We start from the raw sequence: 54891 nt of genomic DNA, 5'->3' as shown, positions 1-54891 counted from the left end.
TGCCGGTCCAGGCGGCAGAGCGTCAGCCGCAGCGCGCGCTCGTCGCTCGCGACCAGGAACTCCTGGATGTCGGCGTCCATGCCGGCGAACAGCTCGTCGGCCTCCTCGCGGACCACCCGGTAACCGGCTTCGGTGAGCGCCGCGGTGACGTCGCCGGCCGCGGCTCGCACCCCGCCGGCGGTGTCCGTGAACAGGTCGATGTCCTCGGTCGGGCGCGCGACCAGGCCGTTGACGAGCCAGGCCACGCCGCCGCCCAGGACGAAGCCGTGCTTGGTCGCCACGGTCAGGGCGATGCGGGCCACGTCGGAGTAGAAGTCATCGACGTGCACTGGCTTCTTTCAGCCGCCGGTGCCGGGCCTCCCAGGCGGCGCGCACGCCGCGCGGCAGATTGAGCTCCGCCCAGACGCGGACCAGGGTCGGGCCGTCGATATAGGCCTGGATCTCGTCGATCCGGATCGCTTCGCGAAGGACGTTCTCATACATCCACAACAGCATCGTGTGCTGGCTGAGATCGAATGCGCGATGCGGATTCCACCAGAGGCGCAAGGGCAACTCGACGAGGCCGGTGGTGGGGCCGCGCAATTCGCTCAGCGTCCCGGCGACGACGACCGGCCGATGCGGCCGGGCCAGGTGCATCACCGGGGCTGTGCTCACGGACATGACGCCAGCCTAAACCGATGTATCACGGGAAAGGCAAGCACCTAGGTTCCTAGGATGGCTTAGAGTGTGTGATTGTCGCGCTTTTCGGGGCGGCGACAGGGAATGTGATGGCGGCTGGTTCTGAGTGTCCGCGAGCGGCGTTGTTGGCAGCATTCGGCGCCCGGTAGGACGTGAGGTGGCGCCGCCGGGTTGTGGTTCTTGGAGCGGTGGGGGCGGGCTGGCGCGGAGTGCTCTCGGAACAGGGATCCGGCAGCACTGGTGGCCAGCTCGTCGTACTCGGCTGGGTGTCGGTGTTCTCGCCGGCTGGTAGGGGCGGCACTGAGCGCCAGCCGGACCACGCCTTTCCACGATCCACACCAGCGGAGGGCAGCACTCACGACCGGCTGGTCCGGCTGGTCGTCAGCGCTCCCGGACGTGGCAGTTCTCGGGGGCCACGTCGTCGCCGCCGCAGGGGAAGCCGAAACGGGGCCGGGCCGCGCGCCAGCGCGAACCGTTGTCACCCAGCGTGCCGGCATCCGCGGTAAACCCCGCGCTGTACGGAAACCCGCGGACGCCCCAAGCCCCACAGAATGACGTAAACCCCCAGCGCTCCGCGGTCAGCGGCGACCGCCCGTGACATGCGGCCGCATCGGCGCACTACCGGCGCCGGATCTAGCCAATCGGGTCAGTGCTGCGGTGAAATGCTGAGCACCAGCTGGCATGGGGAGTTCCACGATCTGCGAGGGCCGGGCAGCCGCATTCGCCGGGGAGCGCGCGACCCTCATCACAGGTTGCGCTCGCGGGTGGCGGAGAGCAGCCGGTTGATCCCCTCCCGGTCCGGCCCGTCCGGCAGCGCGGTGCCGCGGGCGGCGTCGTCCAGGTCGGCGAGCAGGGCCGACGACCAGGCGCTGATCTCGTCCCAGCCGACCTCGCCGCGCCGGACGGACAGCAGGCGGTCGCGCAGCGCGCCCACGTCGACGAGGACATCGCCGGTGCGCAGCACGTGGGCGCCGGCGATCAGCAGGCGAATCATGTGCATCGCCTGTTTGTGATTGGTCTCGCCGGTGCGGGCGCGCCGCGCCTCGACCTTGGCGAGCTGGTCGCGGGCGTAATTGCCGTAGGTGGCGAATACGCGCCGGGACAGAAACGCCTGCCGGGCGCCGATCAGCGCCGCGCCGTCCGGAGTGACGGTTTCGACGATCGGGGACCAGAGCACTTCGAGGACTGTCGGATTGGCCTGCGTGGCGAGCGTACAGAATCGCTCGAACTCCCAGTTGAACTGTTCGTCGAGCGGGCCGTCGAAATGCGTGGGTGGTTTGTCCAGGCTCCAGAAGGACCGGGTGGGCGCCACGAAGACGCCCCGCCGGTCGTGGTCGGATCCGTCCACGGACAGTCCGTAGGCGCGGGAGCCGACCACGACCGACAGCGCGAGCGGAAACGTCACAGGTCGATGACCGTCGCGTCGATCTCGTCGAGTTCGGCGGCGGTCAGGGCCGGTCCGCTCAGGGCGGCGATGTTGTTCTCCAGCTGGCCGACGCTCGACGCGCCGATGATCAGGCTGGTCATCCGCGGGTCGCGCAGTGCCCAGGAGAGCGCGAGCTGGGCGAGGGACTGGCCGCGGCGCTTGGCGATGTCGTTGAGCGCGTGCAGGCGGCCCATCGTCTTCGCGTCGAGGGCGCTCTCGTTGAGGAAGACGCTGGTGCGGATCCGGGAGTCGTCCGGGATGCCGGTGAGGTACCGGTCGGTGAGCAGGCCCTGCTGCAGCGGGCTGAACGCGATGCAGCCGGCGCCCGCGCCCTCCAGGGTGTCGAGCAGGCGGTCGTGCTCGATCCAGCGGTTGAGGATCGAGTAGGACGGCTGGTGGATCAGCAGGGGAGTGCCGAGGTCACGGAGGATCTGAGCGATCTCCGCGGCTTGTGCTGATTTATAGTTGGAAATGCCGACGTAGAGGGCTTTGCCGGACCGGACGATCGCGTCCAGCGCGGAAGCGGTCTCCTCCAGCGGCGTCTCCGGGTCGGGCCGGTGGTGGTAGAAGATGTCGACGTAGTCCAGGCCCATCCGCTGCAGCGACTGGTCCAGCGACGACACCAGGTACTTGCGGGAGCCCCAGTCGCCGTAGGGCCCGTCCCACATGGTGTAGCCGGCCTTGGTCGAGATGATCAGCTCATCGCGGTGGCCGCGGAGGTCGGACGCGAGCAGCCGGCCGAAGTTCGACTCCGCGCTGCCGGGCGGCGGGCCGTAGTTGTTGGCCAGGTCGAAGTGGGTGACCCCGAGGTCGAAGGCGCGGCGGACGATGGCGCGCTGGGTGTCGAGCGGGCGGGTGTCGCCGAAGTTGTGCCAGAGACCGAGGGAGAGGGCGGGGAGCTTCAGTCCGCTGCGACCGGCACGCCGGTAGGTCATCGCGTCGTAGCGGGCGGAATCAGGGGTGTACGTCACAGACCACACCCTAGGACTGTGATCCAACCGGGTGTCCGCTGGTAGGTTGGTCGGGCCGGCAACACCTGTGCGGAAGAGACCGTCCTCGCGACGGCGCCGAAGGGGCAAACCCTCCCCGGAAAACTCTCAGGCAGAAGGACCGCGTGGGCAGGCGCTCTGAAGTACCCGGATGGGTATGACAGAGGGGGAGGTTGCATGCCGACCTTCTTGAGAGCCTGGAGTCGCCCATGACGTCACCCTTCGTTCCCCGCCACATCGGTCCGGGTTCGGACGAGCAGACCCACATGCTCAAGGCGGTCGGATACAACTCGCTCGACGACCTGATGGACGCCGCGATCCCGGAGACGATCCGGTTCCACGGCGAGCTCGACCTGCCGGCCGGGATCTCGGAGCAGGAGGCGATCGCCGAGCTGCGCGCGATCGCGGACCGCAACACCGTCGCCACCCCGATGATCGGCCTCGGCTACTACGGCACGCACACCCCCGCGGTGATCAAGCGGAACGTGCTGGAGAACCCGGCGTGGTACACGGCGTACACCCCGTACCAGCCGGAGATCAGCCAGGGCCGGCTCGAGGCGCTGCTGAACTTCCAGACCATGGTCACCGACCTGACCGGGCTGACCACCGCGAACGCGAGCATGCTGGACGAGGCCACGGCGGTCGCCGAGGCGATGACCCTGGCCCGGCGCGCTTCCAAGGTCAAGAGCAACGTGTACGCGGTGGACGCCGACACGCTGCCGCAGACGCTCGCTGTGCTGCGCACCCGGGCGGAGCCTCTGGGTATCGAGATCGTGCTGGTCGAGGGGGACCAGCTTCCCGAGGAGTATTTCGGGCTGCACCTGCAGTACCCCGGCGCATCCGGCGCCGTCCGTGACCACAAGGACCTGGTCGGGGCCGCCCACGCCGCCGGCGCGCTGGTCACTGTCGCCGCCGACCTGCTCGCGCTGACGCTGCTGCGCGCGCCCGGCGAGATCGGGGCGGACATCGCGGCCGGCACCACCCAGCGGTTCGGCGTGCCGCTCGGCTTCGGTGGCCCGCACGCCGGTTACCTGGCCGTGCGCGCGGGGTTGGAGCGTTCGCTGCCCGGCCGTCTGGTCGGCGTCTCGAAGGACGCCGACGGCGCGCCCGCCTACCGGCTCGCGTTGCAGACCCGGGAGCAGCACATCCGCCGGGAGAAGGCGACCAGCAACATCTGCACGGCGCAGGTGCTGCTCGCGGTGATGGCGAGCATGTACGCGGTCTACCACGGGCCGGCCGGGCTGCGCGCCATCGCGAAGCGCACCCACGACCACGCGCTGACCATCGCCGGCAGCCTGACCGCGGCCGGCATCGAGGTCGCGCACCGGGCGTTCTTCGACACCGTGACCGCCGTCGTGCCGGGCCGGGCCGCCGAGATCGTGGACGCCGCCGCGGCGCACGGCATCGACCTGCGCCTGGTGGACGCCGACCGGGTCTCGGTCTCCACCGACGAGACCACCACCGACGCGCACGTGGCGGCCGTCCTGGCGGCGTTCGGCGCGGGCGTGGCGGCCCCGGCCGAGTGCGGCGCCGCGCCGCTGGCCCGAGCCGGCGAATACCTGACGCACCCGGTCTTCAACACCCACCACTCCGAGACCGCGATGCTGCGTTACCTGCGCAAACTCTCGGACCGTGACTATGCCCTGGACCGTGGCATGATCCCGCTCGGCTCCTGCACGATGAAGCTGAACGCCACCACCGAGATGGAGGCGATCACCTGGCCGGAGTTCGCGAACATCCACCCCTTCGCCCCGGCCAACCAGATTCAGGGGTACGAGGATCTGGTCGCCCAGCTGGAGGGCTGGCTCGCCGAGATCACCGGTTACGACGCGGTCAGCGTGCAGCCGAACGCCGGTTCGCAGGGTGAGCTGGCCGGGCTGCTCGCGATCCGCGGCTACCACCGCTCGCGCGGCGAGACCCACCGTGACGTCTGCCTGATCCCGTCCAGCGCGCACGGCACCAACGCGGCGAGCGCCGTGATGGCCGGCATGCGGGTGGTCGTGGTGGCCTGCGACACCGACGGCAACGTCGATATGGACGACCTGGCTGCCAAGATCGAGAAGCACCGGGAGAACCTCTCGGCGATCATGGTGACCTACCCGTCCACGCACGGCGTCTACGAGACCCGGATCGCTGACCTGTGCGCGGCGGTGCACGAGGCCGGCGGCCAGGTCTACGTCGACGGCGCGAACCTCAACGCGCTGGTCGGGTTCGCCAAGCCCGGCAAGTTCGGCGCGGACGTGTCGCACCTGAACCTGCACAAGACGTTCTGCATCCCGCACGGCGGCGGCGGTCCCGGCGTCGGCCCGGTGGCGGTTCGGCAGCACCTCGCCGCGTTCCTGCCCGGCAACCCGCTGGAGCCGGGTGTCCACCACGCGGTGTCGGCGGCGGCGCACGGCTCGGCGGGCATCCTGCCGATCTCCTGGGCGTACGTGCGGCTGATGGGCCCGGACGGGCTGGCCGCGGCGACCGCGTCGGCCGTGCTCGCGGCGAACTACACGGCGGTGCGGCTGCGCGAGCACTACCCGGTGCTCTACGCCGGCAACAACGGCCTGGTCGCGCACGAGTGCATCCTCGACCTGCGGCCGATCACCAAGGCCACCGGCGTGAGCGTCGACGACGTCGCGAAGCGGCTGATCGACTACGGCTTCCACGCGCCGACGATGTCGTTCCCGGTGGCCGGCACGCTGATGGTGGAGCCGACCGAGAGCGAGGACCTCGCCGAGCTCGACCGGTTCATCGCCGCGATGATCGCGATCAAGGGCGAGATCGACCAGGTGGCGGCGGGTGTCTGGCCCAAGGACGACAACCCGCTGGCGAACGCGCCGCACACCGCGTCGGCGGTCTCCGCGGACGAGTGGGCGCACCCGTACCCGCGGTCGGTGGCCGGCTTCCCCGAGGGAGTGGACCGGACGGCGAAGTACTGGCCGCCGGTGCGCCGGATCGACGGGGCGTTCGGCGACCGGAACCTGGTCTGCTCGTGCCCGTCGCCGGAGGCGTTCGAGGACTGAGGGGGCGTCTGATCCGGGCGTCTGATCCGGGCGTCTGATCCGGGCGCCTGCTCCTGCGCAGGTCGCGGTACCCCTCCGGGGATCGCGGCCTGCGCCGTTTTCGGTGCGCTTACGCTACGCTGCGTAATCGTGTCTGCCGCGTAGTCGGTTTCTTCAGTGACTTCTCAGGCGGCGAGGGCGTGCACGGCCGGGCCGCGGTGCGGCTCGATCAGCGTGCCGTCCGGCAGTAGCTCGCCGGTGTCCTCGAAGATGATGACCCCGTTGCAGAGCAGGCTCCAGCCCTGCTCGCAGAAGGTCACGATGACCTTTGCGGCCTCACGATCGGTCGCGTCGGCAGAAGGACAGGGAACTCGGTGCTGGCACATCTTGCTCGTTCTCCGATTGGGGGCTGTGTGAAGGTTCACAAAGTCGATGTCGGACGTTACCTCACATGGAACGACGGCGGTTCAACCCGGTGACGCCGATTCCTGGCGAGTTCGCGCCTTCGATGCTCCACGGGACGGGGCTTGTCGACCACTGTCCGTCGGCTCCTTCCGGGCCTCCGCCGGCGGCGCCGGCCGCCTGCCAAGCCCGTCACCATGCGTTACGTGTGTTCCGGTGGCATCGGGGTGATCCCGGTGACCCTGCCGAGCTTCTGTCCGCGTTTCTGGCCGGCAACGGACTGCCGGTGCGAAACCTTGGCCGAACGGCTGACAAAAAGAAGACGATCGGCGATGGCACCATTTGCGGAGCGGCACTCTACGTGTCCGCTGATGCCGGATGCGTGATGATCGGGGCAGAGCTCGGCGCACCCTCCCCCGTGCCCGGTATTCCGGATGTTTATGCGGTCGTCTACCAACATAACTCGAAAAGTCCGGAGAAATCGGGCGCTGGGGTGGATCGGTCAGACGGTTGGCGGCTGGGGCCGTGGCGGGAGAGCTGGACCCGCGACGAGCACGCCCGCGCCGTCTCCGCGGTCCGGGAATCGATCGGGCGCGGCGACGTCTACCAGGTCAACGTGGTGGGACACGCGTCGGCGGCGTACTGCGGCGATCCCGGTCCCGCGCTGCGGCGGGTCGCGGCGCTGCCCGGCGCCCGGTACGGCGGGGTGCTCGGCGGCGACGGGTGGGCGCTCGCCACGGCGTCGCCGGAGACCCTGGTGGAGGTCCGGGACGGGCGGGTGATCACCCGGCCGATCAAGGGGACGCGCCCGGCCACCCCGGAGGGGCTGCGGGAGCTGCTCGGCTCGGCCAAGGAACGGGCCGAACACGTCATGATCGTCGACCTGGAGCGCAACGACCTGGCCCGTCTGCCGGGGACCGGGCCGGTTGCCGTGGACGAGCTCTTCGCGGTCCGCCAATGGTGTGGTCTGTGGCAGGCGGAATCGGTCGTCTCCGCGCCCCTCGCCGGAGAGGTCGGTCTCGCCGACCTGCTGCGGGCGGTCTGCCCGGGCGGCAGCGTGACCGGCGCGCCCAAGCTCGCGGCGCTGTCCCGGATCGCCGCGCTGGAGCCGGTGGGCCGGGGAGTGAGCATGGGCGCGCTGGGCTGGATCGGACACGATCACCTGGATCTGGGGCTGAGCATCCGGACCGTCGCGGTGGACGGCAGCCGGGTGCACGCCTGGGCCGGCGGCGGCATCACCGCCGACAGCGACCCGATCGCCGAGGTCGACGAGGCCGCCGCGAAGGCCGGTCCGCTGCGCGCCGCGCTGGCCTCATAGCGGCCGCATAGCCCGCTCCGAGCCGTCTCTACCGGTTACGTGCCACTGTCGGCGTCTGCCCCCTACGGAGGGGGCCGACCGCGTAGTTTCACCTTCGCGCAAAACCGACAAGATCCACAGTGACACGTTGCGTGTCCTTCCGTGGGGCGGGAAGAGGCAACAGCATGCTTGATCTGCTCGAGAGACCGGCGGCCAGGACCGCCGTGCGGCCCGCGATCCGGATCCGGGTGATCGCGCCGGCGGCGGCCCGGCGTGCCGATTTCGACCGGTTCGCGCAGACGTTCCTGACCCGGTTGCACGGCAGCGCCTACCAGCTCTGCCGCGACTGGCACCTCGCCCAGGACCTGGCGCAGACCACGCTCACCAAGCTCTTCCAGAGCTGGGACCGGGCCAGCGACAGCGACAACCTTCCGGCGTACGCCCAGAAGATCCTGCTCCGGGTCTACCTGGACCACCGGCGCCGCCGCAGCTCGACCGAGACGACGCCCGGGTCGTTCCAGGAGCCGGCCTACGAGATGAGCACCGACCTGCGGCTGGACCTGCTCGGCGCGATGTCGCGGCTGCCGCCCCGCGACCGCGCCATCGTGGCGCTGCGCTACTTCGCCGATCACAGCGTGGAACAGGTCGCCGCGGAGCTCGGGGTGCCGGTCACCGTCGTCAAGAGCCAGACCCGGCGGTCCCTGATCAAGCTGCGGGAGATCCTCGGCGGCGATCGCCCGGCCCTCTTCGCGTAACGACTGATTAAGCTTTGAAGCATGACAGTTCGGCCTATCCGCATCTTCGGCGACCCGGTCCTGCGCACGCCCGCCGACCCGGTCACCAGCTTCGACGCAGAGCTGCGCGCGCTGGTCCGTGACCTGGAGGACACCGTCCGCGAGCCCGGCCGGGCCGGCGTCGCGGGCCCGCAGATCGGGGTCGGCCTGCGGGTCTTCTCCTACAACGTGGGCGGCGTGGTGGGCCACCTGGTCAACCCCGTCCTCAGCGACTTCTCCGGCTCGCAGACCGAGGAGGAGGGCTGCCTGTCGCTGCCCGGCCTCGGGTACGAGACGACCCGGGCGATGAGCGTGACGGCGACCGGTTTCGACCTCAACGGGGAACCCCTGGTGATCCACGGTGAGGGCTTCCTGGCACGGGCGCTGCAGCACGAGACGGACCACCTGGACGGCCGGCTCTACGTCGACACGCTGACCGGCGACGTCCGCCGGCAGGCGCTGCGGGAGCTGCGCCGGGTGGTGCCGCGGTGAGCTCGCAGCCGGACAGCTCACAACGGGACAGCGCGCAACCGGGCAGTTCTCGGCCGGGCGGTTCACAGCCGGACAGTTCACAACCGGGCAGCGCGCGGCCGGGCAGCTCCGACGCGCGCCGGCTGGCGGCCGGCTATCTGCGCGACGGGGATCCCACCGGGTGGTTCGAGCCGCTCTACGCCGAGGCCGGCGCCGGTCGGGCCGCCGTGCCGTGGGACGTGCCCGAGGCCAGCGCCCACCTGCGCGCCTACCCGCTGCCGCCGGGCGAGGGGCGGCGCGCGCTGGTGGTGGGCTGCGGCCCGGGGCGCGACGCCGAGCACATCGCGGCGGCGGGGTACGCGACGACCGCGTTCGACATCTCCCCGACGGCCATCGAGCTGGCCCGGTCCCGGCACCGCGACACCCCCGTCGACTACGTGGTGGCCGACCTGCTGAACCCGCCGGGGGAGTGGCGGCAGGCGTTCGACCTGGTGCTGGAGAGCAACAACGTCCAGGCCCTGCCCGCGGCGATCCGGGCCGCGGCGATCGCGGCGGTGGGCACGTTCGTGGCGCCCGGGGGCACGCTGCTGGTGCTCGCCGCCGCGGCGGTCACCGGCGACGCGGACGGGCCGCCGTGGCCGCTGAGCCGGGACGAGGTCGAGGCGTTCGCCGGAGACGGTCTGACGCTGGTCTCGGTGGAGCGGACGGCCGCTCCGGGCTCGCCGCTGCACTCGCGGTGGCGGGCCGTGCTGACGCGCTGAGAAGGGCGCGGCGTTTACCCGTACCCAATCGGTCTTAATGCGAAATGACCGGAATGCGGCGCTCCGCCTGGATGGGGCGCCGCATTCCGCGCGTTTGCGCAGGTCAATGCGGATGGTGGTTATTCGCGCGCGCGCAATTGATCGGTACCTCTACAGTGTGCGAGGCAAACTGATCAACGGGGAGTTCTCCTTGCGCGTTACGCGTTTTCTTGCCGGCGCCCTCGCCGGTGTCACCGCCCTCACCATGTTCGCGGGCTGTGCCGGGGAGCAGATTCAGGCGCTCGAACCGAAGCTGGAGCTGCGCGACGCGGCGAAGCAGCTCGGCGAGGCGCAGCGGGCCGGCTTCACCATCAAAATCAACGGCAGCGCGGACGACCTGGTCGCCGCCGCCAAGCTCACCGCCTCCGGGCCCGAGGACGCGATCAGCGACGACGACGCGAAGATCCTGCGTCAGCTGTTCAACTCGTCGTTCACGGTCGCCTACGACAAGGCGGGCGCGGGCGTCGAGGACGACCGCGGGTCGATCAGCGCCACGGTCGACGGCGTCACCGGCACCGAGGTCCGCTACGTCGACAAGACGATGTTCGTCCGGGCCCCGATCGCCGAGCTGGCCGCCAAGTTCGGCGCCAGCGCCGACGAGGTCAAGGCGATGAGCGGCCAGACCGCCGGTGGACCCGCCGGGCTCGACGCGTTCTTCGACGGCAAGTGGGTGTCGCTCGACAGCGCCGCGCTCGGTGAGCTGGCCGAGTCCGGCGCCGGCGTGTCGGCCACCGGCCTGGAGGAGCAGAAGGCGCTCACCGAGTTCAGCACCAGCGCCACGAACCTGCTCGAGGGCGCCGCGCTGGTCCGTGACGAGAACGACGACACGCACCTAATCGCCACGTCGTCGACCACGAAGGCGTACGCCGAGCTCGAACGGCTGGTCACCGCGGTCGACAAGGACCTGGCGTCGCAGCTGGGAACCGACAAGCCGGCGGACAAGCCGATCGTCCTGGACCTGTGGATCGTGGACGGCAAGCTGACCGCCGCGGAGATCAACCTGCTGCAGTTCATCGACGGCGCCACCGGCCGGGTCGCGCTGCGCATCGAGGTGACGACCGGTGCGGAGATCACCGCTCCGGAGGGCGCCACGAAGCTCGACACGAAGCAGCTGCAGGGCGCGACTTCGACCCAGCCGTACCTGAAGTCCGGCGACAGCGAGCTGACCGACAAGGAGCTGGCCGAGCTGGAGAACCTGCTCGGCGGGCCGACGCCGGCAGCGACCGCCTGACGCCTCCCCGCTCGCGATGGCCGGCTCGGCTGAGCCGGCCATCGCTGCCTATCAGCCCAGGGATTCTCGGATGTGGATTCTGCTCGTCATCGCCGCCACGGCTGTCGCCCTGCTCGGCGCGGTGGCCGGCTGGGCGGCGCTGACCCTGATCAGCGGGCTTGCCGGGCTGCTCGTGCTGGGGCTGAGCCCGGCGATGGCCGGGCGGCGGCTGCCCCGCGCCGGACTGATCCTGCTCGGCCTCGATCTGGTGGTGGAGGTTCTCGTCGTGCCGGGCTCGGGGGAGCATTGGGCGCGGAACCAGTTCACCCGGGACGTGGTCGTGGCGGTGCTCGTCACGGCGGCCTGCGCCGCGCTCTTCTCCGGGACGTGGCTGGGCGGGAAGGCGGCGGTCGGCGGGTTGCTCTTCACGGTGCTGGTGATCGGCGCGATCGCGACAGCGGTGGAGTCGTGGCGGCGGATGAACGACCTGGGTGAGCACATGGGGGCGGCGGTGGAGGGGAACGGGCCGGCGCTGCCTCTAATTCCAATCGTCGTGGTGGCGGCGGCGCTGCTGGTCTTCGCGCGTCGCCGGGAGCCGTGGGCGCGGCGTAGCCAGGACGGCTTCGACGGCCGGTGACGGCGGCCGCCGCGCAGGTCGCCGTGACCGCCAACCTGCGCGTCACGAGCGTGACCATCCGGTTGGCCGAACGCCCGCTCTCGAACAACGGCGGGAAAATCATTGATGTCCGGTGATACCTTGCGAGGAGGATGGTTGCGCATCCGCCGGGGGTGGACCGCCAGATGTCAGCCCCTCCGCCCGCGTCCTGGGAGAGATGCGATGACGAGCAAGAACACGCCCCCTGACGCCGCAGGTGCCGGGCTCTGGGGAAATCTCGGGATCTGGATCGCATTGGGCACTCTCGTCGGCGTCGTCGTCGGGAGTTTTTTCGACGACAACGGTCTCGGTATCGCGCTGGGTGCGAGCCTCGGCGTGGCCGCCGGCACTGTCTTCATCGCGCGAAGGAACCCGCACGGCGGATCCTGAGCGTCGCGAGGCCCGTCAGCGTCGTCGTCGCGATCCCGTCCATCCGGGACGCGGTGGCGCCGTCTGCCCGGGTGATCCGGTGCCGCCGACGACATCGACCCACTGACCGTGCTCGCCGGGGTGGGGTCTCGTCGTGCAGTCGGATCGTCCCGCTGTCGCGGGTCGTCGCTGGCACGGATTGACCGGTGCACTCGGGGCGTCTCGTCGGTCAGGTCGTCCGCGGTTTCGTCCGCTGGGTGCACGGTTCGCCGCGTCGGTGGCCGGGCGGCCTTGCCGAGCCATCCTGCGTCACGATGGGTGACTGTCCCCGGGGAGCGTTACGGGGTGTGCGGCATTCTGTGGGGTCTCCTACGTCCGCCGTTTTCCGGAAAGCGCCGGCTTTACCCCGGATGCCGCCACACCCGGTGACGACCGGGGTAGTGGGGCACAGACAGCAACCTAGAATCCTAGGATGATGTACGGGCAGTGCGGCAGGCCGCACCCCGAACAACAAAGACGGCTTCGCCGACCGACCCCACTGATCACTTCGGCTGCCCTCGCGCGACGCGTCGCGCTGCACCCGGCAGGCGCTGGACGATGTCTGGCGGGTCACGAGGCCATGGCGGTCGCCGCCGACGGCCGGGCCCTGATCGTCCGCCAGGACCGTATGCTGCTGGTCTCACCCGCCGAGGCCCGTCGGTAGTTGCCACCGATCAGAAATCCTCCGCCGCGCCGTCAGTTTGTGGCAGCCCTCTCGCACCGGTGGAAGGATCGATCACCATGACCGACGTCAGACGGCTGGGCGCCGACGAGGCCGCGTTCATCGCGGCGGCCCGCGCGGGGGATAGCGCGCGGTTCGCGCTCCTGACCGAGCGCCACCGGCGTGAGTTGCAGGTGCACTGCTACCGGATGCTCGCGAACTACGAGGACGCCCAGGACATGACGCAGGAGACGTTCCTGCGAGCGTGGAACAAACGGGAGTCGTTCCAGGGCCACGCGGCGCTGCGGACCTGGCTGTACCGGATCGCGACGAACGCCTGCCTGGACTTCCTGGGCAAGCGCAACGACCGGACACCCGTACCGTCGGGGTTGCCGGATCCCGGCTCCGAGCTGCGGTACCTGCAGCCGTACCCCGACCGGATGCTCCCCGAGGACCCGCAGGAATCGGTGGTGGCGCGGGAGACGATCGAGCTGGCGTTCGTCGTCGCCGTCCAGCACCTGCCGCCGCGGCAGCGGGCGGTGCTCATCCTGCGCGACGTCCTCGGCTGGCCGGCGTCGCAGGCCGCCGGCGCCCTCGAGCTGTCCGTCGCGTCGGTGGCCAGCGCACTGCAGCGGGCGCGGGTGACGATGCGCAAGCAGCTGCCGGGCCGCCGCCTCGACTGGCGGAGCCCCGCCACCCATGAGCTGTCGGACGACGAGCGCGGCGTGGTCAAGGCCTATATCGACGCCCATGAGCGCAACGACCTCGACGGGCTGGTGTCCCTGCTCCGCGGCGACCTGCGCTTCGCGATGCTGCCCGAGTCGGGCGCCGTGACCATGACGGCCGGGGAGGCGGTGGACGGCTGGGTCTCCGCCGGGCTCTTCCAGCCCGGCTACGACGACTGGCGCGGTGTGGCCACGACGGTCAACCGGATGCCTGCCGCCGCGCTGTACCGGCGCGCCGGCGACGGCCCGGAGTACCGGCTGTTCACCATGGCGGTCCTGCACATCGTCGACGGGAAGATCGCCGAGCTCACCGGATTCGACGCCGCCGGCAAACCGTGGCTGGGTCTGCCCGCGACACTGTGATCAGCCGGCCGCCACCGCCCCGCCGGTCATGCCGGCGGGGCGTCGTCCGGCTCGTGCTCAGCGCCTCGTCTCGTACCGGGTCAGTACCACGTCGCCGGGGAACGTCCGGGTCTCCACCAGGTTCAGGTTCACCCAGCTGTCCAGGGCCGTGAAGAACCGCGTGCCGCCGCCGAGCAAGGCCGGTGCGGTGACCAGCACGTACTCGTCGATCAGCCCGGCCCGGATGGCCGTTGCGGCAAGTGCGGCGCCGCTGATGTCCATGAAGCCGCCGTCGTCGGCCTTGAGCCGGGTGATCTCGGTGACCGCGTCGCCGGTGACCAGGCGGGCGTTCCCGTCGACCGTGCTGATCGTCGAGGAGAACACCACCTTCGGCATGGCGCGCCAGCGGTGGGCGTACTCGATCTCCGCCGGGGTGACGCCGGGCTGCTGGTCGGCGGTCGGCCAGTGGGAGTTCATCGTCTCCCACAGTTTGCGCCCGTACAGGGCCAGGCCGGTCGCCGCCACCCGGTCGGACCACCACTGGAACAGCTCGTCGCTCGGTACGCTCCAGCCGAGGTCGTCGCCGGGCGCGGCGATGTAGCCGTCCAGGCTCACGTTCATCGCGAAGATCAGTTTCCGCATCGTGCCAGCCTCCTGTGAGTCGATCTCACAGGTACCGACGGTCGCGGCGCGGAAACCTCATCGGTGCGACAGGTGTCCGCCGAGGCGGAAGGCCGACTACCCGATCAGGGTGCAGAGGGTGCTGCCGGCCATGCTGATCTCGGTGGTTTTGATCCACTGGTTTCCGCTGGCGGGCATGTCCACGACGGTCCGTACCTTGACGGAGTAGGTCAGGGTACGGAGGCAGTACACGCCGCTCGAATAGCCGTACAGTCGCCCGGCGGGGCACTGGCTGCCGCCGGCGCGACCGCAGACCTGGGTGCGCGCTGTGCTGGACGTCTCGACGGTCACGGTCTGGTGGATGCCGGCGCACCTGATGACTTTGTCCTGCAGCAGGTCCTGGCACAGCGACTCACCGAGGGCCTGCACCGCCAGGTCGCCCTCGCTGTTGAGAAACACGTTGAAGTTGATGCACTGCACGCTCTGCCGGTTGCCCTCGGTGGCGATCACCCTGCAGGTGTGGCCCTTCACCTGGGCGTCGGCCCGGCTCGGCATGACGATCAGGGCCGCGAGCACGATCAGGAGTACGGCGACGACTCGCGGGACGGGGCGAGACAGGATTCTCACGGGAGTCCTCCTACTGGCAGGTGCGTGATGTGCTGCCAGTAGATGCGTCACCGCGGTGTCCGGCCAGTGTTCGGAACAGCCTCGAACAGAGCCGAACGGCCGGCTGTTGCTTAACGGCTGGGAACGACGTTCGGAACCCGCGACAGTTGAACAGGCAGCAGGGCTGCCCCGTAGGTGCGGACTCGCCGGGCGCCGGCTCACACCCAGGAGCACACGTCTCCGGCAGTGATGCGGCCCTGCCGCTCGACCGTCGCGAACACGCCGAAGGCCAGGTCATGGTGCTCGGCAAGTGCCTTGAGGAGATCGTTGCGCTGGTCCGCCCGCTCCTGCGCCATGTCGATCATCGCGCAGCGGGTGAGCTGACGGACCGGTCGCAGGACGACGTCGGGGCCGACGCGCAGGAGACGGCCCGGCCAGCTCTCTTCGGGAAAGCCGCTGCCGGGGAGATCGATCAGGAGGTTGGCGCGGAATCTCAGTGGGTCGATGTCCGTGCTGTCCGGTTCGCCGCCGGTCAGCTCGGCCAAGCGGCGCAGGGCCGCGGTGGTGATGAGGCTGACCGGGCCCTCGTCATGGTGCGCGACGCTGCCTTCGGCAGTGAGGGTCACTGTCCTGGCGAGTACCTCGCTGACGGCTCGGTGCCCCGCGGGATCGTCAGCCGCGAAGCGGCGGCCGTCCGGCAGTTCGACGATCGGAGCGGGCTCCGCCGCGTAGGCCCGGAGGTCGAACAGGCCCGGCATCCGGCGGAACCGGCGAGTGTTCTTGCCGCTGCCGAATTTGCCGCCGGGATCGCGTACTGCCCACAACCGGTCGCCGGCGATCCCGCGGCCCTCCACTGCGGCAGCGGGCAGCACCTCGCCGAGCATCGACTTGACTGGATAGCGGCGAATCTCGGCGATCTTCACGAGCCGAGAGTAGGAGTCCACGGAAAGCGCCCACGTCGCCTCCTTCGATGACGACGCGTTGACGTTCAGGCGCGAGCGCCCCCGATGGCTTCCGCCAGCGCCGTGCCTACCGGTTCGTGGATGAGCGGCGGCAACTCCTGCGGCCGGAACCAGCGGATCTCGTCATGCTCATCGGGAGCGGCGTTGCGATGGGGAGGCGTCGTGGCGACCCCACCAGGCCGTCAGCCTGCAACCTAGAATCCTAGGATGCCATGAAGGCAGTGCGGCACGCCGCACCCGGGCAAACAAGGACGGCTTCGCCGACCACCCCTGTGGTAGTTTTCCGGGGCCGTGCGAGAGACCGAGGAGGTGGTACCCGTGAACGCTGTATCGACATGGGCGCCTCCCTGCGGGGTCACGGCCGGGCGATAGGTCGTCCGGGAGCGCCGTTCACGAGCACTCCCGAAAGGCACGACAGTGGACTTCAGTTCTGCGCAGCGTCTCGACGACGGCGTTGTCGAGCGCCCCTTCACCCTGGGCGAGATCCCGGGTTTCCTGTGGACCCCGCCGCCGTCCCGGACGGGGCCGGCGCCGCTGATCCTGGCCGGTCATCCCGGTGACCTGAACCGGATGTATCCTCGCCTGCTGGCCCGGGCCCGGCACGCCGCGGCGGTGGGATTCGCCACGGCGACGATCGAGCTGCCGGGCGCCGGTGTGCGGCCGCGTTCGGCGGTCGCCGAGCAGGCCCGCGCCGACCTGCGGCGGGCGGTGACGGCGGGGGAGCCGGTCAGTGACGAGGTCGTCGACCGGCTGGTTCTGCCGCTGGTCGAGGCGGCCGTCCCGGAGTGGCGGGCCGCCCTGGACGCGCTGCTCGCGGTGCCCGGGATCGGCGGGCCGGTCGGGTATTCGGGTGGGGTGATCTCCATCGGGGTACGGCTGGCGGCGGTCGAGCCGCGGATCGCGGCGGCGGTGCTGTTCGCCGGCAGTTATGTGCCGGCATCGATCGTCGAGGAAGCCCGGCGGGTGACGATTCCGCTGCTGGTGCTGCTGCAGTGGGACGACGAGAGCAACGACCGGCAGATGGCCCTCGACCTGTTCGACGCGCTCGGCCCGGCGGAGAAGACCCTGCACGCCAACATGGGCGGGCACACCGGGGTCCCGGCGCACGAGGGCGACGCGGCGAACCGGTTCTTCAGCCGTCACCTGATGACGGGGGGCGCCCGGTAGCCGGCGGGAGGATGACGAACGCCGGGGGGTCGTGGCGCAGGAACTCGTGGTGGGAGATGTCCCAGCCGTAGGCGCCGGTGCGGGCGAAGACCAGCAGGTCGCCGACGCGCAGCCGGTCGACGTGCTGGCCCCGGGTGAGCACGTCGCGGGGGGTGCACAGTTCGCCGACGGCGTCGATCGTGGTGTCGGTGACGGCGGGGCGGGGGTAGGGGCGGTGCCAGGCGTCGACGGGCAGGACGGTGAAGGGGTGGCTGTATCCCCAGGCGGCGGGGAGCCGGAAGTGGTGGGTGCCGCCGCGCAGGACGGCGAAGGTGCGGCCGTGGGTGGTCTTCAGGTCGAGGACCTCCGCGGCGTACCAGCCGGCGTCGGCGGTGAGCCAGCGGCCGGGTTCGAGCAGCAGCTGCACGCCGGGAGGAACCGCGATGCCGGATATCTCGGTGACGTCCATCGACGCCGTGGACTGGTAGTCCACGCCGAAGCCCCCGCCCGCGTTCACCACGCGCAGGGTGACCCCGTGCTCGGCGGCGGTGCGGACCGACCAGTCCAGGGCGTCGCGCAGGAAAGCGGCGTGCGCCCGCCCGTCGAGGTTGTTCGAGACGGCGTGCAGGTGGAAGCCGATCACCCGCAGTCCGTCCGGCACCGCGGCGAGCACCGCGCCGAGCTGCGCCTCGTCCACCCCGAACGGGGTGGGCACGCCGGTCATGGCGTGGCTGCCGTGCAGCGCCGTCCCGGCCCGGTTGACCCGCACGCAGATGTCGGCGCTGAGCCCGAGCCCGGCCATCCGGCGCATCTCGAACGCGCTCTCCACGTTGATCAGCGCTCCGGCGCGGACGGCGGCGGTGAGTTCGGCGTCGGTCTTGCCGGGTCCGCCGATGACGATGCGGCGGGCGCCGGCGGACACGGCGAGGGCGAGTTCGCCGCCGGAGGCCACCTCCAGCCCGTCGGCGGCGCCGGCGAGCGCGGTGACGACCGCGGGGTGCCCGTTGGCTTTCACGGCGTACAGGAAGGAGGCGCCGGCGGGAAGCGCGGCCCGCAGCCGGGCGGCGCGGGTGACCAGCGACCCGGTGTCGTAGACGTAGGCGCAGGCCGGCGCCGGAAGGCGGCGCAGCGCGGCGGTGACGGTGGCGGGGAGCTCAGCCATGCAGGGGGTTGCTGACCGGGAGGTAGATGTCGCCGCCGGCGGTGAGGCGCATCCGGACGAGGGCTTTGTGGGGGATGGTGGGTGCGAGGAAGAAGGCGTGGTCGGGGTGGCCGCCGAGCGCGTCGTAGGTGTCGTCGATGACGGCGCGCACGATGCGCCAGGCGTGGTCCTCGGGCAGGGCGTGGGATTGCTGCAGGCGGATGACGAGTTCGCCGAGGTGGGCTTGCAGGGCGGTGTATCCGAGTTTGGCGCGGAGCACGTCCTCGTCTTCGGTGCTGATCACCGAGCCGGGCCAGAGGTCGAGGTGGTGGCCGTCGGCGGCGAGGCGGGCGGGGTGCAGGCGCAGGCCGGCGAAGTCGCGCAGGGCGAGCCGGTGGGGGCGTCCGCTGACGAAGGTGGGCAGGCAGTTCTGCAGGTGGGCTTCGAGGGCGACGCCGCGGGTGGCGAGGCGCAGCAGCGGGGGCAGCAGCAGCCGGGTGTAGGCGGTGAGCCAGGCCGCGGGGGTGAGGCCGGAGGCGGTGACGAGGCCGGCGAGCACGGTGGCCCCGGTGGCGGGGTCGACAGCGGGAAGGGCGCCACCGGGTACGGGGTGTTCGCCGGGTTCCAGTCGTCCGGTCAGCCCGTCGCGGGCGATCGCGGACAGGTCACGTCCGCTGCCGGCCGGGACGGCGGCGCCGGCGGTCTCGGCGAGCAGCAGCAGCCGGTGGCCGTCGGGGTCGTCGGCGACGAGGCGGTGCAGCAGGTCGGAGAGGGCGGGGCCGTTGCGGGTGCTGGCGACGCTGATGCTGCGGCGGGTGGAGGTGACCTGGATGTCGAGGGAGACTTTCAGGTAGCCGCCGAGGTCCGGCAGGTAGAGGGTGCGCAGGGCGGCGGTGGGGACCGCGTCGAGGTGGCCGTCCAGGTCGCGCAGCACGCCGGCGGTGTACAGGTCGTGGTACCGGTGGCGGACCAGGTCGAGCTGCCAGGCGTGGACCGGCTGGGTGCGGTACCCGGTGGGGGCGGCGGGCAGGCCGAGCTGGGCGCCGAGGTCGTCGCCGAGGTGGTGGTCGTCGCGGACGGCGACGAAGCCGATGGTGGTGTGGCCGGCTTCGAGGTCGTGGGTGAGGACGTCGCCGGTGTCCCAGCCGAGCCGGGTGCGGCCGGTGGGGTGCAGGTTGTGCCCGGCGACGGCGAGGCGCTCCAGCCGTACCGCGTCGAGGTCCGGGTTGTGGTCGGGGTTCGCCGGGGTGAAGCGGGACAGGGCGATCGCCAGGTTGATGACGGCGTTGCGGATCTCGGCGGCGAACGGGCCGTGGTCGATGCCGGCGAGCAGGTCGGCCGGGTCGCTGACGCCGGCGGCCGGGTATTCGACCCGGTTGAAGGCGTAGGTGTGCCCGCCGGCGGCGGCCGGGGTGAGGCCTTCGCGGACGAGGGCGGCGCGTAGCCGGCGGCCGACGGTGTCGGCGGCGTGCGGCAGGTGGCGCAGGAAGCCGTCGACGAGGTGGGGCGCGTGCACGGCGAGGGCGGCCTCGGTGTGCGCGGCCGCGGCGGCGAGTCGTCCGGTGCTGACACTGCGAATCATCATGGGGTGTCCTTCACGCCGCCATCGGGTTCTGCCGGTAGGTCCAGATGTCGCGGAGCGGGTCGGCGGCGAGCCGCATCGCGGTGGTGGCCTTGACCGGCAGCGGCTCGGTGAGCAGGGCTTCGGTGTCGGCGGACGGGTCGGCGCGCATCGCGGTGGCGAGGGTTCGCCAGAGCGTGCCGGGGTCGGCGTCGAGGGCGCCGATCAGCTGGGTGGCGACGGTGCCGAAGGCGGCCGCGGCGAGTTTGGCGCGCAGCTCGTGCAGGTCGGCGGTGGGCAGGTCGCCGATGATGCCGGTGGCGTCGATGCGGCCGGTGTGCACGCGTACGCCGCCGAGGTCGCGGTAGAGGACCCGGTGCGGCTGTCCGTCGCGGATCACGAGCAGGGTGTTCTGGCCGTGGGCTTCCAGCGCGACGCCGCGTTCGAGCACGCGCGCCAGCGGCGCGAACAGCACTCTGCCGAGTCGTTCGATGAGTGGGTACGGGTCTCCGGCGCTCGTGATCAGTGCGGGGCTGGTCGCGAAGACGCCGAGGGGGACGGCGGTCTCGCCGGGCGCGAGTCGCGGGGCCTGGCGGATCAGGTGGGCGAGGCGGCGGTCCGGTCCGTGCTCGGTGATGACGGCGCCGGCGGCGGTCTCGGCGAGGATGCCGATCGGCAGGTCGGCGGTGATCCGCTGGAGCATGGCGGAGAGGATCGGGCCGTTGTGGACGGCGGCCGGGGAGACGGTGCGGACGGCGGAGGTCATCTGCACGTCGACGGCGGTCTTGATGTGCGGGCCGCCGCTGACCGGGGCGACGGTGCGCAGCGACATGAGCGGGCGGACCGGGCGGGTGACGCCGGCGCTGGCCAGCCACGGGTACTGGGCCTGGAGGCGGGGGGCCTGCCAGGGGTGGGCGTAGAGGACGGGTGGGCCGGCGCCGTACCAGCGGTCGGCGGGCACGCGCAGGCGGCGCAGCCGGATGACGGGGCGGTGCTCGGGGGCGTAGGCGAGGACGTCGGCGACGGTCATCCCGGCGCGGGTGCGGCAGCAGGGGTGCAGGGGGTGGCCGTCGACGAGGGATTGCTCGAGCCGGCCGAGCGCGTCGGGGCCCTGCTGGGCGGCGTCGGGCGCGGGGGCGGCGTCGGCGCGGGCGAGGGCGAGGTTGGCGACGCTGTTGGCGAGCTCGGTGACGAATCCGGTGCCGGGCCAGAGGCGTTCGGCGAGCGCGACGGGGTCGCCGCCGTCCCCGGCGCCGTCGTCCGTGATGCCCGATGTGTCGTCGGGGATGCCCGGCAGCGGCTCGTGCGCGATGGCGTGGCGCAGGCGGCGCATGATCGCGGCTCGGGCGCCGGGCAGGGCGGCGTCGTAGGCGGCCACCAGGTCGGGGCGCAGCGCGGCGAGCTCGGCGCGGGTCTGCGCGGGTCCGGCGGTCGGTTCGGGCACTGTTTCATTCTCCGGATGGGGGCCCGGTCTGTCGTCGGGGGGCGTCACGGGGCGAGAGAGGACACACTCCGGTTCACGGATGGTGCTGCCCATTTCCACTCAGCGGCAAATCCGATAAATTCTCGTATCCGGTCGTGACGGGCGTCACCCCGGTCGTGTCATTGGGGAGGAACCGTGGACGCTGACGTCATCGTCGTGGGCGCCGGACTGGCCGGGCTGGCCGCCGCGCACGAGCTCACCGCCGCCGGCAAGAAGGTGGCCCTGCTCGATCAGGAGAACGCGGCGAACCTCGGCGGGCAGGCCTGGTGGTCGTTCGGCGGGCTGTTCTTCGTCGGCAGCCCCGAGCAGCGGCGCGCCCGGATCGCCGACAGCGTCGAGCTGGCCTGGGCGGACTGGCAGCACTCGGCCGGCTTCGACCGCCTCGACGACGAGGACGCCCAGGCCGTCCGGTGGGCGCGGGCGTACGTGGAGTTCGCCGCCGGGGAGAAACGCGCCTGGCTCGCGTCGCTCGGGATGAGCTGGCTGCCGTTCGCCGGCTGGGCCGAGCGCGGCGACCTGCGCGCCGACGGGCACGGCAACTCGGTGCCGCGCTTCCACATCACCTGGGGCACCGGCACCGGGGTGGTCGCCCCGTTCGCCGCGTCCGCGGTGCGCGCCGCCGAGAACGGGCTGCTGCGGCTGCGCTCGCGGCACCGCGTCGACGAGCTGATCGTGGAGAACGGGGTGGTCACCGGGGTCCGCGGCGTGGTCCTCGCCCCGGACGACGCGACCCGCGGCGTCAGCTCCAACCGGGACGTGACCGGCGACTTCGAGCTGCGCGCCCAGGCCGTCGTCGTGACCACCGGCGGGATCGGCGCCAACCACGACCTGGTCCGGCAGTACTGGCCGGCCCGGCTCGGCACCGCCCCCGAGAAGATGATCACGGGGGTGCCGGCGTACGTCGACGGCCGGATGCTCGGCATCGCCGAGACCGCCGGCGCCCGGCTGGTCAACCGGGACCGGATGTGGCACTACACCGAGGGCGTGCAGAACTGGAACCCGGTGTGGCCCGGCCACGGCATCCGGATCCTGTCCGCGCCGTCGCCGATGTGGTTCGACGCGCTCGGCCGGCGCCTGCCCGCGCCGTTCTTCCCCAGCTACGACACCCTCGGCACGCTGCGCCACCTGCGGACGACCCCGGACATCGCGCCGTACGACCACTCCTGGTTCATCCTCTCCCAGAAGATGATCGAGAAGGAGTTCGCGCTGTCCGGCTCGGAGCAGAACCCGGACCTCACGGCCGGGGACCGGCGCGCGTTCGTGAAGGAGCGGCTGTTCGGCAAGGGCGCGCCGGCCCCGGTCGAGGCGTTCAAGCGGCACGGCGCCGACTTCGTGGTGGCGAACACCCTGGAGGAGCTCGTCGCCGGGATGAACAAGCTGACCGACCAGCCGCTGCTGGACCCGGCCACGATCCGCGCGCAGATCGAGGCCCGGGACAGCCAGATCGCCAACGCGGTCACCAAGGACGCCCAGATCCAGGGCATCCACAACTCCCGCCGCTACCTCGGCGACAAGATCGGCCGGACGTCGGCGCCGCACCGCATCCTCGACCCGGCGGCCGGCCCGCTGATCGGGGTGAAGCTGCACATCCTGACCCGCAAGACCCTCGGCGGCATCCAGACCGACCTGGACTCGCGGGTGCTCGACCGGGCGGGGGCGCCCCTGCCGGGGCTGTACGCGGCGGGCGAGGTCGCCGGTTTCGGCGGCGGCGGGGTGCACGGCTACAACGCCCTGGAGGGCACGTTCCTCGGCGGCTGCCTGTTCTCCGGCCGCAACGCCGGCCGGCACGCGGCCCGCAGCCTCTGACATCGCCGCGCGGCCGGGTGTCGCAGGCGGCGCTCACCCTGCCGTTCTACCCCGGCCGGGGTAGAACGGCAGGGTGAGCGTGCTCGCCGGATACGACGACGACGGCCGCGGCTTCGACGCGTCCGCCCTGCTGCAGCGCCCCGCCTTCTGGGCGGTGCACCTCGGGATCGCGCTCGGCTGCGGCCTCGACGACGACCTGGCGGCGCTGTTCGGCGTCGACGCGCGGCTGCTGCGGGGCACCTACCTGCGCCTGACCGACGACGCCGGCTGGCCGGTGCTGCCGGCCGGCGACGGCGCCGCCGTGGTGTACCGCAACGACGAGCAGATCGTCGACTACCTGCTGCTGCCGCCGGGCGGCGACCCGATCACGATCGCCGAGGCGGAGGGGGTTCCGGACGGCCCGGCGCTGTCCTGGCCCGAACTGTCCGGGCTGGCCGCCCGCGTCCCGGATCCGCTGTCCCGGGCTCACGCCCTGCTGCTGCTCGCCCCGCTGCTCGGCGACGCCACGGCGGCCCCGCTGCCGGGCGACGCCACGGCGGCCGGGGTGGCGCCGCCGCTGGGCGACGTCACGGCGGCCGGGGCGGTCCTGCGGGCGGCGCTGCGCACCGCGGGCGTCACCGGCGACGGGACGGCGATCGCCGCGCGGATCGTGGCCGCCCGGCCCGCCCGCTGGCGCGCCGAGGACGGCGTGCGGATCTGCGACCATCCGGGCAGCGTGCGCCATCCGGGCGGGTCGCGGGCCGCCACCCCGGCCGGCCTGCGCGCCATCAGCGCCGCGCTGAACCCCACCTTTTGATCAACTCCGGTACGCCCGGCGCCCGCTGTCTCCCTTAGACTGCGCGCCAGTCCACAGGGGAGATCAATACATGGAAATCAGAAGACGTTTCGGTGTCGTGGCGGTGGCCGTCGCGGCGACGGTCGCGATGGTCGGCGCGGCCGCTGCCGTCCGGCTGAGCACCACCGAGCGGCCGGCGCCGCTGCCCGCCGCGGTCGCGGCGCCGGACCCGGACGGGGTCGCGCACCGCACCGAGCAGATCCGGGCGATGAGCTGGAACATCTGCGGTGAGGCCGGCGGCCTGCGCGGCTACGGCGGTTACTGCGCGTGGCGCAACCGGCCGCAGGCCCGGGCGCTGCAGATCGAGTCGCTGATCCGCCAGCGAGACCTGAACGTGGTGCTGCTGCAGGAGGTCTGCTTCCCGCACCCGAACCCGACGGACGGCACCCGCGGGGCGTACACCACCCACCTGCAGTACCTGCTGGAGGCGCTCGGCCCGGGCTGGTCGGCGAAGACCGTCGTCGGCCGCGGCTTCACCGACAAGGGCGTCGAGTACGAGCTGACCTGCCGGGGCGACCTGGACGGCTACCTGGGCGACGCGATCCTGGTCCGCGGGGAGATCACGTCGTCGGTCGCCGGCGAGCTGTACGTGCCCGCCACCCTGGCCACCAAGGTCGCGACCCCCAACGTGCTGTGCGTGCGGGTCAACGGCTGGCAGAGCACGCCGTGCGTCACCCACCTCAACACGGTCGCGACCCTGGCCACGGCGACGACCGCCGGGCTCGCCGAGCACCGCAACCAGGTGCAGTCGCTGGTCGACTTCCTCACGGCGCAGGAACCGGCCGGGTACGACAACGTCGTGCTCGGCGGCGACTTCAACCCGGACCGCGGCAACAGCGGCCCGACCCACCCCACGGCGATCCCGTCGATGGCGCCGCTCTACGACAAGTACGCCGAGTGCGACTACCAGCAGTACCTGCCCGGCTTCGAGACCAGCACGACCGAGCCCCGGACGGCGCTGGACCCCAGCAACGAGGACACCCACTTCTCCACCCAGAGCGGCGCCGTGAAGCCCGCCAAGCGCGACTACCTGTTCGCCGAGGCCGGGTTCACCCGGTGCGACTCGCTCACCGAGCTGGCCGACCAGACGGAGAACCTGTGGGGCGCGGCGGACCCGGCCGCGTTCTCCGATCACGCCCCGCTGGTGGGATCGACGCGGGGGACGGGCCTGGCCTGGCCGCTGGACGAGGGCACCGGCACCACCACGGCCGAGGCCACCGGGTACGCCACGACGTCGGAGGTGCCGTTCGTCACCCGGCTCAACCGGGGCGCCACCTGGTCGACCGAGGGCGGCGTCACGCACCTGAAGCTCGACGGCACCGGGTACCTGAACCTGCGCAAGGCCAGCGGCATCGACGCGCACGTCGTGCCGACCAGCGTGATGGACACCCGGGGCAGCTTCACCGTGTCGGTGTGGGCCAAGGTCGACGCCGGCGCGCCGGCCGGCACCGTGGTACGCCAGGAGAGCCTGGGCCCGGACACCACCAACGGCATCGCCGTGAGCAACGCGTTCGCGCTGGCCTACAACGGCTCCGGCGGCTGGAGCTTCGCGATGGCCAACCCCGAGGTGCGGGCCAGCCACGACACCGTCACCGCGCCGGCCCAGGCCGGGACCTGGACGCACCTGGCCGCCAGCTACGACGCGATGGCCGGCAAGATGTCCCTGTCGGTCAACGGCGCCAAGGCCGTGGAGGGCGCCCACACCAAACGGGTCGTCGGTGCTCTGGTGCTGATGGGTGACGGGTTCAAGGGCGCGCTCAACGAGGTGCGCTACTTCCCGTACGTGCTGAACGGCACGGAACAGGCGACCCTGCGCGCGCCGCGGATGGCCACCCGCCTGGACACGATCCCGCGCAGTGACTACACCGGCGGCCCGTACTGCAACACCGGTGGCTACTCCACGATCACCACGCTGACGCCGCAGCTGTCGGCCTTCGTCGAGTCGCCGCAGCCGGGCGCGCAGGTGCGGGCCACGTTCGGCATGTGGAACAACAGCGTCGCGGGCCAGCCCGCTCCGCTGGTGCTGCGCAGCGCCGGGTCGTTCGGCTCGACGGTGACCGGCAGCGGCATGTCGACGATCCAGACGCCGAAGCTGACGCCGGACACGAAGTACGGCTGGCGGGCGCAGGTCTTCGACGGCACCCTGTACGGGCTGATCACCAAGAACTGTTACGTCTACACCGCCAAGACCGCGCAGTAACCCGACCGCGCAGTAACCCGACCGCGCGGTAACCCGACCGCGCGGTAACGAGACCGCGCGGTAGCCGGTTTCGTGCGACGGCCCCGCCAGCCGGCGGGGCCGTCGTGCTGTCCGGGCTTTCGTGGCTGTCCGGGCTTTCGTGCTGTCCGGGCGGTTCAGCGGGCGGCGCGCCGCCGGGCCGTCTGGCGGTGGATCTTGGCTGCGGTGCCGCAGCTCTCCATGGCGCACCAGCGGCGGCTGGCGTTCTTGCTGGTGTCCAGGAACAGGCCCCGGCAGCCCGCGCCGGAGGCGCACACCTTGACCCGGTCGATCGGGCCGCCGGTGAGCAGCTTCGCGGCGGACACGGCGGCCGGCCACCAGGCGCGGTGCAGGGCGTCGGCGGGCAGGTTCCAGACGAAGGCGCCGCCGCGCTGTTCGAGGCGGGCGGTGGCGAGCGCGGCGGCGTACCCCTGCTGGATGAGGGTGAGGTCGGCCGGGGCCGGCGGCGCGCCGGTGGCCAGGCCCGCGAAGATCCGGAAGATCGCCTCGCGCAGGGTGAGCGCGGCGGCGTAGCTGGCCTGCGCGGCCTGCGGCCGCGCGGCGGCGAGGGTGAGCAGGTGCCGGGTGGCGGGTTCGTCGAGCAGGCCCGCATACGCCGACCAGCGCACCAGGTCCGGATAGCCGGCCAGGTGTTCCGCCCGGGCGCCGGTGCCCCGGGCGTCGACGGTGTTGGCGAAGTCCAGGCAGGTCTGGCCGCCGTAGAGGGCGGGAAACTCCGTCATGCTTCCACCGAACCGTTTTTAGGGGGCAGCACCCGAGGCGTGCTACCGGCATAAGGAGTTTAGCCAGCATCACGCCTCGGTGCGGCGGCGCCGGTCAGAGGGACGCCAGGATCTTCGCCTCCGCCTCCGCGGGCAGCCCGACCCGGGGCCGGTCGGCGCGCTGCGGCGCCAGTCCGCCGAGGGCCGACAGCCAGGCCCAGGTGTCGGCGACGGTCTCCTGCACCGGGCGGCAGCGCAGGCCCGCGGCGAGCGCCTTGGACACGTCGCCCTGGTGCAGGAAGGCGTGCAGCGGGCCCGGGGGCAGCCAGATCGGCAGCTCGGTCCACGCCTCGACGCCGGCGTCCGCGACGGTCTCGGGGGTGACCCAGCGCAGCGACGCCCGGCCGCCGGTCACCGCGGTGGCGGCGTCGAGCAGCGAGCCCATCGTGGCGTGCCCGGGGGTGCTGACCACGTTGTAGGCGCCGCCGAGGCCGGCCACCGCGGCGTCGAGCACGAAGGCGGCCAGGTCGCGGGCGTCGACGTACTGCAGGGGCAGCTCCCGCGGGCCGGGCGCCACGGTGGGGCCGCCGCGAGCCAGCCGGTTCAGCCACCACGGCAGCCGGCCGATGTCCTCGCGCGGGCCGAGGATCAGCCCGGCCCGGGCCAGCAGCACCGGGCCGGGGAACGCCGCGGTGGCCCGCTCGCCGCGCAGCTTGTCGCCGGCGTACCCGGGGTCGTCGAGGGCGACCAGGGGAGCGTCCTCGGCCTGCCCGGCGCCGGTGCGGTCGGCGTCGTAGACCGACCGGCTCGAGATGTAGGTGTAGTGCCCGGCGCGACCGGCGAGGGCCCGGGCGGCGGCGCCGACCGGTTCCGCCGCGGCCGACCAGGTGTCCACCACCGCGTCCCACGCCGCGCCGTCCAGCGCGGCCAGCCCGCCCGGCGCCAGGCGGTCGCCGACCAGCAGCGACGCCCCGGGCACCGGGTCCCGCCGGCCACGGTTGAACACCGTCACGTCGAAGCCGCGGGCGACCGCGTCGTCCGCGATCGCCCGTCCCACAAAACCGCTGCCACCGAGTACCAGAATCCGCATGCGCCGAGCCTGCCCGAGCGGCGCCGGCGATCGGAAGCAGATCTGCCGTGGGCAGATTCAGCGTGCGGCGCAATCAATCGGCGGGGCGATCAAACGGCGGAGCGATCAGCGGGCGGCTGATCCGATCCGCTGCTCGAGCGCCTCCACGACGAGCGCGTGGTCCTGCGCCTGGGGCAGGCCGGAGACGGTGACCACGCCGATCACGCCGGCGCCGCTGACCCGTACCGGGAAGGCGCCGCCGTGCGCGGCGAACAGCGCGGGATCCACGCCCAGCTCGGCCCCCAGGGTCTGGCCCTTGGCCGCCAGCCGGCGGCCGACCAGGAAGCTGGACGCTCCGAACCGGTACACCACCCGCACCTTGCGCTGGATCCAGGCGTCGTTGTCGGCGGTGGCGCCGGGCAGGGCGGCGTGGAACAGCTGCTGCTCGCCGCGGCGGATGTCGATCGCCACCGGCAGGCGGCGCTCGGTGGCCAGCCGCACCAGCAGGCTGCCGAGCTCCCAGGCCTCGGCCTCGTCGAAACGCGGGAAGACCAGGTGCTGTTCCTGCTCCTCGATCTGCGCGATCAGCGTTGTCAGGTCGTCACTCATGCCGACAGTCTGTACTGGTCCCAGCCGAGCTTGACGATCAGGGCGAGCACCACGGCGAGCAGGATGATCCGCACGAAGCCGGAGCCGCGGCGCAGCGCCATCCGGGCGCCGAGAACCGCGCCGGCGATGTTGCAGACCGCCATGCCCGCGCCGAGCAGCCAGGCGACGTGCCCGGTGGAGGCGAAGACGATCAGCGCGCCGAGGTTGGTCGCGGTGTTGACGATCTTGGCCATGGCGGAGCCGTGGACGAAGTCGGCGCCGATCAGCGTGGTGAACGCGAGTACCAGGAAGGTGCCGGTGCCGGGCCCGATCAGGCCGTCGTAGGCGGCGATCACGCCGCCGGCGACCGCGACGGCGAGGCCCCGCCGCAGCGTGGTGCGCTTGGTGGCGTCCTCGTGCAGGCCCATCTGCGGGCGGATCGTGACGAAGACCGCCACCGCCACGAGCACCAGCAGGACCACCGGGCGGTACGCGGCCGCGGGGACGGCCCCGGCCAGCGCGGCTCCGCAGCCGGCGCAGAGCAGGGCGAGGGCCGCGGACGGCCCGGCCACCCCCCAGTCGATCTTCGTGCGGCGGGCGTAGGTGAGCGCCGCGGTGCCGGTGCCGCAGATCGCGGCGAGTTTGTTGGTGCCCAGCGCGGTGGCGAGGGGCAGCTGCGGGGCGGCGAGGAGCAGCGCGGGCAGCAGCAGCAGGCCGCCACCGCCGACGACCGCGTCGACCCAGCCGGCCGCGGCGGCCGCGATCAGCAGGGTGACGATCAACGCTTGCGGGCTTTCTGCAGCCAGATGCCGAGCATCGCGCCCACGACGAAGATCGTCGCGGCGCAACAGACCGCCTTGATGAACATCGCTTCGCTCCGTTGGCTAGGGTCGGCGTTGTGCGCCTGGCCACCTTCAACCTGCTGCACGGCAGATCGTTGTCCGACGGCACCGTACACGCCGGCCGGATCAGCGACGCGATCGCCGACCTCGACGCCGACGTGCTGGGCCTGCAGGAGGTGGACCGGGCGCAGCCGCGCAGCGGCCACATCGACCTGACCGCCCTGGCCGCGACGGCGCTCGGCGCCCGGACTCACCGGTTCGCCGCGGCCGTGGTCGGCACGCCGGGGCAGAGCTGGGAGCCGTGGCACTCCGGCGCCGACATCGCCCACCCGCAGTACGGGATCGCGCTGGTCAGCCGCTACCCGGTGCATCGCTGGCAGATCACCCAGTTACCGGCCGCGCCGATGCGCTCGCCGGTGTACGTGCCGGACGGCGGCCTGCTGCTGCTGCGCGACGAGCCGCGGGTGCTGCTGGCCGCCGTGGTGGAGACGCCGGACGGGCCGCTCACGGTCGCCACGACGCACCTGTCGTTCGTACCCGGATGGAATGTGCGGCAGCTGCGCGCGGCGGTCCGCGCGCTGCGCGCCCTGCCCGCGCCGCGGGTGCTGCTCGGCGACCTGAACATGCCGGCCGGGCCGGTCCGGGCGTTCACCGGCTGGCGGCCCCTCGCGCGGGCGGCGACGTTCCCCAGCCCGTCACCGAAGACCCAGCTCGATCACGTCCTGGCCGACCCGCGCAGCGCCGGCGAGCTGGGCCGGGTGGTGCAGGTGCGCACCCCGCACGCGCCGGTGTCGGATCACCGGCCGCTGGTGGTCCGCTTCGACCGCAGGTAGACGTCCTCCAGGCCGTCCTCCGGATCCCACTGCTCGCCGATCTTGAAGAAGCCGAAGCCGGCGATGGTGGCCTTGGAGCCGACGTTGTCGGGGCGGATGCTGGCCCGCACGGCGGTGACCCGCGGGTCCGCGTCGGCGCGGGCGAGCAGCGCGGTGAGCATGGCCCGGGCGTAGCCGCGGCGGCGGTGGGCGGGATCGACGGAGTACGCGACCTCGACGACGCCGTCGGCGTCCGGCGGCCCGTGGAAGCCGCCGTGGCCGACCACGGTGTCCCCGTCGGCGGCGGCCCGGGCGATCCACTCGGCGGCCTCGGGGTCCTTCGCGATGTCGGCCAGGCGGATCTCCCACAGCCAGCGCTCGTCGGCGAGGTACTGGCTCAGCGGCACCCCGGCCTCGGCGCTCGCCGTGGCGAGGTCGCCGGCGACGAGGGCCTGCAGGGCGGCGGGGGAGAGCTTCACGAAGCGGATCGGCGGCATGCCGGCATGTTAGCCACAACACGGAATGGTTGTGCACAACTGAATAGCGCACTACTGTTCTGCGGTATGAAGGCGAGCACGGCACTGGACGACATGATCTGCTTCCAGCTCTACGCGGCCAGCCGGGGCATGACCGCCCTCTACCGCCCGCTGCTCGACCCGCACCACCTCACCTACCCGCAATACCTGGTGCTGCGGGTGCTCTGGCACGACGGCCCGACCACCGTCCGCGACCTCGGCCGCGTCCTGGCCCTCGACAGCGGCACCCTCTCGCCGCTGCTCAAACGCCTGGAGACCCAGGGCCTGATCACCCGCCGGCGCGCCACCGACGACGAACGCGTCGTCGTCGCCCAGCTCACCGACGCGGGGCTCGCGCTGCGCGACGAGATCGGCGACCTCACCCAGCGGCTGGTCTGCGCCACCGCGCTCACCCTCGACGAGCTCGGCCAGCTGCACCAGCTGCTCGACAAAGCCCGCACCCCCCGAAAGGACAACGCATGAGCGCCCTCTACACCGCCTCGGCCACCGCCACCGGAGACGGCCGCAGCGGCCACGTCCGCTCCAGCGACGGCGTCCTCGACTTCGACCTCGCCGTGCCGAAGGAGATGGGCGGCCCCGGCGGCGCCCTCACCAACCCCGAGCAGCTCTTCGCCGCCGGCTACGCCGCCTGCTTCCACAGCGCCCTCAAGCTGGTCGCCGGCAAGCAGAAGATCGCCCTGACCGACACCGCGATCACCGTCGACGTCGGCATCGGCACGCTGCCCAGCGGCGGCTTCGGCCTCACCGTCACCATCGAGGCGGAGCTGCCCGGCCTCGACGAGGACACCGCCCGCGGCATCCTCGACGCCGCGCACCAGATCTGCCCCTACTCCAACGCCACCCGCGGCAACGTCGAGGTCACCCTCAACCTGGCCTGAGCAAGAAACACAGACCGCGAGGGTACGGGCCCGGCCCGTGCCCTCGCGGTTCGTGCCGCGCTGCGCCCGAGCGCTGTTCGAACCCGTTCCGGACAGTGCACGAACGTTCCGGACCGTAGCCGGACGACCAGCGGTCTCGTTCAGTGATGTCCATGCATCTGACACGCAGAACCCGAGCCATCCTCGCCACCGCGGTGATCGCCGCAGCCACCCTCGCCGGCGCCGGCTCATCGGCCACCGCAGCACCCACCGCACCCGCGGCCGCCGGCTGCAGCGACCACCCCACCAACATCCTGTTCAACTCCGGGGCCGGTGGCATCGGCGTGATGCACCTGTGGGACGGCGTCTACGGCAAGGACGGCAAACAGAAGTACGACGCCGTGGTCAACGGCAACTCCAACACCTGCGACCAGTTCAGCTGGGACGAGGTCCGCGGCTTCTACATCGGTCCCGGCGCCTGCGCCCTGGTGCGCTTCGCCGCCAACAACATCTACCCCTACCAGTGGAGCACCTACCGCAAGCTGACCGCCGGCAGCCGCCAGATCTCACCCAACAACATGGTCCACATCCAAGCCACCCCCTGCTGACCGAGCAGACGTGCCGGCGCGCCCGGGCCCGGGAATTCCGGTCCCGGACGCGCCGGTCGGGTGATGCGTTCATGGCGGCGGCAGGAATGGCCTTTCCGCGAACAATCAATGGGGCTGGGCAATCAATGCGGCGAGAGAATCAGCCACCGGCCGCCAGAACAGAATCGGTCAGAAATCCATGACGCCGGCATGGACGACGTAGTTGGCGCCGCCTTTGTACACACGCAGATAGAAGGTGGTGCCGTCCAGGACGTCCGTCGCCGCGTTCACCCACTGGCCGCCGGCCGGCACATAGGTCGTGTAGTTGCACCTGTTGTACCGGGTGAAGATGACGCACACGTTGTAGCCGGTGCTGTTCGTCGACCTGATGTTGATGTCGGTGCACTGCGACGTGGTCCGGTACACGCCCAGGTCAGCGTAGGTCTCGGTCTCGAAGTACGGACTGAACGTCGCCGAGTACGGCGCCGCCCGGCATCCCGCGGCCAGCGTCGCGGCCGTGTCGGCCGAGGCGGCCGTCGCCGGCGCCAGGACGGTCAGGGCCGCGACGAGCGCCGCGCCGGCGACAGCCACGAGCCTGCGCCATCCGGTGAGTTTGGTGTTCATGGTGCTCCTTTCTCGATTCGATCTACGTCGAGCCGTGAATGGAGATCCTTGTGCGGGCCAATGCCTGCAGACATGGGCCTGCTATCCCCGTTTCGAGTCAAAGTACCATCGATAAAGATCGTTGTATCTGTCGTTTCCAGATATCGGGGAAACGACAGCGGCGCCTCGGTCGATCAGGGGATTACGGGTGTCCGCCTCAGCCGGCCGGCTCCGGCCGCGGCTGGAACAACTCGATCAGATTCCCCGCCGGATCCACGAGCAGGATCTGCCGGCCACCCGGACCGGACACCGGCTCGCCGCGGAACGGCAGACCCGCCCCGCGCAGACGAGCGATCACCGCGTCCAGATCACCGACGATCAGATGAATCCGATTCCGCCCCGGAACCGCCAAGTCCGGGGGAGTCGCCCGGGCCCCCGAACTCGCCGGGCCCGACAACAACAACCGCAACGGGCCGCGCACCACATCGGCGAACGCCGGCGCCATGCTCGAGCGCACCGTGAAGCCCAGATGCGTGGTGTAGAAGTCGACGGCGGCCTGCACGTCGTCGACGAGATAACGGACGCTGGCATACGTGTTGTCGAGTTCACTCATAGCGTGACCCTAGAGCCAGCAGCACCCGCACCGTGCCCCGCGGCGCGCTGCGCGACACCGACGCCGTCCCGCTCGGAGCCCTCGGGCTGCTGGACGCCGCGGCCATGGCCACCCCGGTTGCCCGCATGTCGCAGGGACAGCTGCTACGCGACCTCGCCGACTGGCCGCGCCGGGACATCGACGCCCGGCGCGAGGCGGCGACTCCTCCGGGAAGCTGAGCATCCGGGTGGTGCCGGGGCCGGCCGGCCCCGGCGCCACCTAGGCATCGACCCGACCGTCCTCAGTCGTCGTCCTCCCCGCCGTCATCGTCGTCGTCATCGTCGCCACCATTCCCGCCGGGGCACCCGGTCAGCGTCAGCAGACCGGCAACCGCACCCACCGCGAACAACGACCTTCGACCCAGCAGCAACCGCTCCTCAGGTTCCTCCATGCCCCGCATTCTCGCCGCAGACCGAGGTCAGGCCAACTCCCGCAGCACACGGTTCGTCCGATTGGCACGTACCGCCGCCCGCTGTTGATCCGCCGTCACCTCGATGTAACTCTGCGACGTCGCGAGCGACGCATGCCCCATCAACCGCATGATCTCCGACGCGTTCGCGCCGTCCTCCGCCAGACGCGTCGCGAACGTGTGCCGCAACGCGTGCAACTGCGCCCCCCGCGGCACCCGATCCCCGACACCGGCACGCCGGTAACACGACCGCACCAGATACTGCAGACCACCGCGCTGCAACGCCACACCCCGCCGATCCACCAGCAACGGAGCCGTCGGCTGCGCCCGCCCGAACCGCGCCCGCCGCGCCTCCAGATAGCGCCCCACCGCCGCGTCCAGACCGGAATCGATCGGCACCGACCGCGGCCGCCCGCCCTTGCCCGCAACCTCAAGCCGTCGCTCACCGTCACGCCCGCTCACCGAACCGACCCGCAACGCCAGCATCTCCGACAGCCGCAGGCCCGCACACAACGCCAGGGCCAGCACCAGAACGTCCCGCTCCGGCCACGGATCCCGCTGACGCTCATCCGCGACGCTCACTGTCCGTAACAACAGCTCCGGTGTGTCCTCACCGCGCAGCGGCTTGGGGGAGAGGGGCACCGTGCGCGGCTTGTCCACCGCGGACATCGGATTGCCGGCCACCACGCCCTCGGTCACCAGAAACGTGAAGAAGGCGTTCCACGACGACCAGGCCCGGGACACCGACGCGGGGGCGCGGTCCGCCGCGAAGCGCGCGAACGCGGCCCGCAGGACGCGAGGGGAGAGGTCACTCACGGTGAGCGGGGCGGGCTCCGCCAATTGCAACACCAGCGTCAGATCCCTCCGGTACGCGTTGAGCGTGTGCACCGAAGGCTTCCGGGTGGCTCGGGCCGCCAGGAATTCGTCTATGTACGTCCCGATTCCAGTGTCATGCATAAGTACCATTATGCATGATTTATGGGCGTTTGCGCAGTTCGGCAGGGGGCGAGTTGACGCAGGGCACCGCGGTGGCCCGGAAAACTCTGTGCCGGGAGAACGCCCGACGACCGCGCAGAGAAGGGCAGGCGGCAGGCGCTGGACACCGGGGCCGACCGGGGCAAAGGGCCAGCGGGTACCGCCCGCCAGCCTCGATCACGCCTGGCACGGAGAGGGAGTGGGGGCTGTGTCGTGGCGTGGCCACGCCGCGAATGGGGCTGCGGGACGGATCAGCTTGCCTGCCGCTTCAGCGTTTGCGCGTGACGTCTCGGCTCACCTGCGGCGTTGAGCTTCCCGCAGCTTGGGCGCCGTCCGTTGGCTGTGGCGTGGGAATCGGGGCCGAGTCGCGCGTGCTGGGCGTTCGGGCGAGTGGGGGAAGACGCGGATGTTCGTGTTTCACCGTGTCGGACGGGCGTCGGGGACCCCGCTCAGGAGGCCGCTCTCCGAGCCAAGTTGACATAATTTAGATTATCGACCCGATAATTATGGGTTCGGAGAGGCTCATGGCCACCCGGCGAGACGTGTCGAATCTTGGCGGGTTCGTGCCCCGCCTGCGTTTCGCCTAGATCCTGGGGCGGCGCGCGTCCCCTGCCGCTGATCACCGCGATCGGGGCTGCGATGAGCGTGACACCCCGCACTCGCTTTTCGCTCGCCACCACCCCGCACTCGCACTCGCTTCGCACTCGTCGCGATCCAGGCGAGATCCGGATGGGCGGATGGGCAACAACTCGCCTGGATCGCGGCGAGTGCGGTGGCGGCCGAGTGGTTGCGGGGCCGCACGCCGGGGCTGCGGCGGCGCGGGTGCCGCCTCGGTGGTGCCACTCCCCCTCGGCGGCGGGATGTGCGTCGATAAAAAAGCGCGGCCGGGAATGGCTACCTACGCTTTTGTCGACTCTGCCGGAATGGGAAGAATCGAGGGAAGTCGTGTTTCGGATGATGATTGTTGGACTTTTTGCGGTCGGATCTCTGCTGGTGGGAGCGCCTGCGCAGGCGGCGCCGGTGTTCTATTCGGTGCATGTGGGATTCAACAACAAGTGCTTGGATGCCGATCTCGGCAATATTCAGCATAATGGCGCGATTGTCCAGTTGTGGGACTGTAACGGCTCGGCGCAGCAGCTTTGGTACTGGTCGGGCAGCAGCCTGGTGACGGCGTACAACGGGAAGTGCCTGGACGCGGATCGGAGCCGGATCTGGGAGAACGGGGTGAAGATCCAGCTGTGGGACTGCTGGGGGCCGGCGCACCAGCAGTGGCGGCAGGACGGCGCGATGGTGCGTAACGGGTTCAACAACAGGTGCCTGGACGCGGACCGGAGCCGGATCTGGGAGAACGGCGCGAAGGTTCAGTTGTGGGAGTGCAACGGGTCGGATCAGCAGCGGTGGGTGTTCCGGCATCGCGCGGTGCGGTGACGGTGTTGCGCGGTGCGGTGACGGTGTTGCGCGGTGCGGTGACGGTGTCGCGCGGCGGGCGGCGGGACTGAAGCCCGGGATGGCGCGCTGAGCCCCCGGCGGTGGGATCGAGCCCCGGATGCCGGGACTGACAGGAGAAGGGCGCGACCGCTCACGCAGGTCGCGCGGTGTGTGGCTCGCGGTTCGGACGCGCCAGCGGCCGGCGGGCAGCGCCGCGCCCTCGGCGTGAGCGGCGGTCTGTACCGGCCACCCCGCTGCGACCTCCTGGTTGTGATCGTGGTTTTGATCGTCCGGAGTCACCAGAATGATCGGATGCGGATCGCGGTGATCTCCGATGTTCATGGGAATCTGTTCGCTCTGGAGGCGGTGCTGGCGGCGATTGAGGGTGACGGCGTCGATGTGACGGTGAATTGCGGGGATCTGCTGTCGGGGTATGTGCGGCCGGCGGAGACCGCGGACCGGTTGATGGCGGCGGGGCTGCTGACGGTGGCGGGCAATCATGAGCGGCAGCTGCTGACGTTCGCGCCGGATCGGATGGGGATGGCGGATCGGGTCGCCGGTGCGGTGATCTCGGAGCGGCATCGGGAGTGGATGGCGTCGCTGCCGATGACTGCCGAGCCGGCGCCGGGTGTGCTGGCGTTTCATGGGACGCCCACGGATGACCTGCGGTATCTGCTGCACACTGTGGAGGCGGCGGGCGGGGCGCGGGACGCGACGGTGGACGAGGTGGCCGCGCGGGTGGGTGATGTGGCGGGCTGGTCGCTGCTGTTGTGCGGGCACACGCATCTGGCGGGGTCGATGCGGTTGCCGGGTGGCCCGCTGATCGTGAATCCGGGCAGTGTGGGGTGGCCGGCGTATGCCGACGATGTTCCTTTTCCGCATCGGATGGAGGCGGGGTCGCCGCAGGCGCGGTACGCGATCGTGGACGACGCGTCGGGTGGCTGGGAGATGGAGTTCCGGGCGGTCGGCTATGAGTGGGAGCGGGCGGCGGTGCTCGCCGAGGGGTTCGGGCGCGGTGATGTGGCGTTCGCGTTGCGGACCGGGCGGGTGGCGGTGGCGGCGTGACGGTGGTGCGCTGGGTGACGGGTTTCCTGGACACGCCGCCGGAGACGGCCGGGGTGGCGGAGCGGTTCTGGCTGGCGGTGACGGGGATGGGGTTGTCGCCGCGTCGGGGGCGGTTCGTGACGCTGGTGCCGGAGAAGGGTGACGCCTATCTGCGGTTGCAGGTGGTCGGTGAGGAGCCGGCGCGGGCGCATCTGGATCTGCATGTGGATGATCCGTTCCGGTCGGCGGCGGATCTGGTGGCGCTGGGGGCGGCGCAGGTGTCCGCGGAGCCGGGTCTGGTGGTGCTGCGGTCGCCGTCGGGGATCGTGTTCTGTCTGGTGGCGTGGGAGTACGAGCGGGAGCTGACGCTGCCGCGGCGGTGGGACGGTCCGCAGTCGAGTCTGGTGGATCAGTTGTGCCTGGATGTCCCGGCGGCGTTCTACGCGCGGGAGCTGGTGTTCTGGTCGCAGGTGACGGGGTGGGAGCGGCGGGCGTCGAGTCTGCCGGAGTTCACGTTTCTGCAGCCGCCGGCGCGGATGCCGGTGCGGCTGCTGGTGCAGCGGACCGGTGGCGTGGTGGCGGGGGTGCATGTGGATCTGGCGTGTGACGATGTGGACGCCGAGGTGGCGCGGCATGTGGCGCTGGGTGCGGCGGTGGTGCGGCGGGTTCCGGAGGATTGGACGACGTTGCGGGATCCGGCGGGGCGGGAGTACTGCGTGACGGCCCGGTCGCCTTTTAAATGATCTCTGCGGTGTGGTTGCCGGGGATTGTCGGTGGGTGCTGGTAGAAAGGGACGCTCTCATACAGGCGTACGAAGGTGGTTGGGGATGGCGGCGCTGAGCGCGGAGGATCTGACGGGCATCGAGACGGCCCTGGCGGCCGGGCGCAAACCGAAAGTGCAGTTCACCGAGTCGGCGGGGCAGATCGCCGGGCAGATCGGTCAGGTGGTGGCGTTGACCGATCGGGCCGTGTCGGACGATTTCGTGGTGGTGAAGTTCGGGCGCGACGAGTTGCCCTTCTCCCCCGGTGATCTGCGGATCGCGCCGCGGGGTGCGACGGCGCCGGTGAAGAAGGCGCCGGAGCCGGAGCCGGTGGTGCCGCCGGGCCCGGAGTTCATGATCGACAAGCCGGTGCCCGAGAGGCCCGCGCCGGCGCCGCGGACGCCGGTGGAGGCGCCGGTGAAGGCGGAGGCCACGGCGCCGGCGCCGCGCAAGGCGGCGGCGAAACCGGCGAAGGCCAAGCCGGGCCCGTCGCTCACTGTCACGCTGGCGTATGGGGAGGGCGAGTGGACCGTGGCTGCCCAGCAGGGCGCGAAGGCGCTTGCCCGGCCCTATGTGATCCGTCCGGTGGAGGCGTTGAAGATCGTCTCGCTGGTTGACGTGCCGGGGGTGCAGGAGGCCGTCGAGCAGATCATGGCGGCGGAGCGGGCCGAGGCGCAGGCGCAGGCGGAGCGGTTGCGCGCCGAGCTGGCCGAGGTGGAGGCCCGGCTGGCCGAACTGTCCTCGTGAGGCGCGGGGCCCGTTTCAGTGGAAATATTTGAGCCCGGCCACGCCCGCGACCACCAGCACCAGGCAGAGGATTCGCGGGAGGTTGGCCGGCTCCCCCAGCGCCACCATGCCGACCAGGGCGGTGCCGACCGCGCCGATGCCGACCCACACGGCGTAACCGGTGCCGACCGGGATGGTGCGCAGGGCGTAACCGAGGCCGAGCATGCTGAGCACGGCGGCGACGCCGAAGATGACGGTGGGCAGGAGTTTGGTGAAGCCGGCGGAGCGTTCCAGGGCGATCGCCCAGACGGTCTCGAGCACACCGGAAATGATCAGAACGAGCCAGGCCATGACGAATCACCTCGGGGGCGGTCGTCTTGTCAGGCCGGGTACGACACGCAACTCGTCCGGGATCGCCACTGTCGCGCGGCGTCAGGGACCAGGATAGCCAACCGCGGGACGGCGCATGGCATCATGGCCGCCTCATGAACGCGAACGAAACCTGGCGGGCGCCGCGCATCTGGCGGTTCCTGCTGGCCCTCTCTCCCTATCTGGTGGCGCCGCTGTGCCGGTTGCGGGTCTCCGGCGAGGTGCCCGAGGTGCTGCGCGGCGGCCCGGTGATCCTGGCCGCCAACCATGTGAGCCCGTTCGACCCGGCGGTGCTGGTCGCGGCCTGCCATCGGGCCGGGATGACCCCGCGGATCATGGCGACCGGCGGGGTGTTCCGGGCGCCGCTGGTCGGTGCGGTGATGCGCCGCTGCGGGCACATCCGGGTGGACCGGGGCACGGCGCGGGCGGCGGACGCGCTCGCCGACGCGGCGAAGGCCCTCGGTGAGGGGTCGATGGTGCTGGTCTACCCGGAGGGGCGGATCGGCCTGGACCCGTGGATGTGGCCGGAGCGCGGCAAGACCGGGGTGGCGCGGATGGCGCAGGCCGCGGGGGCGCCGGTGCTGCCGGTCGCGCAGTGGGGCACGCACGCGGTGATCCCCTACGCGGCGCCGAAAGGTCTCGGCCGGGCGGTGCTGCGGGCGCTGCTGCGGCGGCCGGTGGTGCATGTGCGGTTCGGCACGCCGGTGGACCTGTCCGCGGTGACCGGCACGCCGGGGGCCCGGGCGATGCGCGCCACCCGGCTGATCATGGCGGGGATCGACGAGACGCTGGCGCCGCTGCGCGCGGACGAGATGCGGACGCCGAGGGTGGTCGACACGAGCCGGCCGCGGGACCTGTCGCGGGTGCGGCCGCGCTAGCTGCTGCCGTAGTCGTTGGTCTTGTCGCGGAACAGGGTGAGGTCGTTCAGCGTCTCGATCCACACGTGCGGGCCGTCGACGCGCAGGTAGGAGTCGATCCAGCAGAGCCGGGTCCGGTCGTACTCGGCCTGGTAGGCGGCGAGCAGCTTGCGGCCGGCGGTCTCGTCGAGGTCGCCGGTCCAGGAGCTGATCAGTGCGGTGACCTGGTTGCGGGCGGTGTCGCCGAGTTCGGCGACGAGCAGCCCTTCCGGCTGCGGGTAGCCGGTGTTGTCCTGGCCGGGGCCCATCACCAGGTCGTCGGGGACGCCGGTGGCGAGCTGGGCGGCGGTCTTCTCCTGGTCGCTGAGCGCGGCGAGGACGGCCTGGGCTTTCGTGGCGATGCCGCGATCGTTGCCGGTCAGGCTGGGGGTCATGCTGACCTGGTCGCCGTGGTAGGTGAGGTTGCGGGCCAGGTGGGCGCCGCCGACCTGGACGACGAACGGGTCCCGTGGCGTCGGTGTGCCGTAGATGGCGATGGACGCGTCGTTGAGCGCGGTGAGGACCTTGGCGTAGCCGGGGTCGCTGAGCGCCTCGGAGAGCACCACCATGACCGAGGCGCGCTGGGCGCCGCTGAGGTCGGTGAACGCGATGCCCGGGCGGGGCACCTCGTCGGCGGCGTGGTCCGACCAGACGCGGCGGCCCTCGTCCTGCAGGTCGTGGACGACGGTGGCGCGCTGGGGGACGCCGAGGGTGGCGAGGAACGCGGTGACGGCGGCGGCGACCGCGGCGGTGTTGGCGCCGCCGGGGCCGGTTCCGGCGTTGTCCAGGGTCGGCGCCGGGGCGGGTGCGGAGCTGCGGGCGGCCGGGGTGGCGGGGGTCGGCGTGGTGTCGCCGGTGGTGCCGCAGCCCGCGGCGAGGGTGGTGAGCAGGATGAGCAGCAGACTCCGGCGCATCCGGACATATTACTGTTTAAGGGCTATTTTCTTCTCGAAGGTCAGCTGGTTGTAGGGCGAGTCGCTGTAACCGGGGATCTCGTGGTAGCCGCTGCGGCGGTACAGGGTGATCGCCTCGGTGAGCGCGGTGTGCGTGCCGAGCCGCACGGTGGCGCGGCCGTCCCGGGCGGCGCCGGACTCCAGTCGCTGGAGCAGCCGCCGGGCCAGGCCGAGACCGCGGGCGTGCGGGGCGACCCACAGGTGCCGGATCTCGGCGACGCCCGGGGTCAGGCGCGTCCACAGCCCGCAGCCGGCCGGCACGCCGTCCTCGCAGGCCAGCAGTTGCTCGCCGGTCACCCCGGCGGGCGGGGTCAGGGCGGCGGCGTCGTAGCCCTCCGGGAACCGGGTGCCGAGCTCGGCGGCGTACCGGCGCAGGCACTCGCGGGCCGCCGGGGCGTCGGCCGGCACCGCGTCCACGGTGATCGTGGCCAGCCGCAGCAACCGGTGCACCTGCCCCTGCGCCGTGATCAGCTGGTCGCGCTCCCCCGCGCTCAGGCCGTCCAGCAGGCCGGCGATGCGCTGGTCGGAGCGGTCGTCGAGCTCGGCCCGCTCGCGTCGCCCGGCGTCGGTGAGCCGGGCGACGCGGGCCCGGCCGTCGCCGGGATGCGGCTCGACGGTGACCAGTCCCTGCTTCTGCAGGGCGCGCAGCAGCCGGCTCAGGTAGCCGGAGTCGAGGCCGAGGCGGGCCCGCAGCTCCCGCAGGTCACCACCGTGCCCGATCTCGTACAGCAGGCGGGCCTGGCCGAGCGGGCGGTCCTGGCCGAGATAGTGGTCGGTGAGCAGGCCCAGGCGGCCGGTGTAGTAGCGGTTGAACTCGCGTACCCGTGCGATCTGCGCGGCGTCCATGCCGGGATGCTAGCCGGATCAGCTGACCGAAGTCAGAGAAATCGCGGCTTGAACCTGCCCCACGGGCAGGCCTTAGCGTCGTCGTCATGGACATCGAGGAGCGACGCGGCTGGCGACCCGCGCGAGAGCCGGCAGCAGGCCCGAGCGGCGCGCGGCTGGCGCAGCTGCGGGGTGAGCGCGATCGGTGGAAACCCAGCGGGGTCTGAGCCGGCGCGGGCGCCGGACCGCGCCGCGGCGGGTAGGTTCGGGTCAGCGGGGTCCGGTGGACAGGCGCGAGGAGGACGAGGCGATGGCACAGCGGTGGAGCGATCTGAGCAGCTCGCAGCGGCGCACGATCGTCGTGGTCGGGGTGGTCGAGACCGCGCTGAAAGTCGCGATGGCGGTCGACCTGAAACGGCGTCCGCCGGAGAAGATCCGCGGCCCGAAATGGGTGTGGGCCACCGCGACCCTGGTCAACTCGGCGGGCGTGATCCCGGCGGCGTATTTCCTGTTCGGCCGGATCAGATAGCGGGGTTCACTCCGGTCAGGCGCCGGCGTGCCGGGCGTCGATGTCCGGACGCCTCTGGTCGGTTCGATGACTGAGCAGCACGCGGGTACCGGTCCGGTCGGCGGTGATGTCCAGGCTGGTGACGGCCTGCTGGATGAGCCACAGGCCATGCCCGGGGGCCAGGGCGCCGCCGGTGTCCAGGCAGGGCCGGCGCGGGGGCGCGCCGGCGCGGTCGAGGCCGGGGCCGTGGTCGCTGATCTCGCACCACAGACGGTCGTCGCGGTGCCAGAGCAGCAGCTGGCCGTGTCCGCCGCCGTGCTGCACCGCGTTGGTCATCGCCTCGTGGGCGGCGAGCACGAACCGGTACCGGTCGTCGTCGGGCAGGACGTGGCCCGCGATGGTGTCCAGGTGCAGCCGCAGGGCCGGGGTCGCCTGCTGGAACCAGCGGATCAGCGGCAGGCCCGCGCCGGCATCGGCGGCCAGGCCGGGGCGAGGGCCCACCGGGGCGCCCGCGGCCAGCAGCAGGATGCTGTCGTCGCGCCGGGCCTCGGTGAAGGCGCCGGTGAGATCCAGGCCCCGCTGCCGCAGGGTCAGCAGTTCGGCGGCCGCGGCGGCGAGCGGTTCGACGGTGTTCTGCTGGGCGTTGTCCCAGCCGCCCGGGGTGTGGCGGTACAGGGTGACGGCGCCCGGGTGCTGGACGCCGCCGGCGTGCAGCGGCAGCGCGTACACCGCGCGCATCCCGGCGTCGAGGGCGGCCGGGGTGAACCGGGGCCAGCGCCGCAGGCAGGCTGAGTCCTTCAAGTCGGCGACCTGCACCGGCCGGCGCTGGACGGTGACGTCGTGGTCCGGGCCCTCGGCCCAGGCGTCCTGCAGGGTGTGCAGCTCGGCGATCAGCCGGTCGCTGGCGAACCGGGACACCGGGCCGGGCGGTCCGGCCGACAGGCCGATCCCGGCGGCATCCGGCACCAGCGCCGGGTATGCCTGGCACAGCCGGCGCACGTCCGGGCCGTAGGCGGACACCAGGTCGAAAACCCGATCCTGGTATCCCGCGCAAATCCGGCGAGACCGCTGCTCGGCGTGGAACGCGGACGACATGTCTCAATCCCGCACGATACGCACGCCATGTCCACCATCGGCCGCCGCGGGTATACGTTTCGCGGATAGAACGTGCGCAAAAGCGCACAGTCGTTCGTCGGTGACCGTGATGGGCGGGAGACCATCCAGATGGCGGATCCAGCGGCCGGATCACCCGTGCGGCGTGCCGTCGTGGAGACCCGCGACCTGGCAGTCGCGCACCACCTGCTGAGCCAGACCTATGCCGAGCACCACCTGCAACTCAGGCGGCCCTCTCCGGAGTTCGTCTTACGGTCGCAGGCGGTGACCGCGGCCGACCTGCAGCTCGACCGCCTGACGTACGGGGGGTGGGCGCGGATCGTGATCGACCCGATCGACTTCGTCGTCGTGTCGGCGATGCTGGACGGCCGGCTCAGCCTCGGCTCCGATCACCGTGGCCAGTTCGTCAAGGGCGAGGCCGCGCTGACACCCCTGCATCGCATGGTCGACGCGGTGTGGGACCACTACACCGTGCAAGCGGTACGGATCCCGCTGTCCGCGGTGACCCGCATCGCCGGCCGGCACGGTGTCGAGCCGGCCGGCCTGCGCTTCGACGGACCGGCCGCGGTGTCGGCGGCCATGTGCCGGCACTGGATGATCACGGTGGCCTACCTGAGCCGGATGTGCGCCGGACCCGAGCCCGCCATCGGTCATCCGCTGCTGAGCGCCGCCGCGGTGGAGACCACGGCCACGGCGGCGCTGGCCGTGTTCCCGAACACGACGATGGGCGTCGACTACACCCCCGGGCCCGGTCGTGTCCCGCCGGCCGCGGTCCGCCGGGCGATGGCCTACATCGACGAGCACGCCGCCCAGCCGATCGCCGCCGAGGACATCGCCGCGGCCGCCGACATCAGTGTGCGCGGGCTGCAAGCCGCGTTCGCCCGGCACGGCGACCTCACCCCGACCGGCTACCTGCGCCGCGCCCGGCTGCACGGCGCCCACCGCGACCTGCTGGCCGGCGACCCCACCCGCGGCGACACCGTGGCCGCGATCGCGCGGCGCTGGGGCTTCGCCAACCCCGGCCGGTTCGCCGTCGAGTACCGCACTGCCTACGGCCAGCCACCCCACCACACCCTGCGCAGCTGAAGACACCGATCCGGAAGGAAGTGCGATGGGTACCGGCATCACTGTCCCGCACACGACCGGCTTCCAATCCACCGACGCGGACGCCATCAGCGGCTACCTCAGCGACGTCTACGGCAGCGGGATGCGGGTACGCAGCAGCGACCAGCGCGTGCACCTCAGCCACCGGCGTACCCACACCGCCGACTTCCACCTGGAATCCATCGCCCAGTCCGCCACCCTGGACTTCCACGGCGAACCGCTGCCCACCATCGTGATCGTCACCACGCACACCGCCCGGCTGCACCGCGCCAGCGGCGACGACGACCGCCGCTACCAGCCTGGCGACACGTGCCTCGGCGCGTACCCGGGCCGGCCCTTCACCTGCACCTGGTCACCCGGCGAACTCACCACCTGCGTCCTCGACCCGGGCATCCTGGCCCGGGTCGCCGCGACCGCCCCGGGCCGGTGGGCCGCACCGATCCGGTTCACCAGCCTCGACCCCTGCTCACCGGCGGCCGCCACACGCTGGCGCGACACCCACGCCTACGTCACCGACCTGCTCACCAACCCCGAGGCCGCCGGATCGCCGCTGCTGATCGCCAACGCCTCCCGCCTGCTCGCCGTCATCACCCTGGACACTTTCGCCAACACCGCGGTGACCGACCCGAGCATCGAGGACCGCCACGACGCCACCCCGGCCACCCTGCGCCGTGCCCTCGCCTACGTCGACGAGAACGCCGCACAGGCCATCACCGTCGCCGACATCGCAGCCGCCGCCGGCGTGAGCATCCGTTCCGTGCAACTGGCGTTTCGCCGCCACCGCGACACCACCCCGATGGCATACCTGCACCGGGTCCGCCTGGAGCACGCCCACCGCACCCTGGAAGCCGCCGACCCCGGCACCACCACCGTGGCCGCCGTCGCCACCCGCTGGGGATTCACCTCCGCCCGGCACTTCGCCGCCCACTACCACCGTGCCTACGGCGTGCCGCCGCACCACACGCTGCGCGGGAGATCCTGATCAGCGCCACCCGTCCTTGCTCCGGCTGACGCCGGCTTACTCCGGCTGGCGCTGGCGCTGCCTGAGGTAGGCGAGCACCGCCTCGCGGGTGGTGCGCACCCCGAACAGCTGGCGGGCCTCGGCGATGCGCCGGTTGGCGGTGCGCAGCGACAGGAACTCGGCGGCCGCGGCGGCGGCGATGGTGTCACCGGACGCGAGGCGGTCCAGCAGCGCCCGCTGCTCCGGGATGAGGTTCGCGATCACGTCGGCGCCGTCGGTGACGGCGGCGTCCCGGTTGACCGGGCCCAGCCGGGTCAGGTCGTCGACCAGCGCCCGGCCGGCCGCCGAACCGGCGTCGACGACCGCGACGACGCCGGCGCCGTGGGCGGCCGCCAGCACCGCGAGCCGCACCGACTCCAGGTCGTCGTCGGCGATCCGGCCGTGCAGGACCAGCTGCTGGGTGCTGCCCACCTCCCAGGACGCGCCGGGCAGGGCGAAACCGGACCGGACCTGCCACCCCTCACGGGCCAGGCGGCGCAGGACCGCGTCGGCCTCCCCCGAGGTGGCGACTACGTGGCGTGGAGCGTCGGGCTGTGTGGTCACGGTCACCGGCCATCCTCGCTGGTATCGAAGGGTTCGGTCCGCGCCGCGGGCAGCGCGAAGGCCAGGGCGGCGGCCTCGGTACGGGTACGGGCACCGAGCTTGCGCATGCTCGCACGGATGTGCGTGTCGACGGTCTCGGCGGAGATGCCCAGCTGCCCGGCGATCCGCCGGGTCGGTTCCCCGGCGGCCACCAGGCGCAGCACGTCGCTCTCCCGCTGGGTGAGCCGGCCGTGCGAGCGCGGGCTGCGGGTGTCCCGGTGGATCTGGTGGCGGCGCAGGCCCCGGCGGGCCCGGCCGGCCAGCACGGTCAGCCCGGCGCCGTCGGCGAGCCGCTCGGCCTCCAGCAGCGCGGCCACGGCACGGTCCCGGTCGGGTTCGGTGAGGCCGGCGGCGAGCAGGCAGCGGATCTGCTCGCGCAGCGAGATCGGCCGCCAGCCGTCGGCCGCCGTCTCGAAGCCGCTGCGCAGCGCCCAGGCGGTGAGCGTGCGGCGGGCCGGGCCGGGCAGGTTCACCGGGATCTCGGTGAGGCCGGGGACGCCGAGGTCGAGCGCCGCCCACTGCCCGGTGATCGCGTGCAGGCCGGCGAGCAGCCCGGCCGGCGCCGGGCCGGAGTGCTGGACCGCCCGGTCCGGCTGGCCGTCGAGCCAGGCTGCCTCGCGTGCTACCCAGGCGGCGGCCGGGTGGATGCCGGCGTGGTCGGGTGCCGCACGGTCGGGTCCGTCGCGCTGGGGTCCCGGGCGACCCGGTCCCGGGCTGTCGGGTCCGGGGCGATCGGGTCCGGGGCGATCGGCGCGGGCGCGGTCAAGGCGGGCGCGGGCGGCCGCCAGCAGGCCGGTGTCGGCTTCGATCAGGGCGGTCGCGGCGGTGGCGTAGCCGAAGGCTTCGGCGGGGACGGCGCGGTCGGTGAGATTGGCGGCCCGGCGGAGGACGCCTTCGGCCCCGTCCCAGTCGACGCCGGCGGTCTCGGCGGCGCCAACGGCGTTCGCGGCGTTCGCGGCGGCGTCACCGTAAGCGGCGTCATTGCTGGCGGCGATATTGCTCGCGGCGTCGTGGCCGGCGGCGCCGGTGGCGGTGGCGGTGGCAGGGATGGTGGGGCTGCCGGGCGTGGTGGGGTCGCCGGGCTGCGCCGCCGGGCCGGCCGCCACGAGGGCGCCGAAGTGCGGCCCGGCCGGGTCAACGTCCGGTTTATCCAGGCCCGCCGCGGTAGCCGGAGGAAGGGCCAGGTAGTGGCCGTGCAGGGCCAGGGCCCAGTCGGCGGCGGCGAGGAAACGGGTCTGCCAGCCGTAAGCGAGCGCCTCCCCCGCTGACGCGGCGGCCCGGGTGGCGGCGTGGGCGGACTCCAGCAGCCGGCCGTCCGCGGCGAGGTGCTCGACGAGCAGCCAGGCGCTCCACCGGGTGATCATCGGATCCCCGCCGCCGGCAGCCGGGGCGGCATCCTGAGTGAACGCGGCCTGCGACAACGCCTGCTCCCAGCCGGGCAGGCGGTGGGTGGCGCGCACGGCTGCCAGCGCCGCGGCGATCCCCGGCAGCGGGGCCGGGTGACGGACGGCGATCTTGTCGGCGAGGTCGAGCGCGCCCATCGGTTCCAGCGCGAGGCCGGCCAGCAGCAGCACCCGGTCCCGGGCGGCGACGACCGGGGCGGCCGCGGTGTCCGGGACGGGCCGGACCGCGTCGCGGGCGGCCGGCGGGTCGCCGGCCTGCAGCAGGGCCTCGCCGCGCAGCACCGCCGCTTCCAGGGCGAGGGTGGTGGCCGACGGCGGGGTCAGGGCGAGCGGGCGCAGCACCTCGGCGGCGTCCCGGGGACGGCCGCTGGCGAGGGCCGCGTCGGCGGCGGCGAGACGGACCCGGGGATCGGCGGGGACGTCCAGGCCACACGCGAACAGCAGCAGCGACGCGCGTTCGCCGCCGGCGGCGCGGTCGGCCGCGGCCAGCGCCTTGCGGTACGCCCCGGCGGGGTCACCAGCCGCGGCGAGGTGCCGGGCCGACTCGGCCGGTGGGGTGAGCTCGGCGAGCCGGGCGTGCAGATCGGCGCGGGCCGGAGCGTCGAGCAGGCCGGCCGCGGTCTCCGCCACGTAGGCCGAGACCGGTGTCAGGGAGCCGCCCGGCTCGGCGGTGACGAGGCCGGCGGCCAGCAGGTCGGCGGCGCCGGTGCCGAGCAGCTCGGCGCGGGCCGGGCGGCCGAGCAGGCCGAGCGCGGCGAGCGAGGTGCGGGCGGGACGGGGCAGGTCGGCCAGGGCGGTCGCCAACGCGTACGCCACCTGGTCGATGTCCTCGCCGACCGGAGCGCGACCGGCGGCAGCCTGCCGGGCCAGCGCGATGATCGCCAGGGGGTTGCCCCCGGCGCGGGCGAGCACGTCGGACAGCGTGGTCTCGTCGAGGCCGCCGGCCGTGGACCGGGCCAGCGCGAGGGCGGCGGCGGGGTCGAGCGGTGGCACGGGCAGCCAGGCGGCCGCGGCCCGGCGCAGGGCGGAATCGGCCACCCGGTGCGGGGTGCGCAGGGCCACCAGGACCCGGCAGGTGCGGGCCAGGTGGGGCAGGGCGGCCAGGGTCGCCTCGTCGGCGTGGTGCACGTCGTCGAGGACCAGCAGTCCACCGCGGACGCGGGATCGAACCGCTTCGGCGAGCAGGTGCACGTCGTCGCCGGGCAGCCGGGCGCGGACGGCGCGGGACAGGGCCAGCGCCGGCACCGTGGAGAGCATCGCCAGGCCGCCGCCGACATGGGCCGGACCGGGCACCGCGGCGGCGATCTTGCGAAGGAGGGTGCTGCGGCCGCAGCCGGGCGGGCCGGTGAGCACGACCAGGGCCGGACCCTGGCGCAGAACGGTACGGGCGGCCATCTCGGGCTCGTCCGCCACCTGCGCTCCCCTCCACACCGACATCTCTGACAACGCCGCACCTCGCTGACGACGACGCGCGACATCACTGGCACGAACTCGGGATCCCGGGCTGTCCGGCCGGGTCCGTAGGCTGTTGGTACTGCTGAGCTACCGGAAAGGCCCTTTCGTGACGACGACAACCCCGGTCGGCCCATTGTCGCCGACGGTGCGGCCGGCTGACGAGTCGTGGTGAACGGGCCCCTCACCGCCGGCATCGCGACTCTCTGTCACGAGATCGTCACGAAAATGTCCTCCGACGCTGGTGGCCAGCTACAACAGATCGGAAACCGTCTTAACGATCCGTTACGGGTCGCCATCGCGGGTCGCCTGAAAGCCGGAAAGTCGACACTAGTCAACGCCCTGATCGGCCGTCGAGTCGCCCCCACGGCGGCCGGCGAGTGCACCCGCGTGGTCACCCGGTTCCGGTACGGGCCGGCCGACCGCATCGACGTGGTCACCCGCGACGGCGCCCGGCACAGCCTCCCGCTCGACGAGGACGGCATGGTGCCGTCCCGGCTCGGCGTGCCCGCCGCCCGGGTCGCGCACGTCGACGTCACGCTGACCAGCGACCGGCTGCGGGACCTGACCGTCGTCGACACCCCCGGGCTCTCCTCCACCGACGCGGCCAGCAGCGAACGCGCCGAGGAAGCCGTCGGCATCGACGCCGACTCGGCCGGCGAGGTCGCCGCCGCCGAGGCCGTCGTCTACGTCTTCACCCAGGCCGTCCGCGCCGACGACCGGCGGGCCCTGGAGTCCTTCCACGTCGCGTCGGCCCGCCTGGCGACCAGCCCGATCAACGCGATCGGGGTGCTCGGCAAGGTCGACACCCTGACCGGCGGCGCCGACGACCCGTGGCCCACGGCCGGGCCCCTCGCGGCGCAGCAGGCGGGACTGCTGGCCCGTACCGTCTCCGAGGTCGTGCCGGTGGCCGCCCTGCTCGCCGAGACCGCCGAGGCCGGCCGGCTGACCGCCGCCGACCGGGACGCGCTCGCCGCGCTCGCCGCCCTGCCGCCCGCGTCGCTGCGGGTGCTGCTCACCTCCGCCGACCTGTTCCGCGGCCGGCCCGCCCCGATCGGCGCCGAGCAGCGTGAACGGCTGCTGGCCCGCCTCGATCTGTACGGGATCGGCTTCGCCTGCGCGCAGCTGACCGCCGACCCGCGGCTGGGCACCGGCGAGCTGGTGCGCCGGCTGCTCGCCGCGTCCGGCTTCCCGCGCCTGCAGGAGACCGTGGACCGCACGTTCCGCTGGCGCTGCGACGCGATCAAGGCGGGCTGGGCGCTGACCCGGCTGCAACGCCTGGCCGGATTCACCCCCGACCCGCGGGACCGGGCCGCCCTGCGCGACGGACTGGAGGCGGCGCTGCGCGACCCCGCCTACCACCGGCTGCGGCTGCTCGACGCCGCCCAGCGCGCCGCCACCGGCGCCGTGCCGCTGCCCCCGCTCTGGGAACAGGAGCTGATCAGGCTGGCCACCTCCGACGACCCGCGGTTCATCCTCGGCCTGCCGGACGCCGCCGACGAGGAGCTGACCACCGCGGCGATCACGGCCGCCGGGCGCTGGCGCACGTACGCGGTCGACGGCGCCGGGCCGGCACAGGCCCGCCTCGCGCACGTCGCGTCCCGCGGTTTCCACCTTCTCGCCCAGAGCGGCCTCACCCGGGGAAACCCCTCCCCGGCAGGCCCGAGCACGACCGGTGAGGTGCGGGCGTGCAGGACCTGACCGTCGTGCTCGACACCGCGGTCCGCGACACCCTCGCGTACCTGCGCACCGCCGACCCGGACGCCGCCGCCGACCTGGCCGAGCTGCGCCGCGCCCACCTGGTGCGGCCGAGCGTGGTCGTCGTCGGCGAGACCAAACGCGGCAAGAGCTCGCTGATCAACGCGCTGCTCGGGGTGCCCGGCCTGTCGCCGGTCGACGCCGCCGTCACCACCGCGGCGTACCTGGACTTCGTGCCCGGTGACACGTTCGGCGCGCGGGCCTGGCTGCCGGACGGCGCCGAGGTGGAGGTCGACGACCTGAACGACTGGGCCACCGGCAAGCACCGGGCCCGGCGCATCGAGGTCACCCACCCGGCGCCGCTGCTGCGCTACCTGAGCCTGCTCGACACCCCGGGCGCCGGCGGCCTCGACCCGGCGCACGCCACGATCGCGCTGGCCGCGGTCCGCCGGGCCACTGCGCTGCTGTTCGTCGCCGACGCGTCAGCGCCGCTCTCCCGGCCCGAACTGGACTTCCTGGCCGCCGCCACGGAACGCGTCGACGCCGTCGTCTTCGCCCTCACCAAGATCGACGCGTATCCGCAGTGGCGGGCCATCGCCGCCGACAACCGGGAACTGCTGCAGGCGCACGCGCCCCGGTTCGCGGCAGCGCCCTGGTTCCCGGTCTCGGCCCGGCTCGCCGAACTGGCCCTGTCCGACCTGCCGGAGCTGGCGGCGGAATCGCGGATCACGCCGCTGCAGCACGCGCTCGTCGAACTCGCCGGCCGCGGCCACCAGCTGCGGCTGGCCAACGTGCTGCGCGCCGCCCGCGGCGACCTGGCCCGGCTGCAGGACAACGCCGAGGCCCGGGTCCGCGCCGCCACCACCGACGCCGGCGGGCAGGCCGAGGCCCGCGCCGGGCGCAACGCCCTGGCCGCCCGCAAACGCACCGAGTCCCGGCAGGCCACGCTGCGGCTCGCCACCGAGATCCAGCGCGCCCGGGTCGCCACCGTCGGGCACCTGCGGACCCGGATCGGCGAGATCCAGCACGAGCTTTCCGAACAGATCGACACCACGGGTACGGAGGGACTGCCCGACGACGTCGACACCCGGTTACAGGCGATCGCGGCCGACGTGTCCGAACGGCTGGAGGACACGTCGCGGCGGATCGCCGAGCAGATCCTGGTCGACGCCGACCGGGCCACGGTCAGCCTGCGGCACGCCGTCAGCACCGTCCCGCCGCGCGGCGGGGGCGGCGACAACCTGCTGATCGCGCTCTCGGCCGGCGGCATCGCCCTGGTCGCCGGCCGGGGCGCGGCCCTGGGCATCGCGGCGCTCGGCGGCGCCGGCGGCCTGCTGCTGCCGTTCGCCGGGATCGGTCTGGGCCTGGCCGCCGGCGGGTACGTGCTGTACCGGCGCAAGGTGCACAACGACCGCCGGCAGGCACAGACCTGGCTGCGCGACGTGCTCGCCGAGGCCCGCGCCGCGCTCACCGACGAAATCAGCCAGCGGTTCACCGACCTGCAGTACTCGCTGTCGGTGGCCCTCGACGACACCATCGAGCGGCGGCTGCGGGAGATCGACGCGCAGATCGCCGAGATCGACGCCGCGGCGGCCGAGGACGCGGCCGGGCGGGCGAAACGACGCGCCGCCGCGCAGCGCGACCACGACGCGGCGGCGATCCGGTTGCGGCAGGCCGACGAGGCGCTGCTGCGGGCACGGGCACTGACACCAGCACCGATCGACGACGACCGGGAGACGAGACGATGACCGATCACTGGGGCGACTTCGACTTCGACCACCCCGACTTCGACCACCACGACCTGCCGCACGACTCGCCCGCCGATCCGCACGATGTGGATCCCGGCTCTCATGACCCCGGCCCCGATGATCTGGGCCGGCACGATCCGGACGTCCACGGCGGCGCCGGCGCGATCGAGCACCCGGCCTTCGAGCACCCGGCCTTCGAGGACCAGGCCTTCGAGGACCACGCCGAGGCACGCGACGTCCCGGCGATGTCCGAGGCGGTGGCCGACGACCTCTTCCCGCCCGCGTTGGACGTCGGTGAGCTGCCCGAACCCGTCGACGGCTTCCCGTGGATCGACACCGCGACGCTCGGCGCCCCGGACGACACCGGCTTCGTCTCCGCGCTCGACCCGGTCACCCCGGACGAGCTCGCCGCCTACGCCCACACCAGCGGGCCCGCCGACTGGGCCGCCCTGGCGGACAGCGACGACCCGGCGACCAGCGCCCTGGCTCGCTGGTGGACGCCGGATGAACAGTGATCCACGTCTCCCCTTGACGGCGTCCGGGTGACATCATGTGCGCGCACAAAATCAACACCTGGGAGCGCACGTGACCGGCACACAGACCCCTGCCATCCCCGCGGGTAGGCGGGAACGCACCGGCTGGTACTTCTACGACTGGGCGAACTCGGCGTTCTCCACCACGGTCATCACCGTCTTCCTCGGACCGTTCCTGACCACGGTCACCGAACTCGCGGCCGGCTGCGCCATCGACGCCGACGAGTGCAACGGCACTGTCCACCCGCTGGGCATCCCGGTCGCGGCCGGCTCCTACTTCGCGTACCTGGTCTCGCTCTCCGTTCTGCTCACCGTCTTCGTGCTGCCGGTGATGGGGGCGATCGCCGACCGCGCCCCGCGCAAGAAGCCGCTGCTGGCCGGGGCCGCGTTCACCGGAGCGGCCGCCACCGTCACGATGGCGTTCGTGACCGGCGACCGGTACCTGCTCGGCGGCCTGCTGTTCCTGATCGCCAACATCGCGTTCGGCGCCGCGATCGTCGTCTACAACTCGTTCCTGCCGCACCTCGCCGGCCCCGACGACCGCGACAAGATCTCCAGCCGGGGCTGGGCGATCGGCTATCTCGGCGGTGGCGTGCTGCTGGCGCTCAACCTGGTCGCCGTCACACTGCTGTCCGAGGAGGGCAACCCGCAGCGCACCCTGGACATCGCCCGCTGGTCGATCGTGTCGGCCGGCGTCTGGTGGGCGGCGTTCACCCTCGTACCCCTGCTGTGGTTGAAGGAACACCCCGGCGCCGAGGCGTCCGCGGCGAAGGGCAACGTCCTCACCGACGGCTTCAGGCAGCTCGGCCACACGATCAAGGCGATGCGCGCCTACCCGCTGACGCTGTTCTTCCTCGGCGCCTACCTGATCTACAACGACGGCATCCAGACCGTCATCGCCCTGGCCAGCCAGTACGGCACCGAAGAGCTGAAACTCGGTCAGTCCGTCCTGATCGTGACCATCCTCATCGTGCAGTTCCTCGCGTTCGGCGGCGCGCTGCTCCTCGGCACCCTCGCCAACAAGATCGGCGCCCGCAAGACGATCCTGCTCAGCCTCGCGCTGTGGCTGGTCGTGGTGACCGCCGCCTACTGGCTGCCGGAGGGCGAGCCGCTGCCGTTCATGCTGCTCGGCGCCGGCATCGGCCTGGTCATGGGCGGCAGCCAGGCCCTGTCGCGAAGCCTGTTCTCGCAACTCATCCCGGCCGGCCGGGAAGGCGAGTACTACGGCTTCTACGAGATCAGCGACAAGGGCACCAGCTGGCTCGGGCCGCTCTTCTTCGGCCTGATCTTCCAGCTCACCAACAGTTACCGCGCCGGCATCATCTCGCTCATGGTCTTCTTCGTGATCGGCGGCGTCCTGCTCGCCCTCATCCCGCTGCGGCGGGCCATCACCGCCGCCGGCAACACACCCCCCAGACTGCTCTGATGACCATCACGATCGACCCGGACTCCCCGGTCCCGCCCTACGAGCAGGTCCGGCTGCGGATCGCCCACCTGGCCGCGGCCGGGGACCTGCCGGCCGGCACGAAACTGCCACCCGTGCGTCAGCTCGCCACCGACCTCGGCCTGGCCGCGAACACCGTGGCCCGTGCCTACCGCGAACTCGAGCAGGCCGGCCTGGTGGAGACCCGGGGCCGCGCCGGCACCGTGATCACCTCCCGCGCGGCGGGCACGTCGCACCTGGCCCAGCAGGCCGCCGCGGCCTACGCCGCGCAGACCCAGGCGCTGGGCATCCCGGCGGAGCAGGCGCTGGCGCTGGTCAAGGCGGCGTTGGAGCAATAGGTACGGGGGTGACGCCGCCCGGCGGCCCGAGCCGTCCCCGGGAGTCCGCGCGACGCGGCTCGGCGGGGCGGCGGGCAGGGCCGGTCG

Annotated in this window: 57 protein-coding genes and 2 riboswitches (1 of these 59 only partly in view); of the genes, 31 read left to right on the top strand and 26 right to left on the bottom strand. The window is 72.4% G+C overall.

The annotated features are described in order from the left end of the window. The 4 genes from AB0F72_RS19950 to mgrA form a co-directional block, all read right to left on the bottom strand. Nucleotides 1-329: the 5' portion of a nucleotidyl transferase AbiEii/AbiGii toxin family protein gene (locus tag AB0F72_RS19950; RefSeq protein ID WP_360433119.1), read on the bottom strand. Its footprint begins 313 nt before the window's first position; only the first 329 of its 642 coding nucleotides appear in the window; its start codon is at nt 327-329; its stop codon lies beyond the left edge, outside the window. Further along, the gene (locus tag AB0F72_RS19945) at nt 316-660 is read right to left on the bottom strand and encodes a hypothetical protein (RefSeq protein WP_360433116.1); all 345 of its coding nucleotides are present in this window, start codon (nt 658-660) and stop codon (nt 316-318) included. The genes AB0F72_RS19950 and AB0F72_RS19945 overlap by 14 nt, the downstream gene beginning before the upstream one ends. A gap of 763 nt (nt 661-1423) precedes the next feature. Further along, nucleotides 1424-2083, bottom strand: a complete 660-nt coding sequence (locus tag AB0F72_RS19940; RefSeq protein WP_360433113.1) for a nucleotidyltransferase domain-containing protein — start codon at nt 2081-2083, stop codon at nt 1424-1426. After that, nucleotides 2080-3075, bottom strand: coding sequence for an L-glyceraldehyde 3-phosphate reductase (gene mgrA / locus AB0F72_RS19935; RefSeq protein ID WP_360433110.1), 996 nt, complete (start codon nt 3073-3075; stop codon nt 2080-2082). The genes AB0F72_RS19940 and mgrA overlap by 4 nt, the downstream gene beginning before the upstream one ends. A gap of 60 nt (nt 3076-3135) precedes the next feature. Beyond that, nucleotides 3136-3227: riboswitch (glycine riboswitch) on the top strand. A 75-nt stretch (nt 3228-3302) separates the two neighbouring features. Here mgrA and gcvP point away from each other — a divergent pair. Beyond that, nucleotides 3303-6104, top strand: coding sequence for an aminomethyl-transferring glycine dehydrogenase (gene gcvP, locus AB0F72_RS19930; RefSeq protein WP_360433107.1), 2802 nt, complete (start codon nt 3303-3305; stop codon nt 6102-6104). 164 nt (nt 6105-6268) lie between these two features. Here gcvP and AB0F72_RS19925 read toward each other — a convergent pair whose 3' ends face one another. Continuing rightward, nucleotides 6269-6469, bottom strand: coding sequence for a DUF5999 family protein (locus AB0F72_RS19925; protein WP_014444313.1), 201 nt, complete (start codon nt 6467-6469; stop codon nt 6269-6271). 224 nt (nt 6470-6693) lie between these two features. Between AB0F72_RS19925 and AB0F72_RS19920 the strand changes: the two genes are divergently transcribed. The 8 genes from AB0F72_RS19920 to AB0F72_RS19885 all read left to right on the top strand — a co-directional run bounded on the left by AB0F72_RS19920 (nt 6694) and on the right by AB0F72_RS19885 (nt 13848). Next, the gene (locus AB0F72_RS19920; RefSeq protein WP_360433103.1) at nt 6694-7803 is read left to right on the top strand and encodes a chorismate-binding protein; all 1110 of its coding nucleotides are present in this window, start codon (nt 6694-6696) and stop codon (nt 7801-7803) included. 164 nt (nt 7804-7967) lie between these two features. Next, nucleotides 7968-8537, top strand: a complete 570-nt coding sequence (locus tag AB0F72_RS19915; RefSeq protein ID WP_360433100.1) for a SigE family RNA polymerase sigma factor — start codon at nt 7968-7970, stop codon at nt 8535-8537. Nucleotides 8538-8558: 21 nt separating this feature from the next. After that, the gene (locus tag AB0F72_RS19910) at nt 8559-9047 is read left to right on the top strand and encodes a peptide deformylase (RefSeq protein WP_360433097.1); all 489 of its coding nucleotides are present in this window, start codon (nt 8559-8561) and stop codon (nt 9045-9047) included. Continuing rightward, the gene (locus tag AB0F72_RS19905; protein WP_360433094.1) at nt 9044-9787 is read left to right on the top strand and encodes a class I SAM-dependent methyltransferase; all 744 of its coding nucleotides are present in this window, start codon (nt 9044-9046) and stop codon (nt 9785-9787) included. The genes AB0F72_RS19910 and AB0F72_RS19905 overlap by 4 nt, the downstream gene beginning before the upstream one ends. Nucleotides 9788-9977: 190 nt before the next feature. Beyond that, nucleotides 9978-11057, top strand: coding sequence for a hypothetical protein (locus AB0F72_RS19900; RefSeq protein WP_360433091.1), 1080 nt, complete (start codon nt 9978-9980; stop codon nt 11055-11057). Nucleotides 11058-11127: 70 nt separating this feature from the next. Continuing rightward, nucleotides 11128-11673: a hypothetical protein gene (locus tag AB0F72_RS19895; RefSeq protein ID WP_360433088.1), complete on the top strand. Its 546-nt coding sequence runs from the start codon at nt 11128-11130 to the stop codon at nt 11671-11673. Between the two features lie 201 nt (nt 11674-11874). Then, nucleotides 11875-12081 carry a hypothetical protein gene (locus AB0F72_RS19890; protein WP_360433085.1) on the top strand — a complete coding sequence of 69 codons (207 nt, stop codon included), beginning with the start codon at nt 11875-11877 and terminating at the stop codon, nt 12079-12081. A 759-nt stretch (nt 12082-12840) separates the two neighbouring features. Continuing rightward, complete coding sequence (locus AB0F72_RS19885; RefSeq protein ID WP_360433082.1) at nt 12841-13848, top strand: RNA polymerase subunit sigma-70; 1008 nt, start codon at nt 12841-12843, stop codon at nt 13846-13848. 57 nt (nt 13849-13905) lie between these two features. Here AB0F72_RS19885 and AB0F72_RS19880 read toward each other — a convergent pair whose 3' ends face one another. The 3 genes from AB0F72_RS19880 to AB0F72_RS19870 all read right to left on the bottom strand — a co-directional run bounded on the left by AB0F72_RS19880 (nt 13906) and on the right by AB0F72_RS19870 (nt 15977). Further along, entirely contained in the window at nt 13906-14469 is a 564-nt protein-coding gene (locus tag AB0F72_RS19880; protein WP_360433079.1) for a dihydrofolate reductase family protein, read from the bottom strand. A gap of 96 nt (nt 14470-14565) precedes the next feature. After that, nucleotides 14566-15075, bottom strand: a complete 510-nt coding sequence (locus AB0F72_RS19875) for a hypothetical protein (protein ID WP_360433076.1) — start codon at nt 15073-15075, stop codon at nt 14566-14568. A gap of 197 nt (nt 15076-15272) precedes the next feature. Next, nucleotides 15273-15977 carry an MOSC domain-containing protein gene (locus tag AB0F72_RS19870; protein ID WP_360433073.1) on the bottom strand — a complete coding sequence of 235 codons (705 nt, stop codon included), beginning with the start codon at nt 15975-15977 and terminating at the stop codon, nt 15273-15275. 456 nt (nt 15978-16433) lie between these two features. Between AB0F72_RS19870 and AB0F72_RS19865 the strand changes: the two genes are divergently transcribed. After that, nucleotides 16434-17183, top strand: a complete 750-nt coding sequence (locus AB0F72_RS19865) for an alpha/beta hydrolase (RefSeq protein ID WP_360433071.1) — start codon at nt 16434-16436, stop codon at nt 17181-17183. Here AB0F72_RS19865 and AB0F72_RS19860 read toward each other — a convergent pair. From AB0F72_RS19860 to AB0F72_RS19850, 3 genes are read right to left on the bottom strand one after another with little or no spacing between them, the layout of a single operon-like run. Next, on the bottom strand, nt 17149-18324 hold the full coding sequence (locus tag AB0F72_RS19860) for a type III PLP-dependent enzyme (RefSeq protein WP_360433068.1): 1176 nt from the start codon (nt 18322-18324) through the stop codon (nt 17149-17151). The genes AB0F72_RS19865 and AB0F72_RS19860 overlap by 35 nt on opposite strands. Beyond that, complete coding sequence (locus AB0F72_RS19855) at nt 18317-19888, bottom strand: IucA/IucC family protein (protein WP_360433065.1); 1572 nt, start codon at nt 19886-19888, stop codon at nt 18317-18319. Before AB0F72_RS19855 ends, AB0F72_RS19860 begins: the two co-directional genes overlap by 8 nt. A gap of 10 nt (nt 19889-19898) precedes the next feature. After that, a complete protein-coding gene (locus tag AB0F72_RS19850; RefSeq protein WP_360433062.1) occupies nt 19899-21308 on the bottom strand; it encodes an IucA/IucC family siderophore biosynthesis protein in 1410 nt (469 codons plus the stop codon). A 174-nt stretch (nt 21309-21482) separates the two neighbouring features. On the opposite strand from AB0F72_RS19850, the gene AB0F72_RS19845 reads away from it, so the two are divergent. The 3 genes from AB0F72_RS19845 (at nt 21483) to AB0F72_RS19835 (ending at nt 26188) form a co-directional block, all read left to right on the top strand. Beyond that, a complete protein-coding gene (locus tag AB0F72_RS19845) occupies nt 21483-23153 on the top strand; it encodes an FAD-binding dehydrogenase (protein ID WP_360433059.1) in 1671 nt (556 codons plus the stop codon). Nucleotides 23154-23226: 73 nt separating this feature from the next. After that, nucleotides 23227-23949 (top strand): hypothetical protein, encoded by a 723-nt coding sequence (locus AB0F72_RS19840; protein ID WP_360433056.1) that lies wholly within the window; start codon nt 23227-23229, stop codon nt 23947-23949. 70 nt (nt 23950-24019) lie between these two features. After that, nucleotides 24020-26188: a LamG-like jellyroll fold domain-containing protein gene (locus AB0F72_RS19835; protein WP_360433053.1), complete on the top strand. Its 2169-nt coding sequence runs from the start codon at nt 24020-24022 to the stop codon at nt 26186-26188. Nucleotides 26189-26343: 155 nt separating this feature from the next. Here the strand turns inward: AB0F72_RS19835 and AB0F72_RS19830 are convergent, their stop codons facing one another. From AB0F72_RS19830 to AB0F72_RS19815, 4 genes are all read right to left on the bottom strand, one after another. After that, the gene (locus AB0F72_RS19830; protein WP_360433050.1) at nt 26344-26949 is read right to left on the bottom strand and encodes an ABATE domain-containing protein; all 606 of its coding nucleotides are present in this window, start codon (nt 26947-26949) and stop codon (nt 26344-26346) included. A 94-nt stretch (nt 26950-27043) separates the two neighbouring features. Further along, a complete protein-coding gene (locus AB0F72_RS19825) occupies nt 27044-28018 on the bottom strand; it encodes an NAD-dependent epimerase/dehydratase family protein (RefSeq protein WP_360433047.1) in 975 nt (324 codons plus the stop codon). A gap of 105 nt (nt 28019-28123) precedes the next feature. Further along, complete coding sequence (locus AB0F72_RS19820) at nt 28124-28606, bottom strand: heme-degrading domain-containing protein (protein ID WP_360433044.1); 483 nt, start codon at nt 28604-28606, stop codon at nt 28124-28126. Beyond that, on the bottom strand, nt 28603-29367 hold the full coding sequence (locus AB0F72_RS19815) for a TSUP family transporter (protein ID WP_360433041.1): 765 nt from the start codon (nt 29365-29367) through the stop codon (nt 28603-28605). The genes AB0F72_RS19820 and AB0F72_RS19815 overlap by 4 nt, the downstream gene beginning before the upstream one ends. Nucleotides 29368-29483: 116 nt before the next feature. Between AB0F72_RS19815 and AB0F72_RS19810 the strand changes: the two genes are divergently transcribed. After that, entirely contained in the window at nt 29484-30260 is a 777-nt protein-coding gene (locus AB0F72_RS19810) for an endonuclease/exonuclease/phosphatase family protein (protein ID WP_360433038.1), read from the top strand. Here AB0F72_RS19810 and AB0F72_RS19805 read toward each other — a convergent pair. Next, on the bottom strand, nt 30224-30736 hold the full coding sequence (locus tag AB0F72_RS19805; RefSeq protein ID WP_360433035.1) for a GNAT family protein: 513 nt from the start codon (nt 30734-30736) through the stop codon (nt 30224-30226). The genes AB0F72_RS19810 and AB0F72_RS19805 overlap by 37 nt on opposite strands. Before the next feature lie 66 nt (nt 30737-30802). Between AB0F72_RS19805 and AB0F72_RS19800 the strand changes: the two genes are divergently transcribed. The 3 genes from AB0F72_RS19800 (at nt 30803) to AB0F72_RS19790 (ending at nt 32240) form a co-directional block, all read left to right on the top strand. Next, complete coding sequence (locus tag AB0F72_RS19800; protein WP_360433033.1) at nt 30803-31237, top strand: MarR family transcriptional regulator; 435 nt, start codon at nt 30803-30805, stop codon at nt 31235-31237. Then, on the top strand, nt 31234-31653 hold the full coding sequence (locus AB0F72_RS19795; protein WP_360433030.1) for an organic hydroperoxide resistance protein: 420 nt from the start codon (nt 31234-31236) through the stop codon (nt 31651-31653). Before AB0F72_RS19800 ends, AB0F72_RS19795 begins: the two co-directional genes overlap by 4 nt. 152 nt (nt 31654-31805) lie before the next feature. Further along, the gene (locus tag AB0F72_RS19790) at nt 31806-32240 is read left to right on the top strand and encodes a hypothetical protein (RefSeq protein ID WP_360433027.1); all 435 of its coding nucleotides are present in this window, start codon (nt 31806-31808) and stop codon (nt 32238-32240) included. A gap of 168 nt (nt 32241-32408) precedes the next feature. On the opposite strand, the gene AB0F72_RS19785 is transcribed toward AB0F72_RS19790, so the two are convergent. Together AB0F72_RS19785 and AB0F72_RS19780 are read right to left on the bottom strand one after the other, a co-directional pair. After that, nucleotides 32409-32843: a hypothetical protein gene (locus AB0F72_RS19785; protein ID WP_360433024.1), complete on the bottom strand. Its 435-nt coding sequence runs from the start codon at nt 32841-32843 to the stop codon at nt 32409-32411. 196 nt (nt 32844-33039) lie between these two features. Next, nucleotides 33040-33435, bottom strand: coding sequence for a VOC family protein (locus AB0F72_RS19780; RefSeq protein ID WP_360433021.1), 396 nt, complete (start codon nt 33433-33435; stop codon nt 33040-33042). A gap of 32 nt (nt 33436-33467) precedes the next feature. Between AB0F72_RS19780 and AB0F72_RS19775 the strand changes: the two genes are divergently transcribed. Then, nucleotides 33468-33653, top strand: coding sequence for a hypothetical protein (locus tag AB0F72_RS19775; RefSeq protein ID WP_360433018.1), 186 nt, complete (start codon nt 33468-33470; stop codon nt 33651-33653). A 62-nt stretch (nt 33654-33715) separates the two neighbouring features. Here AB0F72_RS19775 and AB0F72_RS19770 read toward each other — a convergent pair whose 3' ends face one another. Beyond that, on the bottom strand, nt 33716-33865 hold the full coding sequence (locus AB0F72_RS19770; protein ID WP_360433015.1) for a hypothetical protein: 150 nt from the start codon (nt 33863-33865) through the stop codon (nt 33716-33718). Between the two features lie 27 nt (nt 33866-33892). Beyond that, nucleotides 33893-34849 carry a tyrosine-type recombinase/integrase gene (locus AB0F72_RS19765; RefSeq protein ID WP_360433012.1) on the bottom strand — a complete coding sequence of 319 codons (957 nt, stop codon included), beginning with the start codon at nt 34847-34849 and terminating at the stop codon, nt 33893-33895. Nucleotides 34850-35851: 1002 nt separating this feature from the next. On the opposite strand from AB0F72_RS19765, the gene AB0F72_RS19760 reads away from it, so the two are divergent. The 4 genes from AB0F72_RS19760 to AB0F72_RS19745 all read left to right on the top strand — a co-directional run bounded on the left by AB0F72_RS19760 (nt 35852) and on the right by AB0F72_RS19745 (nt 38838). Then, nucleotides 35852-36286, top strand: a complete 435-nt coding sequence (locus AB0F72_RS19760; protein WP_360433009.1) for an RICIN domain-containing protein — start codon at nt 35852-35854, stop codon at nt 36284-36286. A 312-nt stretch (nt 36287-36598) separates the two neighbouring features. Next, the gene (locus AB0F72_RS19755; protein WP_360433007.1) at nt 36599-37351 is read left to right on the top strand and encodes a metallophosphoesterase family protein; all 753 of its coding nucleotides are present in this window, start codon (nt 36599-36601) and stop codon (nt 37349-37351) included. Next, nucleotides 37348-38073 carry a VOC family protein gene (locus AB0F72_RS19750; protein WP_360433004.1) on the top strand — a complete coding sequence of 242 codons (726 nt, stop codon included), beginning with the start codon at nt 37348-37350 and terminating at the stop codon, nt 38071-38073. Before AB0F72_RS19755 ends, AB0F72_RS19750 begins: the two co-directional genes overlap by 4 nt. Before the next feature lie 84 nt (nt 38074-38157). Further along, nucleotides 38158-38838 carry a hypothetical protein gene (locus AB0F72_RS19745; RefSeq protein WP_360433002.1) on the top strand — a complete coding sequence of 227 codons (681 nt, stop codon included), beginning with the start codon at nt 38158-38160 and terminating at the stop codon, nt 38836-38838. A gap of 15 nt (nt 38839-38853) precedes the next feature. On the opposite strand, the gene AB0F72_RS19740 is transcribed toward AB0F72_RS19745, so the two are convergent. Beyond that, nucleotides 38854-39168, bottom strand: a complete 315-nt coding sequence (locus AB0F72_RS19740; RefSeq protein ID WP_360432999.1) for an SMR family transporter — start codon at nt 39166-39168, stop codon at nt 38854-38856. Nucleotides 39169-39182: 14 nt separating this feature from the next. Continuing rightward, a riboswitch (guanidine-III (ykkC-III) riboswitch) is annotated at nt 39183-39254 on the bottom strand. Nucleotides 39255-39302: 48 nt separating this feature from the next. Here AB0F72_RS19740 and AB0F72_RS19735 point away from each other — a divergent pair. Then, nucleotides 39303-40064, top strand: coding sequence for a lysophospholipid acyltransferase family protein (locus AB0F72_RS19735; protein WP_360432996.1), 762 nt, complete (start codon nt 39303-39305; stop codon nt 40062-40064). On the opposite strand, the gene AB0F72_RS19730 is transcribed toward AB0F72_RS19735, so the two are convergent. Both AB0F72_RS19730 and AB0F72_RS19725 read right to left on the bottom strand, forming a co-directional pair. After that, entirely contained in the window at nt 40061-40996 is a 936-nt protein-coding gene (locus tag AB0F72_RS19730; protein WP_360432993.1) for a DUF3500 domain-containing protein, read from the bottom strand. The genes AB0F72_RS19735 and AB0F72_RS19730 overlap by 4 nt on opposite strands. A 9-nt stretch (nt 40997-41005) precedes the next feature. After that, on the bottom strand, nt 41006-41881 hold the full coding sequence (locus AB0F72_RS19725; RefSeq protein WP_360432991.1) for a helix-turn-helix domain-containing GNAT family N-acetyltransferase: 876 nt from the start codon (nt 41879-41881) through the stop codon (nt 41006-41008). Between the two features lie 262 nt (nt 41882-42143). On the opposite strand from AB0F72_RS19725, the gene AB0F72_RS19720 reads away from it, so the two are divergent. Beyond that, complete coding sequence (locus AB0F72_RS19720; RefSeq protein ID WP_360432988.1) at nt 42144-42389, top strand: hypothetical protein; 246 nt, start codon at nt 42144-42146, stop codon at nt 42387-42389. 15 nt (nt 42390-42404) lie between these two features. Here the strand turns inward: AB0F72_RS19720 and AB0F72_RS19715 are convergent, their stop codons facing one another. After that, nucleotides 42405-43463, bottom strand: a complete 1059-nt coding sequence (locus AB0F72_RS19715; RefSeq protein ID WP_360432985.1) for an ATP-binding protein — start codon at nt 43461-43463, stop codon at nt 42405-42407. Between the two features lie 72 nt (nt 43464-43535). Between AB0F72_RS19715 and AB0F72_RS19710 the strand changes: the two genes are divergently transcribed. Then, nucleotides 43536-44567: a helix-turn-helix transcriptional regulator gene (locus AB0F72_RS19710; protein WP_360432982.1), complete on the top strand. Its 1032-nt coding sequence runs from the start codon at nt 43536-43538 to the stop codon at nt 44565-44567. Nucleotides 44568-44592: 25 nt separating this feature from the next. Then, nucleotides 44593-45567 carry a helix-turn-helix domain-containing protein gene (locus tag AB0F72_RS19705; RefSeq protein ID WP_360432979.1) on the top strand — a complete coding sequence of 325 codons (975 nt, stop codon included), beginning with the start codon at nt 44593-44595 and terminating at the stop codon, nt 45565-45567. Between the two features lie 36 nt (nt 45568-45603). On the opposite strand, the gene AB0F72_RS19700 is transcribed toward AB0F72_RS19705, so the two are convergent. Next, nucleotides 45604-46155 (bottom strand): LuxR family transcriptional regulator, encoded by a 552-nt coding sequence (locus tag AB0F72_RS19700; protein WP_360432976.1) that lies wholly within the window; start codon nt 46153-46155, stop codon nt 45604-45606. Continuing rightward, the gene (locus tag AB0F72_RS19695) at nt 46152-49004 is read right to left on the bottom strand and encodes a LuxR C-terminal-related transcriptional regulator (protein WP_360432973.1); all 2853 of its coding nucleotides are present in this window, start codon (nt 49002-49004) and stop codon (nt 46152-46154) included. The genes AB0F72_RS19700 and AB0F72_RS19695 overlap by 4 nt, the downstream gene beginning before the upstream one ends. Before the next feature lie 267 nt (nt 49005-49271). Between AB0F72_RS19695 and AB0F72_RS19690 the strand changes: the two genes are divergently transcribed. The 5 genes from AB0F72_RS19690 to AB0F72_RS19670 all read left to right on the top strand — a co-directional run bounded on the left by AB0F72_RS19690 (nt 49272) and on the right by AB0F72_RS19670 (nt 54804). Next, on the top strand, nt 49272-50744 hold the full coding sequence (locus AB0F72_RS19690; protein WP_360432970.1) for a dynamin family protein: 1473 nt from the start codon (nt 49272-49274) through the stop codon (nt 50742-50744). Continuing rightward, on the top strand, nt 50732-52489 hold the full coding sequence (locus AB0F72_RS19685; RefSeq protein WP_360432967.1) for a dynamin family protein: 1758 nt from the start codon (nt 50732-50734) through the stop codon (nt 52487-52489). Before AB0F72_RS19690 ends, AB0F72_RS19685 begins: the two co-directional genes overlap by 13 nt. Then, nucleotides 52486-53004 carry a hypothetical protein gene (locus AB0F72_RS19680; RefSeq protein ID WP_360432964.1) on the top strand — a complete coding sequence of 173 codons (519 nt, stop codon included), beginning with the start codon at nt 52486-52488 and terminating at the stop codon, nt 53002-53004. Before AB0F72_RS19685 ends, AB0F72_RS19680 begins: the two co-directional genes overlap by 4 nt. A gap of 70 nt (nt 53005-53074) precedes the next feature. Further along, a complete protein-coding gene (locus AB0F72_RS19675; protein WP_360432961.1) occupies nt 53075-54448 on the top strand; it encodes an MFS transporter in 1374 nt (457 codons plus the stop codon). Continuing rightward, entirely contained in the window at nt 54448-54804 is a 357-nt protein-coding gene (locus AB0F72_RS19670; protein WP_360432958.1) for a GntR family transcriptional regulator, read from the top strand. Before AB0F72_RS19675 ends, AB0F72_RS19670 begins: the two co-directional genes overlap by 1 nt. Nucleotides 54805-54891: the final 87 nt, after the last annotated feature.

Source organism: Actinoplanes sp. NPDC023936 (genome assembly GCF_040639325.1).
GTDB lineage: Bacteria > Actinomycetota > Actinomycetes > Mycobacteriales > Micromonosporaceae > Actinoplanes.
This window is presented reverse-complemented; position numbering and strand designations above follow the sequence as displayed.

What these genes read in the sequence shown, in the direction of transcription:
- AB0F72_RS19885 (WP_360433082.1), top strand. Translation starts at nt 12,841, where the DNA reads ATGACCGACGTCAGACGGCTGGGCGCCGACGAGGCCGCGTTCATCGCG.
- AB0F72_RS19795 (WP_360433030.1), top strand. Translation starts at nt 31,234, where the DNA reads ATGAGCGCCCTCTACACCGCCTCGGCCACCGCCACCGGAGACGGCCGC.
- AB0F72_RS19680 (WP_360432964.1), top strand. Translation starts at nt 52,486, where the DNA reads ATGACCGATCACTGGGGCGACTTCGACTTCGACCACCCCGACTTCGAC.
- AB0F72_RS19705 (WP_360432979.1), top strand. Translation starts at nt 44,593, where the DNA reads ATGGGTACCGGCATCACTGTCCCGCACACGACCGGCTTCCAATCCACC.
- AB0F72_RS19945 (WP_360433116.1), bottom strand. Translation starts at nt 660, where the DNA reads ATGTCCGTGAGCACAGCCCCGGTGATGCACCTGGCCCGGCCGCATCGG.
- AB0F72_RS19890 (WP_360433085.1), top strand. Translation starts at nt 11,875, where the DNA reads ATGACGAGCAAGAACACGCCCCCTGACGCCGCAGGTGCCGGGCTCTGG.
- AB0F72_RS19785 (WP_360433024.1), bottom strand. Translation starts at nt 32,843, where the DNA reads ATGAACACCAAACTCACCGGATGGCGCAGGCTCGTGGCTGTCGCCGGC.
- AB0F72_RS19790 (WP_360433027.1), top strand. Translation starts at nt 31,806, where the DNA reads ATGCATCTGACACGCAGAACCCGAGCCATCCTCGCCACCGCGGTGATC.
- AB0F72_RS19880 (WP_360433079.1), bottom strand. Translation starts at nt 14,469, where the DNA reads ATGCGGAAACTGATCTTCGCGATGAACGTGAGCCTGGACGGCTACATC.
- AB0F72_RS19805 (WP_360433035.1), bottom strand. Translation starts at nt 30,736, where the DNA reads ATGCCGCCGATCCGCTTCGTGAAGCTCTCCCCCGCCGCCCTGCAGGCC.
- AB0F72_RS19715 (WP_360432985.1), bottom strand. Translation starts at nt 43,463, where the DNA reads ATGTCGTCCGCGTTCCACGCCGAGCAGCGGTCTCGCCGGATTTGCGCG.
- AB0F72_RS19800 (WP_360433033.1), top strand. Translation starts at nt 30,803, where the DNA reads ATGAAGGCGAGCACGGCACTGGACGACATGATCTGCTTCCAGCTCTAC.
- AB0F72_RS19915 (WP_360433100.1), top strand. Translation starts at nt 7,968, where the DNA reads ATGCTTGATCTGCTCGAGAGACCGGCGGCCAGGACCGCCGTGCGGCCC.
- AB0F72_RS19765 (WP_360433012.1), bottom strand. Translation starts at nt 34,849, where the DNA reads ATGGTACTTATGCATGACACTGGAATCGGGACGTACATAGACGAATTC.
- AB0F72_RS19690 (WP_360432970.1), top strand. Translation starts at nt 49,272, where the DNA reads ATGTCCTCCGACGCTGGTGGCCAGCTACAACAGATCGGAAACCGTCTT.
- AB0F72_RS19735 (WP_360432996.1), top strand. Translation starts at nt 39,303, where the DNA reads ATGAACGCGAACGAAACCTGGCGGGCGCCGCGCATCTGGCGGTTCCTG.
- AB0F72_RS19670 (WP_360432958.1), top strand. Translation starts at nt 54,448, where the DNA reads ATGACCATCACGATCGACCCGGACTCCCCGGTCCCGCCCTACGAGCAG.
- AB0F72_RS19825 (WP_360433047.1), bottom strand. Translation starts at nt 28,018, where the DNA reads ATGCGGATTCTGGTACTCGGTGGCAGCGGTTTTGTGGGACGGGCGATC.
- AB0F72_RS19755 (WP_360433007.1), top strand. Translation starts at nt 36,599, where the DNA reads ATGCGGATCGCGGTGATCTCCGATGTTCATGGGAATCTGTTCGCTCTG.
- AB0F72_RS19925 (WP_014444313.1), bottom strand. Translation starts at nt 6,469, where the DNA reads ATGTGCCAGCACCGAGTTCCCTGTCCTTCTGCCGACGCGACCGATCGT.
- AB0F72_RS19770 (WP_360433015.1), bottom strand. Translation starts at nt 33,865, where the DNA reads ATGGAGGAACCTGAGGAGCGGTTGCTGCTGGGTCGAAGGTCGTTGTTC.
- AB0F72_RS19830 (WP_360433050.1), bottom strand. Translation starts at nt 26,949, where the DNA reads ATGACGGAGTTTCCCGCCCTCTACGGCGGCCAGACCTGCCTGGACTTC.
- AB0F72_RS19855 (WP_360433065.1), bottom strand. Translation starts at nt 19,888, where the DNA reads ATGATGATTCGCAGTGTCAGCACCGGACGACTCGCCGCCGCGGCCGCG.
- gcvP (WP_360433107.1), top strand. Translation starts at nt 3,303, where the DNA reads ATGACGTCACCCTTCGTTCCCCGCCACATCGGTCCGGGTTCGGACGAG.
- AB0F72_RS19835 (WP_360433053.1), top strand. Translation starts at nt 24,020, where the DNA reads ATGGAAATCAGAAGACGTTTCGGTGTCGTGGCGGTGGCCGTCGCGGCG.
- AB0F72_RS19730 (WP_360432993.1), bottom strand. Translation starts at nt 40,996, where the DNA reads ATGCGCCGGAGTCTGCTGCTCATCCTGCTCACCACCCTCGCCGCGGGC.
- AB0F72_RS19780 (WP_360433021.1), bottom strand. Translation starts at nt 33,435, where the DNA reads ATGAGTGAACTCGACAACACGTATGCCAGCGTCCGTTATCTCGTCGAC.
- AB0F72_RS19745 (WP_360433002.1), top strand. Translation starts at nt 38,158, where the DNA reads ATGGCGGCGCTGAGCGCGGAGGATCTGACGGGCATCGAGACGGCCCTG.
- AB0F72_RS19910 (WP_360433097.1), top strand. Translation starts at nt 8,559, where the DNA reads ATGACAGTTCGGCCTATCCGCATCTTCGGCGACCCGGTCCTGCGCACG.
- AB0F72_RS19895 (WP_360433088.1), top strand. Translation starts at nt 11,128, where the DNA reads ATGTGGATTCTGCTCGTCATCGCCGCCACGGCTGTCGCCCTGCTCGGC.
- AB0F72_RS19725 (WP_360432991.1), bottom strand. Translation starts at nt 41,881, where the DNA reads ATGGACGCCGCGCAGATCGCACGGGTACGCGAGTTCAACCGCTACTAC.
- AB0F72_RS19860 (WP_360433068.1), bottom strand. Translation starts at nt 18,324, where the DNA reads ATGGCTGAGCTCCCCGCCACCGTCACCGCCGCGCTGCGCCGCCTTCCG.
- AB0F72_RS19820 (WP_360433044.1), bottom strand. Translation starts at nt 28,606, where the DNA reads ATGAGTGACGACCTGACAACGCTGATCGCGCAGATCGAGGAGCAGGAA.
- AB0F72_RS19740 (WP_360432999.1), bottom strand. Translation starts at nt 39,168, where the DNA reads ATGGCCTGGCTCGTTCTGATCATTTCCGGTGTGCTCGAGACCGTCTGG.